This window comes from Nonomuraea insulae (assembly GCF_042656245.1).
Genome location: NZ_JBHSPA010000079.1, coordinates 76,546 through 134,216 on the forward strand (window position 1 = coordinate 76,546; position 57,671 = coordinate 134,216).

At 69.9% G+C, this 57,671-nt stretch carries 47 protein-coding genes and 2 pseudogenes (1 of these 49 running past the window's edge); 25 read left to right on the plus strand and 24 right to left on the minus strand.

Features of this window, described 5'->3' with window-relative positions; genetic code table 11:
- The 5 genes and pseudogenes from ACFPZ3_RS51800 to glgX all read right to left on the minus strand — a co-directional run.
- A pseudogene (locus ACFPZ3_RS51800) lies at positions 1-614 on the minus strand (hypothetical protein); the annotation flags it as partial.
- A 739-nt stretch (positions 615-1,353) separates the two neighbouring features.
- Positions 1,354-3,063 carry a hypothetical protein gene (locus ACFPZ3_RS51805; protein ID WP_379521832.1) on the minus strand — a complete coding sequence of 570 codons (1,710 nt, stop codon included), beginning with the start codon at positions 3,061-3,063 and terminating at the stop codon, positions 1,354-1,356.
- A 146-nt stretch (positions 3,064-3,209) separates the two neighbouring features.
- Positions 3,210-4,925: a malto-oligosyltrehalose trehalohydrolase gene (treZ, locus tag ACFPZ3_RS51810; protein ID WP_379521833.1), complete on the minus strand. Its 1,716-nt coding sequence runs from the start codon at positions 4,923-4,925 to the stop codon at positions 3,210-3,212.
- Entirely contained in the window at positions 4,915-7,059 is a 2,145-nt protein-coding gene (gene treY, locus ACFPZ3_RS51815) for a malto-oligosyltrehalose synthase (RefSeq protein WP_379521834.1), read from the minus strand. Before treY ends, treZ begins: the two co-directional genes overlap by 11 nt.
- Positions 7,052-9,145, minus strand: coding sequence for a glycogen debranching protein GlgX (gene glgX / locus ACFPZ3_RS51820; RefSeq protein ID WP_379521835.1), 2,094 nt, complete (start codon positions 9,143-9,145; stop codon positions 7,052-7,054). The genes treY and glgX overlap by 8 nt, the downstream gene beginning before the upstream one ends.
- A gap of 281 nt (positions 9,146-9,426) precedes the next feature.
- On the opposite strand from glgX, the gene mscL reads away from it, so the two are divergent.
- From mscL to pip, 3 genes are read left to right on the plus strand one after another with little or no spacing between them, the layout of a single operon-like run.
- Positions 9,427-9,846 (plus strand): large conductance mechanosensitive channel protein MscL, encoded by a 420-nt coding sequence (mscL, locus tag ACFPZ3_RS51825; protein ID WP_379521836.1) that lies wholly within the window; start codon positions 9,427-9,429, stop codon positions 9,844-9,846.
- Positions 9,847-9,886: 40 nt separating this feature from the next.
- Positions 9,887-10,468, plus strand: a complete 582-nt coding sequence (locus tag ACFPZ3_RS51830; protein WP_379521837.1) for a hypothetical protein — start codon at positions 9,887-9,889, stop codon at positions 10,466-10,468.
- A 20-nt stretch (positions 10,469-10,488) separates the two neighbouring features.
- Positions 10,489-11,460, plus strand: coding sequence for a prolyl aminopeptidase (gene pip, locus ACFPZ3_RS51835; RefSeq protein ID WP_379521838.1), 972 nt, complete (start codon positions 10,489-10,491; stop codon positions 11,458-11,460).
- Here the strand turns inward: pip and ACFPZ3_RS51840 are convergent.
- Positions 11,414-11,962, minus strand: coding sequence for a phosphatase PAP2 family protein (locus ACFPZ3_RS51840; RefSeq protein WP_379521839.1), 549 nt, complete (start codon positions 11,960-11,962; stop codon positions 11,414-11,416). The genes pip and ACFPZ3_RS51840 overlap by 47 nt on opposite strands.
- 86 nt (positions 11,963-12,048) lie before the next feature.
- A complete protein-coding gene (locus ACFPZ3_RS51845; RefSeq protein WP_379521840.1) occupies positions 12,049-12,252 on the minus strand; it encodes a hypothetical protein in 204 nt (67 codons plus the stop codon).
- 178 nt (positions 12,253-12,430) lie between these two features.
- Here ACFPZ3_RS51845 and ACFPZ3_RS51850 point away from each other — a divergent pair, with 178 nt between their 5' ends.
- Together ACFPZ3_RS51850 and ACFPZ3_RS51855 are read left to right on the plus strand one after the other, a co-directional pair.
- A complete protein-coding gene (locus tag ACFPZ3_RS51850; RefSeq protein ID WP_379521841.1) occupies positions 12,431-13,225 on the plus strand; it encodes a universal stress protein in 795 nt (264 codons plus the stop codon).
- A 10-nt stretch (positions 13,226-13,235) separates the two neighbouring features.
- Complete coding sequence (locus ACFPZ3_RS51855; protein WP_379521842.1) at positions 13,236-15,293, plus strand: sensor histidine kinase; 2,058 nt, start codon at positions 13,236-13,238, stop codon at positions 15,291-15,293.
- Here ACFPZ3_RS51855 and ACFPZ3_RS51860 read toward each other — a convergent pair.
- Complete coding sequence (locus ACFPZ3_RS51860) at positions 15,234-15,842, minus strand: response regulator transcription factor (RefSeq protein ID WP_379521843.1); 609 nt, start codon at positions 15,840-15,842, stop codon at positions 15,234-15,236. The two genes, ACFPZ3_RS51855 and ACFPZ3_RS51860, sit on opposite strands and share 60 nt — an antisense overlap.
- 99 nt (positions 15,843-15,941) lie before the next feature.
- On the opposite strand from ACFPZ3_RS51860, the gene ACFPZ3_RS51865 reads away from it, so the two are divergent.
- Together ACFPZ3_RS51865 and ACFPZ3_RS51870 are read left to right on the plus strand one after the other, a co-directional pair.
- Positions 15,942-16,673 (plus strand): ABC transporter ATP-binding protein, encoded by a 732-nt coding sequence (locus ACFPZ3_RS51865; RefSeq protein ID WP_379521844.1) that lies wholly within the window; start codon positions 15,942-15,944, stop codon positions 16,671-16,673.
- Positions 16,664-19,009: an ABC transporter permease gene (locus tag ACFPZ3_RS51870; protein WP_379521845.1), complete on the plus strand. Its 2,346-nt coding sequence runs from the start codon at positions 16,664-16,666 to the stop codon at positions 19,007-19,009. The genes ACFPZ3_RS51865 and ACFPZ3_RS51870 overlap by 10 nt, the downstream gene beginning before the upstream one ends.
- Before the next feature lie 26 nt (positions 19,010-19,035).
- Here ACFPZ3_RS51870 and ACFPZ3_RS51875 read toward each other — a convergent pair whose 3' ends face one another.
- Genes ACFPZ3_RS51875 through ACFPZ3_RS51890 form a run of 4 tightly spaced genes read right to left on the minus strand, consistent with a single transcriptional unit; the run spans position 19,036 to position 21,859 of the window.
- Positions 19,036-19,374, minus strand: coding sequence for an XRE family transcriptional regulator (locus ACFPZ3_RS51875; RefSeq protein ID WP_379521846.1), 339 nt, complete (start codon positions 19,372-19,374; stop codon positions 19,036-19,038).
- Positions 19,371-19,748, minus strand: a complete 378-nt coding sequence (locus ACFPZ3_RS51880; RefSeq protein WP_379521847.1) for a type II toxin-antitoxin system RelE/ParE family toxin — start codon at positions 19,746-19,748, stop codon at positions 19,371-19,373. The genes ACFPZ3_RS51875 and ACFPZ3_RS51880 overlap by 4 nt, the downstream gene beginning before the upstream one ends.
- 21 nt (positions 19,749-19,769) lie before the next feature.
- Entirely contained in the window at positions 19,770-20,900 is a 1,131-nt protein-coding gene (locus tag ACFPZ3_RS51885; protein WP_379521848.1) for a glycosyltransferase, read from the minus strand.
- The gene (locus ACFPZ3_RS51890; protein WP_379521849.1) at positions 20,897-21,859 is read right to left on the minus strand and encodes a glucosyl-3-phosphoglycerate synthase; all 963 of its coding nucleotides are present in this window, start codon (positions 21,857-21,859) and stop codon (positions 20,897-20,899) included. Before ACFPZ3_RS51890 ends, ACFPZ3_RS51885 begins: the two co-directional genes overlap by 4 nt.
- A 119-nt stretch (positions 21,860-21,978) precedes the next feature.
- Between ACFPZ3_RS51890 and ACFPZ3_RS51895 the strand changes: the two genes are divergently transcribed.
- Entirely contained in the window at positions 21,979-22,923 is a 945-nt protein-coding gene (locus tag ACFPZ3_RS51895) for a Gfo/Idh/MocA family protein (protein ID WP_379521850.1), read from the plus strand.
- Complete coding sequence (locus ACFPZ3_RS51900) at positions 22,916-24,019, plus strand: zinc-dependent alcohol dehydrogenase (RefSeq protein WP_379521851.1); 1,104 nt, start codon at positions 22,916-22,918, stop codon at positions 24,017-24,019. Before ACFPZ3_RS51895 ends, ACFPZ3_RS51900 begins: the two co-directional genes overlap by 8 nt.
- A gap of 9 nt (positions 24,020-24,028) precedes the next feature.
- Here the strand turns inward: ACFPZ3_RS51900 and ACFPZ3_RS51905 are convergent.
- The 3 genes and pseudogenes from ACFPZ3_RS51905 to ACFPZ3_RS51915 all read right to left on the minus strand — a co-directional run.
- A pseudogene (locus tag ACFPZ3_RS51905) lies at positions 24,029-25,207 on the minus strand (MGH1-like glycoside hydrolase domain-containing protein); the annotation flags it as partial.
- Positions 25,204-25,989, minus strand: a complete 786-nt coding sequence (locus ACFPZ3_RS51910; RefSeq protein WP_379521852.1) for a sugar phosphate isomerase/epimerase family protein — start codon at positions 25,987-25,989, stop codon at positions 25,204-25,206. The gene ACFPZ3_RS51910 and the pseudogene ACFPZ3_RS51905, both read right to left, overlap by 4 nt.
- Before the next feature lie 3 nt (positions 25,990-25,992).
- Positions 25,993-27,021 (minus strand): zinc-binding dehydrogenase, encoded by a 1,029-nt coding sequence (locus ACFPZ3_RS51915; protein WP_379521853.1) that lies wholly within the window; start codon positions 27,019-27,021, stop codon positions 25,993-25,995.
- A 113-nt stretch (positions 27,022-27,134) separates the two neighbouring features.
- Here ACFPZ3_RS51915 and ACFPZ3_RS51920 point away from each other — a divergent pair, with 113 nt between their 5' ends.
- From ACFPZ3_RS51920 to ACFPZ3_RS51940, 5 genes are read left to right on the plus strand one after another with little or no spacing between them, the layout of a single operon-like run.
- The gene (locus ACFPZ3_RS51920; protein ID WP_379521854.1) at positions 27,135-28,022 is read left to right on the plus strand and encodes a sugar phosphate isomerase/epimerase family protein; all 888 of its coding nucleotides are present in this window, start codon (positions 27,135-27,137) and stop codon (positions 28,020-28,022) included.
- Between the two features lie 32 nt (positions 28,023-28,054).
- Complete coding sequence (locus ACFPZ3_RS51925) at positions 28,055-29,422, plus strand: ABC transporter substrate-binding protein (RefSeq protein WP_379521855.1); 1,368 nt, start codon at positions 28,055-28,057, stop codon at positions 29,420-29,422.
- Positions 29,419-30,363, plus strand: a complete 945-nt coding sequence (locus ACFPZ3_RS51930; RefSeq protein ID WP_379521856.1) for a carbohydrate ABC transporter permease — start codon at positions 29,419-29,421, stop codon at positions 30,361-30,363. The genes ACFPZ3_RS51925 and ACFPZ3_RS51930 overlap by 4 nt, the downstream gene beginning before the upstream one ends.
- Positions 30,350-31,195, plus strand: coding sequence for a carbohydrate ABC transporter permease (locus tag ACFPZ3_RS51935; RefSeq protein WP_379521857.1), 846 nt, complete (start codon positions 30,350-30,352; stop codon positions 31,193-31,195). The genes ACFPZ3_RS51930 and ACFPZ3_RS51935 overlap by 14 nt, the downstream gene beginning before the upstream one ends.
- Positions 31,196-31,198: 3 nt before the next feature.
- Positions 31,199-32,335, plus strand: coding sequence for an ROK family transcriptional regulator (locus tag ACFPZ3_RS51940; protein ID WP_379521858.1), 1,137 nt, complete (start codon positions 31,199-31,201; stop codon positions 32,333-32,335).
- 39 nt (positions 32,336-32,374) lie between these two features.
- Here ACFPZ3_RS51940 and ACFPZ3_RS51945 read toward each other — a convergent pair whose 3' ends face one another.
- A complete protein-coding gene (locus tag ACFPZ3_RS51945; RefSeq protein ID WP_379521888.1) occupies positions 32,375-33,136 on the minus strand; it encodes a helical backbone metal receptor in 762 nt (253 codons plus the stop codon).
- 97 nt (positions 33,137-33,233) lie between these two features.
- On the opposite strand from ACFPZ3_RS51945, the gene ACFPZ3_RS51950 reads away from it, so the two are divergent.
- Together ACFPZ3_RS51950 and ACFPZ3_RS51955 are read left to right on the plus strand one after the other, a co-directional pair.
- Positions 33,234-34,055, plus strand: a complete 822-nt coding sequence (locus ACFPZ3_RS51950; protein WP_379521859.1) for an SAM-dependent methyltransferase — start codon at positions 33,234-33,236, stop codon at positions 34,053-34,055.
- 36 nt (positions 34,056-34,091) lie between these two features.
- Positions 34,092-34,997 (plus strand): TIGR03619 family F420-dependent LLM class oxidoreductase, encoded by a 906-nt coding sequence (locus tag ACFPZ3_RS51955; RefSeq protein ID WP_379521860.1) that lies wholly within the window; start codon positions 34,092-34,094, stop codon positions 34,995-34,997.
- 108 nt (positions 34,998-35,105) lie between these two features.
- Here ACFPZ3_RS51955 and tpx read toward each other — a convergent pair whose 3' ends face one another.
- The 4 genes from tpx to icmF all read right to left on the minus strand — a co-directional run bounded on the left by tpx (position 35,106) and on the right by icmF (position 43,663).
- The gene (tpx, locus tag ACFPZ3_RS51960) at positions 35,106-35,606 is read right to left on the minus strand and encodes a thiol peroxidase (RefSeq protein WP_379521861.1); all 501 of its coding nucleotides are present in this window, start codon (positions 35,604-35,606) and stop codon (positions 35,106-35,108) included.
- A gap of 167 nt (positions 35,607-35,773) precedes the next feature.
- Positions 35,774-36,748, minus strand: a complete 975-nt coding sequence (locus tag ACFPZ3_RS51965) for a helix-turn-helix domain-containing protein (RefSeq protein WP_379521862.1) — start codon at positions 36,746-36,748, stop codon at positions 35,774-35,776.
- 102 nt (positions 36,749-36,850) lie between these two features.
- Entirely contained in the window at positions 36,851-40,408 is a 3,558-nt protein-coding gene (locus tag ACFPZ3_RS51970) for a S8 family serine peptidase (RefSeq protein WP_379521863.1), read from the minus strand.
- 87 nt (positions 40,409-40,495) lie between these two features.
- Positions 40,496-43,663 (minus strand): fused isobutyryl-CoA mutase/GTPase IcmF, encoded by a 3,168-nt coding sequence (gene icmF, locus ACFPZ3_RS51975; protein WP_379521864.1) that lies wholly within the window; start codon positions 43,661-43,663, stop codon positions 40,496-40,498.
- Between the two features lie 127 nt (positions 43,664-43,790).
- Between icmF and ACFPZ3_RS51980 the strand changes: the two genes are divergently transcribed.
- On the plus strand, positions 43,791-44,840 hold the full coding sequence (locus ACFPZ3_RS51980; protein WP_379521865.1) for a glucose 1-dehydrogenase: 1,050 nt from the start codon (positions 43,791-43,793) through the stop codon (positions 44,838-44,840).
- Between the two features lie 95 nt (positions 44,841-44,935).
- Here the strand turns inward: ACFPZ3_RS51980 and ACFPZ3_RS51985 are convergent, their stop codons facing one another.
- Both ACFPZ3_RS51985 and ACFPZ3_RS51990 read right to left on the minus strand, forming a co-directional pair.
- Positions 44,936-45,805 (minus strand): CHAP domain-containing protein, encoded by an 870-nt coding sequence (locus tag ACFPZ3_RS51985; RefSeq protein ID WP_379521866.1) that lies wholly within the window; start codon positions 45,803-45,805, stop codon positions 44,936-44,938.
- A gap of 181 nt (positions 45,806-45,986) precedes the next feature.
- Positions 45,987-46,757, minus strand: coding sequence for a PP2C family protein-serine/threonine phosphatase (locus ACFPZ3_RS51990; protein WP_379521867.1), 771 nt, complete (start codon positions 46,755-46,757; stop codon positions 45,987-45,989).
- Between the two features lie 76 nt (positions 46,758-46,833).
- On the opposite strand from ACFPZ3_RS51990, the gene ACFPZ3_RS51995 reads away from it, so the two are divergent.
- From ACFPZ3_RS51995 to ACFPZ3_RS52010, 4 genes are all read left to right on the plus strand, one after another.
- Positions 46,834-48,666, plus strand: a complete 1,833-nt coding sequence (locus ACFPZ3_RS51995) for a class I SAM-dependent DNA methyltransferase (protein WP_379521868.1) — start codon at positions 46,834-46,836, stop codon at positions 48,664-48,666.
- Positions 48,667-48,736: 70 nt separating this feature from the next.
- The gene (locus tag ACFPZ3_RS52000) at positions 48,737-49,627 is read left to right on the plus strand and encodes a serine/threonine-protein kinase (RefSeq protein WP_379521869.1); all 891 of its coding nucleotides are present in this window, start codon (positions 48,737-48,739) and stop codon (positions 49,625-49,627) included.
- A gap of 78 nt (positions 49,628-49,705) precedes the next feature.
- Positions 49,706-50,677 carry a FecCD family ABC transporter permease gene (locus ACFPZ3_RS52005; RefSeq protein ID WP_379521870.1) on the plus strand — a complete coding sequence of 324 codons (972 nt, stop codon included), beginning with the start codon at positions 49,706-49,708 and terminating at the stop codon, positions 50,675-50,677.
- Complete coding sequence (locus ACFPZ3_RS52010) at positions 50,674-51,699, plus strand: FecCD family ABC transporter permease (RefSeq protein WP_379521871.1); 1,026 nt, start codon at positions 50,674-50,676, stop codon at positions 51,697-51,699. Before ACFPZ3_RS52005 ends, ACFPZ3_RS52010 begins: the two co-directional genes overlap by 4 nt.
- A gap of 48 nt (positions 51,700-51,747) precedes the next feature.
- Here the strand turns inward: ACFPZ3_RS52010 and ACFPZ3_RS52015 are convergent, their stop codons facing one another.
- Positions 51,748-52,701 (minus strand): alpha/beta hydrolase-fold protein, encoded by a 954-nt coding sequence (locus ACFPZ3_RS52015; protein WP_379521872.1) that lies wholly within the window; start codon positions 52,699-52,701, stop codon positions 51,748-51,750.
- The gene (fepB, locus tag ACFPZ3_RS52020) at positions 52,694-53,680 is read right to left on the minus strand and encodes a Fe2+-enterobactin ABC transporter substrate-binding protein (RefSeq protein ID WP_379521873.1); all 987 of its coding nucleotides are present in this window, start codon (positions 53,678-53,680) and stop codon (positions 52,694-52,696) included. Before fepB ends, ACFPZ3_RS52015 begins: the two co-directional genes overlap by 8 nt.
- A 214-nt stretch (positions 53,681-53,894) precedes the next feature.
- Here fepB and ACFPZ3_RS52025 point away from each other — a divergent pair, with 214 nt between their 5' ends.
- The 4 genes in view from ACFPZ3_RS52025 to ACFPZ3_RS52040 are tightly spaced (each overlapping or abutting the next) and all read left to right on the plus strand, a layout consistent with a single transcriptional unit that may run on beyond the window.
- Entirely contained in the window at positions 53,895-55,193 is a 1,299-nt protein-coding gene (locus ACFPZ3_RS52025; protein ID WP_379521874.1) for an ABC transporter substrate-binding protein, read from the plus strand.
- Positions 55,190-56,152 carry a carbohydrate ABC transporter permease gene (locus tag ACFPZ3_RS52030; RefSeq protein WP_379521875.1) on the plus strand — a complete coding sequence of 321 codons (963 nt, stop codon included), beginning with the start codon at positions 55,190-55,192 and terminating at the stop codon, positions 56,150-56,152. The genes ACFPZ3_RS52025 and ACFPZ3_RS52030 overlap by 4 nt, the downstream gene beginning before the upstream one ends.
- The gene (locus ACFPZ3_RS52035) at positions 56,149-56,952 is read left to right on the plus strand and encodes a carbohydrate ABC transporter permease (RefSeq protein WP_379521876.1); all 804 of its coding nucleotides are present in this window, start codon (positions 56,149-56,151) and stop codon (positions 56,950-56,952) included. Before ACFPZ3_RS52030 ends, ACFPZ3_RS52035 begins: the two co-directional genes overlap by 4 nt.
- A protein-coding gene (locus tag ACFPZ3_RS52040; RefSeq protein ID WP_379521877.1) for a GH1 family beta-glucosidase crosses the window boundary here: on the plus strand, positions 56,949-57,671 show its 5' portion. 648 nt of this gene lie beyond the right edge of the window; the window shows 723 of its 1,371 coding nt (coding positions 1-723); the start codon lies at positions 56,949-56,951; its stop codon lies beyond the right edge, outside the window. Before ACFPZ3_RS52035 ends, ACFPZ3_RS52040 begins: the two co-directional genes overlap by 4 nt.

Sequence of the window (57,671 nt, forward strand, 5' to 3'; positions counted from 1 at the left end):
ACTGTGCGCAGGAGGTTGGTCGCGCACAGGTTGTGGGCGCAGGCGGCGCCGTCCAAGGTGATCTCGGGGAGGGCGAAGCGGCGCAGGCCCCGCGAGGTGACGCGCAGGCAGTCGCATGCGCCCATGTCGGACGGGTCCCAGGGTGGGCAGGTGGCGGCGTCGTGGACCTGGACGTCCCAGGACAGCCAGTCGTCGTTGAGACGGAAAGTTGTGGGCTCGCCCGCGCATCGGCCGCACGTCAGGATGGTTGAGGCGGTCAGCGGGTCGATCAGCAGGCCGTCGCTTTCTCGCGCCAGTGCCCTCGCCGCGGCACGGGCTACCTGTGCGGTGGTGGGCAGTCTGTTCGGGGGTGCGGTGGTGGACACGATGATGTGTTGTTTCGTGCGGCGCAGGCGGCGTCTCTCGTCGTCTGTGAGGGCGGTGCCGATCGGTTTCCACGGGGTGGTGTGGTGGGCCACCGTCAGGGTGCCGTTGGCTGCCGAGCTGATCGCCGCCCTTCTGTACGGTCCGCCGACGCGCCAGGGCACGAACGACTCGACGTCGAACGGCACATGTTCCATGGCGACGATGAACAGGCAGGTCATGGTCGCCGGCAGAGGGAGGGTGATCTTCATGGGGAGAGGTGCCTCCGTGGGAAGGGTTGGATCGGGAGGCACTCAGGATCGGGGATGGGGGGTGGCTGGCGCGGAGTGGAACGGGATTCTGTGGACGAGGCCGTTCGGTGGGGGGATTGGCTGTGGAAAACCTGGCGATGGTGCCTTCTCGGGATCGCGCCCCGCCCCCACCACGGCACCTTGGGTCGCGCCCGGCACGCCACACACCTCGGGGGAGCCCCCACCCACCACGGCACCTCGGTGTCGCGTCTGATGCGCCCACGGCACCTCGGCGTCGCACCTGCCCGCCACAGCACCTCGGGGGTCGCGCCCCGCTTGCCACAGCACCTCGGGGGTAGCGACTGGCCCACCACGCCAACTCGGGAGTAGCGACTGGCCCGCCACAGCACCTCGGCGTCGCCCCTGCCCGCCACAGCACCTCGGGGATCGCACCCCGCCGGCCACAGCACCTCGGGGTCGCGGCTGGCCCACCACGCCAACTCGGGAGTAGCGACTGGCCCGCTACAGCATCTCGGCCTCGTGCCCGGCGCGGCCCGGTCGTCACGTCCGTGGGTGTCGCAGTGACGCAGGGCACGACCCGGCCTGGTCTCCCCTGGTCGATCAGGCGACCGGACACCTGATCATGCGGTTCACCCGGATCCGGCTACAGCGATCATGCGGTTCGCCCGGACCCGGCTACAGCGATCACGCGGTTCGCCCGGACCCGGCTACAGCGATCACGCGGTTCGCTCAGATCCGGTTACAGCTGGATGATGTTGTAGTAGTCGAGGCGGTCGACGGTCAGCTTCAGCTTGCCGTGCCGGCAGGAGAACGCCGGCGACTTCGACGGCGGGGAATCTGGTGAGACCAACGAGACGCGGCGCGGGCAGGAGCCCAGGTCTGCCTCCACGGTGAACCCCGACTGGGGCGTGATGCCCTGGTCGTAGTTGTGGTTGACGAGGTGGATGGAGCGCTTGCCGGTGCCGCGCTGCACGAGCAGGCTCGCCGCGACGCCGGCCACGCCGACCCGTACCACCTGGGTGCCGATCGTGTTGTCCTTGAAGATCGCGCGATGGTCCTTGTAGAAGCGGGTGTAGGTCGTGAAGAAGTCCATCATTCCGAGGTCCGTCGCGGTGGGGCTGCCGACTGTGTCCTTCAGGTGGAAGGCGGGGAAGATGCCGTTCGCGTACGCCTCGGCGCCGAAGATCTGCCAGTAGTCCTTCTTCTCCTGCGGCGGCAGGTTGAGGTAGTTGGTCATCATGTCGTTCGGCCAGTCGATGAACACGACGACCGGCACGTGGCCCGCGATCCGGGTGCTCTGCTCCTTCAGGTAGCGGTACTGCGACTGGAGCGACTTGGCGCCGTTGAGGTGGCCGTCGGTCACCGGCACGTAGTCGGCGCCGCGGAAGTCGGGTGTCTGCTCGTCCGGGTTCCACGGGTACATGCCGACGCTGTTGAAGTCCACGTACGGCCACAGCCCGTTCGAGGAGATGAGAATGCCGCGGTGCCGGGTGCGCCAGGCGTACGCCCGCAGTTCCTCGACGGTCTCCTTCCAGTACCGGCGGATGTAGGTGGCGGTGAACGACGTGTCCTCGGCGTACATGCGGTTGGCGACCACCCTGCCCCACTCGGCGGCGAGCGGGTTCGCCGCGTTCAGGGGGTCGAGGTTCCAGCCGCCGGCCCGCAGGTGATCGCGGTAGTTGAAATTGGCCGCCAGGTCGCCGGCCGGCACGTCGCGACGGAGGATGTTGTCGTCGGTCATGCCGAAGCGTGACTTCCAGTCCGCGGCGGTGAAGGCCGGATACTTCGCCAGCAGGTAGCGGTTGAAGTCGGCGATCGTGTAGTCGTCGAAGCCCTCGTTGCCGTTGAAGCCGTACTTCGACCCGCCGCTGAATCCGGCATTGATCTCGTCGAGGTTGAGCCCGTCGACGCCGCCGTCGATCTGGATGCGCGCCCAGGAGAGGAGGTACTCGCGGTACTTGGGGTTGAAGATGTTGCCCCGCCGCGCCGGCTCAGGAAAGCCGAACTCGTCATGAGGTACCGGATGGCCGTCCGCGTCGCGCGTGGACATGTCGTCGAAGATCTCGGTGGTGGCGAAGTCCTTCGGGAAGATCACGCTCGCCGTGCCGCTGCCCATGAAGGTGATGCCCTTGGCGTGGTAGCGGTCGATCTGCGCGAAGTTGTAGTCGGCCGCCTCGTCGCCCGCCGTGGACCACTTCCCGATCGCGCGGATGGTGGTGTCCGGGTCGAGCTCGTAGACCTGCGGGTCCTCCTCGTGCACGTCCGACTGGCTGAACGCGTACACGACGAAGTCTCCCGCCCTGGGAGAGCTCCCGGGGGCGCCGGCTGCCCAGCCCGCAGGCCCTGTCACCACGGCGGGTGACGCGCCTGCGGCCGGCTGTCCCGACGCCACGAGCGCCAGCGCCACGATGCCCGCTGACCAGCGCAATAACCCAGATCGCCGTGGCATCATGTCCCCTTGGGAGCTTCGGCGCTGCTCATCGGCAGATTTTCGACAGCATATGCGGGCCGTGGTCCACCGTCTACGAACGTTTCAGGCCGCTCACGGGGCGGGCCGGCCAACAAGATCCATCTGTCGGCCGGGCCGCGATGCCGTCACTTCCGTGTGGATCGGCTGATCACCAGGGACTGGGCGGGCATCCGCAGCCCCTCCTCGCCCATGACCACCGGATCGTCCGAGGCCAGCAGCACCGTCCCGGGCGTCAGTGGCAACGTCACCGACTCCAGGGAGAAGTTCGCCGTGACCGCCAGCGCCCCCCGCCACATCAGCAGCCACTTCCCCAGCGGATCGACCTCCACCCGCACCCGGTCAAGGCGCGGGTCCGACAGTTCTGGCAGGGCCTTGCGGAGGGCGATCAGGTCGCGGTACCAGCACAGCAGCGACCAGTGCGCCTCCTCCTTCACCTCGCTCCAGTCCAGCTTGGAGCGCAGGAAGGTCTCCTCATCCGAAGGGTTCGGCGCCTCCCACACGTACCCGAACCCGTCGAACTCCCGCTCCCTGCGCGTCCCCTCGCTCTCCCGTAGCTCCGGCTCCACATGATCGGAGAAGAAGAAGAACGGGGTGTGCGTCCCCCACTCCTCCCCCATGAACAACATCGGCGTGAACGGCGAGGTCAGGAGCAGGCCGGCGCCCAGCTTGAGTGCCGGGATCGGCAGGCGGTCGCCGACCGGCCGGTTGCCGATCTGGTCGTGGTTCTGCAGGCAGGCCACCAGCCGGTGCCCCGGCACGCCCGCGAAGGACTGGCCGTGCGCGCGGGCGCGGAAGTTGGAGTAGCTCCCGTCGTGCACGACCCCCTGCGTCAGCACCTTGGCCAAGGCCGAGAGCTGGGCGAAGTCCTCGTAGTAGCCGTGGCTCTCGCCGCTGACCGCGCAGTGCAGGGCATGGTGGACGTCGTCGTTCCACTGCGCCGTCATGCCGAGCCCGCCGGCGTCGACGGAGCGCACCATGCGCGGGTCGTTGAGGTCGGACTCGGCGATCAGCGACAGCGGGCGGCCGACGAAGCACGCCAGCGCGTCCACTTCCTCCGACAGCTCGGCCAGCAGGTGTTTGGCGCGTTTGTCGTGCAGCGCGTGTACGGCGTCGAGCCGCAGCCCGTCGATGTGGAAGTCGCGCAACCACTGCAGCGCGTTGCCGATGAAGTAACGCCGTACCTCGTCGGACTCGGGCCCGTCCAGGTTGACCGCTTCGCCCCAGTAGCTGCCGTCAAATCCGGAGAAGTACGGGCCGAACGGCCGCAGGAAGTTTCCCGAAGGACCGAGATGGTTGTAGACCACGTCGAGAATGACCCCGATCCCGGCCCGATGGCAGGCGTCCACGAACGACTTGAGCCCGTCGGGACCCCCGTACGTCTCGTTCACGGCGTAGAGATCCACGCCGTCGTACCCCCAGTTACGCCCGCCCGGCACGGGGACGACCGGCATGACCTCCACGAAGTCCACGCAGAGCTCCACCAGGTGGGGCAGCTTCTCGATGGCCGCCGCGAACGTCCCCTCCGCCGTGAACGTCCCCACGTGCAGCTCGTAGATCACTCCACCGCGCAGGTCGCGGCCCTTCCAGTCGTGGTCGGACCAGGTGAAATGGGCGTGGTCGTACACCATGCTCTGCCCGAACACCCCCTCGGGCTGCCGCCGCGTCCGCGGGTCGGGGTAGGGCCCGTCGCCGTCCACCGCGAAGGCGTACGGGGTGCCGTGTTCAGCTCCCTCCACCTCCGCCGACCACCACCCCCTCTCCCCCGGCGACATCGCCCGGCGCCCGCCCAGGGCGTACAGTTCGACCGCTGTGGCCTTCGGTGCCCAGACCTCAAAGATCATGTCTCTCCAGGAGTGAGACCGGATACTGACCGAGCAAATGAGCGAGCGGGATCCGCCCGGTGAAGAGGTTGCCGGTGAGCAGGTCCCGCCAGGTGCCCGAGGGCAGCGCCAAGGTGGTGGCGACCCATCCCGTCGCGGCCAGGCGCACCGGCAGCCGGGTGGCGACGACGACCGCCCGCGGGTCGGCCTCGGGTTCCGCGGTGCCGCGCGCGAAGGCGATCACGTGTTCCGCGCGGTCGCCCTCCGCCCGCAGGGGCACGTACGCCGCGGCGCCGCCCAGCCGGCGGCGCAGGCGCAGGGCCTGGGTGGTGACCAGGAGTTTGGTCGCGTCCCATGAGGTCTCCGGCTTGCATGGGTAGGTGACGGGCCGCCGGTTGTCGGGGTCCACCAGGGAGAAGTCCGTCGTCTCGTTGCCCTGGTACACATCCGGCACCCCCGGCATCATCAACTGCACCAGCTTGGCCCCGAGGGAGTTGGACATGGCGTACGGGTCGATGCGTTCGGTGAAGCCGCCGACCGGCAGGCGTACGGCGGCCTCGGCGAAGGCGCGGAGCCGGCGCTCGTAGGAAGGATCGGGGTTGAGCCAGGAGATGGCGGTCTTGGCCTCGCGGGCGGCCTTGAGGAGGTAGTCGGTGAAACGTTCGGCGGAGATCGGCCAGGCGGCCATGAGGTTCTGCCAGGCCAGATAGTCGAGGTGCGGGTCGAAGCTCACCTGGGCCGACCACTCGGCCACCGCCGCCGCCCACTCCCCCGGGATCTCCGACAGGACCGACAACCGGGCCCGGACGTCCTCGGATCGTTTGGTGTCGTGGGTGGAGAGCGTGGTCATCGTGTACGGGGACATCTCCGTACAGAAGTCGTGAAACTCCTCCACCGGCACCCCGAACACGTCCGGCTCCCCGCCCACCTCGTTCAGGCAGGCCAGCGGGAACCAGCGGTAGAGCGCAGTGTCCTCGACGCCCTTGGCCATGACCGGGCCGCACGCCTGCTGGAAGCGCACGATCGACTCGGCGGAGCCGGACAGGACCTCGCGGACCAGCGGCTGGACGGCGGGCGAGCAGGACTCGGCGGCCATTTCCACGATCTCGGCCGACTCGGGCGGCGGCGGCTGGCCGGGCACCACGTACGCGCGATAGACCGGCATCGCGGCGAGCAGCTCGCGTACGGCGGCGGGGTCGCAGGAGGCGGCCCTGGCCAGCCGGTTCACCTCGGACCCGAAGAACAGGTCGAGGACCTCGCGCTTGGCCTGGGCCATCACCGGCCGGTAGTCGGACGGCTGCCCCGTCAGGTCCGTAAATATCTGGATCAGGGGTGCCTTGCCGGTGGGATCGACGAACAGGCCGTTGACCCGGTTGAGCACGTCGTAACCCGAGGTGCCGTCGCACGCCCAGTCGCCGGGCAGGCGCTCGGGACCGATGAGGATCTTCTCGACGACCGTCCACGCGCTGCCCGCCCGCCGGCGCAACCGTTCGAGGTAGCCGCGCGGATCGGCGAGCCCGTCGGGGTGATCGACGCGCAGCCCGTCCACGAGCCCCTCGTCGAGCAGCCAGAAGATCACCTCGTGCGTGGCGAAGAGCACGGACGGGTCCTCGACCCGCAGCCCGATCAGCGTCGACACGTCGAAGAAGCGCCGGTAGCCGGGCCCCTCGCGCCAGTCGACCAGCCGGTAGTGCCCGGGATGGGGGAAGGCGTGCTCGTGGTAGCGCAGCACGTCGCCGTCCACGACGGGCTCAGTGTCGTCGCCCAGCACGGGCAGTGCGACCTTCCCGTCCACCCAGTCGATGTCGAACCACCGCGCGTACGGCGACTCGGGCCCCTCCTTGAGCACCGACCAGAACTGGGCGTTCACCGTGTTCATGTGGTTCGGCACGATGTCCACCACGATGCCCAGGTCCTGGGCGGCGAGCTGCTGCGCCATCTCCCTGAACCCCGTCGCCCCGCCGAACTCCTCCCTGATCCTGGAGTGGTCGGTGACGTCGTAGCCGTGCCGCGACTCGGGCGTGGACTGCAGGATGGGCGAGAGGTAGACGTGGCTCACGCCGAGGTCGCGCAGGTAGCCGGCGATCTCGGCGACCTGGGCGAAGCCGAAGTCGGGAGTGAGCTGCACCCGGTAGGTGGAGGTGGGTCTAGACACGGCGCAGCACCCGCACGCTGCGGCCCGGGACCGCGATGGAGTCGCCCGCCTTCACCATCCGCGCGTCGAGCCTGATCGGCATGGCCGTGTCGATCTCGGTCTGCCACATCTCGCCGTAGTCCTTGTGGATGGTGAACTTGATCGTGTCGTGGTGGGCGTTGAACAGCAGCAGGAACGAGTCGTCCCTGATCGGCCGGCCGCGACGGTCGGGCTCGGTGATGGCGTCGCCGTTGAGGAAGACGGCCAGCGACTTCGCGTACCCGACGTGCCAGTCGCTGTCGGTCATCTCCTCCCCTGACGGGGTGAGCCACGCGATGTCGCTCAACCCGCGCACCGGTTTGCCATAGAAGAATCTCCTTCGCCGAAAAACGGGATGTTTCTTCCTGAGCTCGGCCAGGCTCTGGGTGAACTCCAGCAGCAGCCAGTTCTCCCTGACGTCCGACCAGTCCACCCAGGTCAGGTCGGTGTCCTGGCAGTAGCCGTTGTTGTTGCCCCGTTGAGTGCGCCCCAGCTCATCGCCGTGCGAGAGCATCGGCACGCCCTGCGACAGGAACAACGTGGTGAGGAAGTTGCGTTTCTGCTGCTCGCGCAGCGACTCGACGGCGATGCCCGCCGGACCCTCCTCGCCGCAGTTCCAGGACCTGTTGTCGTCGGTGCCGTCGCGGTTGCCCTCTTTGTTCGCCTCGTTGTGCTTGTTGTCGTACGAGACCAGATCCTGCAGCGTGAACCCGTCGTGGCAGGTCACGAAGTTGATCGAGGCGGCCGGGCGGCGGCTGTCGTCCTGGTAGAGGTCGCTCGACCCGGTGAACCTGGACCCGAACTCGGGCAGCGTGGCCGCCTGCCCCCGCCACAGGTCGCGGATCGTGTCGCGGTAGCGCCCGTTCCACTCCGTCCACCGAGAGGGGAAGTTTCCGACCTGGTATCCGCCAGGCCCCACGTCCCACGGCTCGGCGATCAGCTTGACCTGCGACAACACCGGGTCCTGCTGCACCAGGTCGAAGAACGAGCTCAGCCGGTCCACCTCGTGCAGCTCCCGCGCCAGTGTGGAGGCCAGGTCGAACCGGAACCCGTCCACGTGCATCTCGATGACCCAGTAGCGGAGCGAGTCCATGATCATCTGCAGGACGTGCGGCGAGCGCATGAGCAGGCTGTTGCCCGTGCCCGTGGTGTCCACGTAGTAGCGCTTGTCGTTCTGGACCAGCCGGTAGTAGTCGGGATTGTCGATCCCCCTGAACCCCAGCGTCGGCCCGAGATGGTTGCCCTCGGCGGTGTGGTTGTAGACGACGTCCAGGATGACCTCGATGCCCGCCTCGTGCAGCCCCCTGACCATGGCCTTGAACTCCAGCACCTGCCCCCCGCGCTGCCCCTGGCTGGAGTAGCGGTTGTGCGGCGCGAAGAACCCGATCGAGTTGTAGCCCCAGTAGTTGGACAGCCCGCGCTGCTCCAGGATGTGGTCGGTGACGAACTGGTGCACCGGCATCAGCTCCAGCGCCGTCACGCCGAGCTTGGTGAGGTGGTCGAGGATCTCGGGGTGGTGCAGGGCCGCATATGTGCCGCGCAGGTGCCGGGGGATCTTCGGGTGACTGATGCTCAGCCCCCGGACGTGCGCCTCGTAGATCACGGTGTCGTGGTACGGGGTCGCCGGCGGCCGGTCGTGCCCCCAGCCGAAGAACGGGTTGATCACGATCGAGCGCGGCACGTAGGGGGCCGAGTCACGGTCGTTCCTGGTGTCCGGCTGGCCGAAGCGGTAGCCGTAGACGGCCTCGTTCCAGTCCACCCCGCCCTCGATGGCCATCGCGTACGGGTCCAGCAGCAGCTTCGCCTGGTTGCAGCGCAGCCCGCGCGCCGGATCGTAGGGCCCGTGGACGCGGTAGCCGTAGCGTTGCCCCGGCCCGATCCCCGGCAGGTAGCCGTGCCAGATGAACCCGTCCACCTCGGCCAGCGGCACCCGCGCCTCGACGTTGTCCTCGTCGAACAGGCACAACTCAACCTTGTCCGCGACCTCGGTGTAGAGCGAGAAGTTCGTGCCGGCGCCGTCGTAGGTCGCCCCGAGCGGATAGGGGTCTCCCGGCCAGATCTCGATCATCGAGGCTCCCTTGCGGTCTCTCCCCATGTTCCGTTCCCCCGCTCCCCTCGACAACCCCGGTCATCACTGATCACCATGTTCCTTCCCACACTGAGCCCGTGGTTACTCCGACCGAGGTCAAGGGGGTGAGCCGCCCTCGGCGGCGCGGTGCCGGAGGCGGCTCACGACTTCAGCATCCTCCGGCGGGCGTCCCGGAGCGACCCCGTGGCGACACGCCCGGCCCCCGGTCAGGTCGGCCGGGCCAGGTTTCGAACCGCCGTCCGGGGCAATGAGCCGGTCCCATGGGCGGTTTCAAACAGTTCTTACTGCGCGGCAACATCGTCGAACTGGCCGTGGCGGTGATCGTCGGGGCCACGTTCAGCGGACTCGTACAGGCGCTCGTCACCGACCTGGTCACGCCGCTGATCGGCGCGGTGACGGGCGGACGTCAGCCGGACTTCGCCGACTACTACTTCACGATCAACGGCAGCCGCTTCCAGTACGGCGACTTCCTCAACCACCTGCTCACCTTCCTCATCATCGCGGCCGTCGTCTACTGGCTGGTCGTGGCCCCGATGACCCGTTTGATCAGCCTGTTCGACCGGAACAAGGCGGCCGTCACCAAGCAGTGCCCCGAGTGCCTGTCCGACATCCCCGTCGAGGCTCGCCGCTGCGCGAACTGCACGGTCGAACTGGTGCCGGATTCGGAAAAACCCAGGTAGTGACCACGCGGCGGTGAGGCGGGTCCGTCAAGATGGACCGATGAGCGTTGAGTTGATGGTCTGGGACGAGCCGGTGCCGATCAGCAGGGACCAGGCGCGTGCGACGTACCTGGCGGTCAAGCGGACCGAGCCCGGCGACGGCCCCGCACCCGACGTCGCCAAGGAGTTGCCCGGGGAGGTCACGTTCTACCGGGCCGACCGTGAACACGTGCTGGTGAAAATGGACCTCGACACGATGGACGAGGTGTCCGCGCAGGTGTTCACGGTCGCGCAGGCGCACGGCCTGGTCTGCTACGACCCTCAGCGCGACCTGGTGCACAACGTGGCGCCGCTCGGGGTCTACGAGGGCATGCAACTGCACACGGGCGACGGCATGATCGTCAGCGACCCCGATCTCGGGCTGGTCCACGACGTGCTGGGCACGCTGTCGCCGCAGAACCCGTTCGTGGCCCTGGTGAACTTCGGGCGGCACTTCCTGCAGGTCTCCCCGGGGTTCGAGCTGGAGTACAAGGAGAGCACGCTCATCCAGGCGACGGTCCCGGAGCTGGCGGAGGTGCGGCAGGCGTTCAACGAGTACGCCACGGGGGACCGCTCGTTCCTCACCCGGCACGAATGGTCGTAGATGCGGGAGGATCAGGGCCTATGAGAGAGCTATACCCGCCGATCGACCCGTACGACTCCGGCCTGCTCGACGTGGGCGACGGCAACCAGATCTACTACGAGGTCTGCGGCAACCCCCACGGCAAGCCCGCCGTGATGCTCCACGGAGGCCCGGGAGGCGGCTGCAGCGCCAAGCACCGCCGCCAGTGGAACCCCGAGCTCTACCGCATCGTCCTGCTCGACCAGCGCAACTGCGGCCGAAGCCGGCCGCACGCCTCCGACCCGGCCACCGACCTGAGCTCCAACACCACCTGGAACCTGGTGGCCGACCTGGAGCGGCTGCGCGAGCACCTCGGCATCGACAGGTGGCAGGTGTTCGGGGGCTCGTGGGGCAGCGCGCTGGCGCTGGCGTACGCGCAGACGCATCCCGGCAGGACGAGCGAGCTGGTGCTGCGCGGGATCTTCACGCTGCGGCCCCAGGAGCTGCGCTGGTTCTACCAGGAGGGCGCCGGTTACCTCTACCCCGACCTGTGGGAGCGCCTCGTGGCGCCGATCCCGGAAGAGGAGCGGAGCGATGTGATCGCCGCCTTCAGGAAGCGCCTGGAGGGGTCTGACGACGGCGAACGGATCGCGGCGGCGCGGGCGTGGTCGATGTGGGAAGGGGGGACGGTCACGCTGCGGCCCGACCCGGCGCTGATCGAGGAGTTCGGCGAGGAGAAGATGGCGGTCGCCTTCGCCAGGATCGAGAACCACTACTTCACCCACGGCGGCTGGTTCGAGCCCGACCAGCTCATCAGGGACGTCGGCAAGATCAGGCACATCCCCGGCGTGATCGTGCACGGCCGCCACGACCCCTGCACCCCGCTGGCCACGGCCTGGGACCTGCACAAGGCATGGCCCGAGGCCGAGCTGCACATCGTCGACGACGCCGCGCACGCCTACTCCGAGCCCGGCATCCTCGACCGTCTCATCGCGGCGACAGACGCATTCTCAGGAGCCGTACCGCAGGGGTGACGGCGCCCACCGCGAGCAGCGCGAACAGCGGTGCGAGCACCAGGCCCAGCAGGAAGCCCCCGGCCACGTCGTGCGGGTAGTGCACGCCGACGAACACCCGCGAGAACGACATGACCACCGCGAGCGGGAACACCCCCCACGCCAGGGCCCGCCAGGCCAGGACGAGGGTGGCGGCCGCGCCGGCCGCGATCACGGAGTGGTTGCTGGGAAAGGACCAGTCGGCCGGTGGCGGGCACGCGGCGATCGTCGTGATCCCGCCCCGGCACGGCCGGTCCTCCCTGACGAACACCTTGACGACCTCGCTCACCACGTACGCGAGCACGATCCCCGCGGGACCCGCGATCACGAGGGCCAGCTCACGCGCCGGCCCTCGCCACGCTCGCAGTGCGGCCACCACGAACAGCGCCGCGAAGAGGAATAACCCGGCGTCCGTGCCGACCTCGGCGAGCGTGTGGAGCCACCCGGGGGTGGTGAGGGAGAAGTCGACGATGTCCTGGTACACGCGTGTCCAATCCGTGAACGGGCAATGGACACGACCTTACGAACTGAAGCGGTCGAATGCCTCAACCGAAAGGCGGAAAGGCGGAATCAGGACAGGAACTGGCGCATCAGGGCAGCCTGCTTCATCTCCAGCTCGGCCTGGGTGATCAGCCCTCGATCGAACGCCTCTGTGGTGGCGTCGCGCTCGGCGACGTAGTAGGCGGCCATGATCTCGCTGCGCAGCGGGGTGAACCCGCGCTCCACGCAGTCGGAGAAGATGCTGACCTTCTGCTCCACGGCGTCCGCGGTCACGGTGCAGGCCAGATCGTGATCTTTGAGCTGCTGAACCGCTTCACGAAGGGTGACTTGGCCGAGGGACCCGTTGAAACGGGTATCAAGGGTTATCTTCACGTTCTTTACGCCTCCGTACGTTTACAACGTTCGGGTCAAGACCGCGTATTCCCAGCTCAACCGGGGTAAGAGGGCTGTCGTGATCGGTGCTCACGTGATCGTCGGCTACACGAACGACGCCGGCGGGCGAGACGCTCTGACCCTCGGCGACGCGATCACCCGCGTCACCGGCGGAGAGCTCACGATCGCCACGATCTACCCGCCGGGCAGCCCAGGGCTGGCGGTCGAGGCGCAGGCCAACCTGGCGCACGCGGCCGAGGAACTGGGGCCGGTGGCGGCCGAATACATCACGTTCGAGAGCAGGGGCTCAGGGCGGGGGTTGTCGGTGCTGGCCAGCCGGATCAGGGCCGACCTGATCGTGGTCGGCTCGGCGGACGGCGGGCAGCCCGGCCGGATCGCGATCGGCGCCACCTCCGACCACCTGCTGCACCTGTCGTCCGAGGCGGTCATGCTGGCGCCCGCCGGTTACCGGCCGCCGGCCGATCCCGCCCGCCTCACGCTGGCCTACGTGCATCGGCCGCAGTGCGACGAGGCGGTCGGGCAGGTGGCGCAGGCGGCGCTGCGGCTGGGCGTGCCGCTCCGGCTGATCACCCTCGACCTGCGCACGGACGACCAGGGCAGGCTCAGGGACGACCTCGCGCTGGCCGTCCGGCTGGCGTGGGAGACGACCGGGATCGAGGCGGAGTCGGAGGTGGCCGAGGGCCACGACGTGGCCGCCGCGATGGAGGACGTCGAGTGGCTGGAGGGCGAGTTGCTGGTGTGCGCGGCCAGCGAGGACGCGCAGCCGCACCGGGTGTTCCTCGGCGAGCTGGCCATGAAGGTGCTGCGGGCCGCCGCCTGCCCTGTCACCGTGCTGCCGCGGGGGTTCTCCTAGGCTGCGGGGTGTGTTCCTGGCTCGTGTGATCGTGGTGGCGGTGCTGGCCGCCCTGTCCGGTGTGTACGTCCTGGCGGGGGCCGCGGGAGCGGTCCTCGTCTTCGCCGTGCAATGCCTCTACACCCTCTGGTCCAGAGCCTGGTGGCTGCTGGCGGCGCAGGCCGTGCTGGTCTACTGGGTGACCCTGGGGGCCGGGTCGTCCGTGGTGGTGCTGGGTTTCCTGGCGGGCTCGCTGCTGGTGACCCGGTGGTGGGCGCTGGCGCCAGGGGTGGTGTTCAGCGCGGTCGTGATCGCGTACGCGCGGGGCGGCGACGTGCTCACGACGCTCGACCTGACGATCACCACGGTGCTGATGACGTTGGTCGTGCCCGGTCTCATCCGGCTGGTCGAGCGGGTGGACGAGTTGCACGCCACCCGCCTGGCGCTGGCCGCTGCGGCGGTGGGCGACGAGCGGCTGCGCATCGCGGCCGAGCTCAGCGACGGCCTCGGGCGCGGCCTGGCGACGATCATCGACGGCGTACGCAGGGCCGCCGACCTGGGCGAGGTGGTGGACACGGCACGGCGGTCGCTGGCGGAGGCCAGGTCGGCGGCGGCGGGCTACCGGGCGATGTCCCTGGGCCCCGAGCTGACCACGGCCACGTCCATGCTGGCGGCGGCGGAGGTGAGCGTGGAGGTGCGGCAGGGGCACGCGGAGCCGCTGGGCCCGGCGGGGGCGTTGCTCGCGACCGTGCTGCGGGAGGCCGTCACCGACGTCGTACGCCGCGGCGCCGCCCGTACGTGCGTGATCGAGACCACCGAACAGGCGGGAACGGTGACCCTGCGCGTCACCGACGACGGACGCCGCACCGCCGAGGACGACGACCTGGCCGAGCTCGCCGCCCAGGTCAGGGCGGCGGGCGGCCGGCTCGGGAGCGAACTGTCCGGCCAGGGCCGGCACACCGTCGAGGCCGCGCTCCCGGCGCCGCAACGCCTGGAGGAGCGCGCGCCCGCCGACGTGTCGGTGTTGCTGCTGACCGCCGTGCTGGTGGTGTTCAGCGTCAAGGCGCTGCTCCAGATCCCGGCGCACCTGCTGCTGCCCGCCGCCGCGATGCTGGCCGCGATCGTGGTCATGCAGCTCAGGTCCGTCACCGGCCGCCCCATGGCGGGGCTGGCGGTGATGGCCGTGCTCACGTACGCGCCGATCCCGCTGTTCGGCCCGATCTGGCTGGGCGCGAGCGGCTTCCTGGCCGGGCCGGTGCTGCTGGCCTTCCGCCCGCGTACGGCCTGGCCGCTGGTCGCCGCCATCGTGGCCGCCACGGGCGTCATCGCCGCCCGCTACGGCCTGCCACTCCCCCAGGGCGCGAACGTGACCGCGAGCACGCTCGTCACCAGCCTGGTGATCTACAGCCTGCTGCGCCTGGCCAGGATCGCCAAGGAGCTCCAGGCCGCCAGGGAGGACCTCGCCCGTTCCGCCGTCGTGGAGGAGCGCCTGCGGGCCGCCCGTGACCTGCACGACCTGCTCGGCCACAGCCTGGCCGCGATCCTGCTCAAGTGCGAGCTGGCCCGCCGCCTCCCGCAGGAGCGGGCGCGGACCGAGCTGGCGGACGTGCTGGAGATGGCCGAACGCGCCCGGCAGGACCTGCGCTCGGTCTCCGGCGAACACCGCGACCTCTCCCTCGCCGCCGAGGCCGAGTCGGCCGCGTCGATCCTGCGCGCGGCCCGCGTGGAGGTCACCGCCGACCTGGCCCACCCGCCGCTGCCGCCCGAGGTCGAGACCGTGCTCAGCGCCGTCCTGCGCGAGGCGGTGACGAACGTCCTGCGCCACAGCACCGCCCGCCGCTGCGCGATCGAGACCGCCGCCGACGACGGCCTGGTGACCCTGTCGGTACGCAACGACGGCGCCCGCCCGGCCGAGGCCCGCCGCGGCTCGTCGGGACTGGGCAACCTGACCACCCGCATGAACGCCCTGAACGGCCGCCTGACCACGGGCGTCGAGGACGGCTGGTTCCGGCTCGACGCCGCCGTCCACCTAGATCCAGCCGGACTCACCGGCGATGCGAACGGCGTCGGTACGGTTACGCGCGTTTAGCTTGGCCACGATGGCCGTCAGGTAGTTCCGCACCGTCCCCGGCGTCAGGTACAGCTCCCTGGCGATCTCGGGGGCGTCCGCGCCACCCGCCACCAGCCGCAGCACGTCGGCCTCGCGCGGGGTGAGCGGGTTGTCGGCCAGGTCCCAGGCCGTGACCGCCAGCGCCTTGTCCAGCACCCGGTTCCCCTGGGCCACCTCGCGGATCGCGCTCACCAGCTCCTCCGGCGGAGCCGTCTTCAGCATGAACCCGCCCACCCGCGCCGCCAGCGCCCGCTTGAGGTGCGCCGGCTTGCCGTACCCGGTGAGCATGAGCGTGCGGCACGACGGGACGCGGAGGTGGATGCGCGCGGCGGCCTCCAGCCCGTCCAGTTCGCCGGGCATGTCGATGTCCAGGACGGCCACGTCGGGCAGCTCCACGGCGGCCGAGTCGACGGCCGCCGCCCCGGACTCGACGGCGGCGACGACCTGCAGGTCCGGCTCCAGGTCCAGCAGGGCCGCCAGGGCGCCTCTGATGACCGCCTGGTCCTCGGCGAGAAGTACGCGAATCACGCATACATTGTCCACCAGTGTCCGGATCATGATGACGTCATGGGTGACGGGTGACGGGGTGTCTGGGCCGCGTACGCGCTGGTCGGCACGCTGGGAGACATGACAGAGGCAGTGCGGTTGGACGCGGTGAGCAAGGTGTACGGGAAGGGCCAGAGCGCGGTGGCGGCCCTGCGCGAGGTGTCGGTGGGGATCCCGCGCGGCTCCTTCACCGCCGTGATGGGCCCGTCGGGGTCGGGCAAGAGCACGTTCCTGCACTGCGCGGCGGGGCTGGACGTGCCGTCGTCCGGGTCCGTGCGCCTCGGCGGCACGGAGCTGGCCGGGATGGGCGAGACGGAGCTCACCGAGTTGCGCAGGCAGCGCGTCGGCTTCGTGTTCCAGGCGTTCAACCTGGTCTCCGCGCTGAACGTGGTCGAGAACGTCACGCTCCCCCTCCGCCTGTCCGGCGCCCGCGTGCAGCGGGACCGGCTGACGGAGATCCTGCGCCGGGTGGGTCTCGAAGGGCGTGCCGGGCACCGTCCCGCGCAGCTCTCCGGCGGTCAGCAGCAGCGGGTGGCCATCGCCAGGGCGCTGATCACCGATCCCGAGGTGGTCTTCGGCGACGAGCCGACCGGGGCGCTGGACACGATGACGGCCAGGGACGTGCTGCGGCTGCTGCGGGAGGTGGTGGACGGCATGGGCCAGACCGTGGTGATGGTGACGCACGACCCGCTGGCGGCCTCCTACGCCGACACCGTGTTGTTCCTGGCCGACGGCCGGATCGTGGACGAGATGACCGGCCCGACGCCGGAGAAGGTCGCCGAGCGGATGACCAGGCTGGGGGCGTGGAAGTGATCGGGTTCGCCTGGAAGACGTTGCGGCGCCGCAAGAGCGCGTTCGCGGGGGCGTTCGTGGCGTTGCTGTGCGCCGCCGCGCTGGTGTGCGCGTGCCTGATGTTGCTGGAGACCGGCCTGCGCGGCACGGTCGCCCCCGAACGGTACGCGGGCGCGCCCGCCGTCGTGGCCGCCGACCAGTACGTCCGCGAGACCGTCGACAAGGGCGACGGCGAGACCAAGACCAAGGCCAAGCCGCTGTCCGAACGCGCCTGGCTGCCCGAGTCCGTCGTCGAGACGCTCCGGCGTACGGGCGTGCAGGTCGTGCCGGAGGTGACGTTCCCGTTCGGCTCCTTCACCGGGCACGGCTGGGAGTCGGCCGCGCTCACCCCCTTCACGATCGCCGCCGGTCGTGAGCCCGGGGCCGGCGACGAGATCGTGGTGGACGCCCGCGCCGGGCTGCGGGTCGGGGCGCGGCTGCGCGGCTACCGGGTCGTCGGCGTCACCGCTCAGGCCTTGCCCAGCCAGGACACTGTGTTCTTCAGCACCGCGCAGGCCCGCCGCCTGGCCGGCCACCCCGGCCTGGTCAGCGCCGCCGGCGTCTTCCCCGCCCTGTCCGAGGCGCCAAAGGGCGCCGTGGTGTACACCGGCGAGGAGCGCGGCACGCTTGAGTTCCTGGACGCGGAGCAGGCGCGGGTCAAGCTGATCAGCATGGGCGGCGCGCTGGCCGGCACCTCACTGCTGGTCGCGATCCTCGTCGTGGTGGGCACGTTCGCGCTGTCGATCCAGCAGCGCCAGCGTGAGCTCGCCCTGCTGCGGGCCGTGGCCGCCACGCCCAAGCAGGTACGCGGGCTCGTCGGCGGCGAGGCCCTGCTGGTCGGCGTCCTGGCCGGGCTGCCCGGCGCGGCGGCGGGCATCGGGCTCGGCCTCTGGTTGCACGCCACGTTCGTCGCCCTGGGCGCGACCCCGGCGAACCTGGCCCTGGTCGTGAGCCCGTTCCCGCCCCTGGTCGCGCTGCTGGCCACCGTGGGCGCCGCCTGGGTCGCGGCCCGCGTCTCCGCCCGCCGGCTCACCCGTATCCGGCCCGTGGAGGCGCTCGGTGAGGCCGCGCTCGACAGCGGGCGGCTGCCCTGGTGGCGGCTGGTGGCCGGGCCGGTGCTCCTGGCCGGCGGCGCGGTGCTCACGCTGGTCCTGTCGGGGCTGGACACCGAGGCCGCCGCGACGCCGGTGACCATGCTGACCGCGCTGGTCTGGACGATCGCCGCGTCCGTGCTCGGGCCGCTGGTGGCCAGGGTGGCGCGGCTGGTGCCGCTGCCCGGGACGAGCGGCTTCCTGGCCGCCAGGAACCTGCGCGCCACGCCCAAGGCGCTGGCCTCGGTGTTGTCGCCGCTGACGCTGATGGTGGCGATGACGTGCACGATCCTGTTCACCCAGACCACGATGGGCCACGCCGCCCAGAACCAGGCCGCCGCCGGCACCCGCGCCGCGTTCGTGCTGCCCGGCGCCCCTGCCGACCAGGTCCGGCGGGTGCCCGGCGTCGAGGCCGTCACGCCTGTCCTGCGCACCTCGATCCGGGTCGGCCTGGACAAGTACGCCGCCCAGGCCATCACCTACGACCCCCGCACGATCGACCTGGACGTCGTAGGCGGCTCGATGGACGGGTTCGGCCGGGGCTCGGTCGCGCTCAGCCGTACCGCCGCCGGCCACCTCGGTCTCGGGTCCGGCGACCCGGTGCGCCTCACGCTCGGTGACGGCACCCCCGTCGCGCTGAAGGTGGCCGCCGTCTACTCGCGCGGCCTCGGGTTCGGTGACGTGACGCTGCCGTACGAGCTGGTCACCGGCCACGTGGACGACCCGGCGGGCACCCTGCTCGTCTCGGCCCCCACCCTCACCAGGGACGCCCTCGCCAAGGCGCTCCCCGGCACTCCGGTGCTCGACCGCGCCCAGGCCGCCGAGGTCGGTGCGGCCAACCCGCAGGTCACGTTCGTGGCGCTCGGGCTGATCATCGCCTTCACCGCCATCGCCGTGGTCAACACGCTGGCCATGGCCACGTCGGGCCGCTCCAGGGAACTGGCGGTGCTGCGGCTCGCTGGCACCACGCGGCGTCAGGTCCTGCGCATGCTCCGCCTGGAAACCCTCTGCGCCGTCCTGGCCGCCGCCGTCATCGGCTCGGGGGCCGCATTGGTGACGCTGGCGGCGTTCGGAGCGGGAATGACCGGGTCCGCCACGCCGTACGTACCGCCGATGACATACGCCCTGGTCCTCGTGGCCGCGACCGCCCTGGCCCTCCTCTCCACGAGCCTCCCCGCCCGCCTAGCCCTCAGAACCCGCCCGGCGGAGGCGGTATCAGCCTCCTGACGCTCTGAGATCGCGGGTGCGCGATCTCAGGCGATCTTGTATTCGGTGTCACCGAAGTCGGCGACCACCCGCAACTGCCCGCCCAGCGCTTCCACGTACGCGCGCAGCGTGGAAACCTCCACCCGATCCAGGTCTCCGTGCTCGATCGCCGACACGCGCGGACCGGATACGCCCATCACATCTGCCACATCCCGCTGCGTGAGCTCCTGTTCTCGACGCACCTCAGCCAGCTTGTGCGCGCGAATCTCAGCCGTGAGCCTTGCCATCGCAGTGTCCTTCTCGGCGGACGAGCGCACAGAGAGCCCTGCGGCCTTGCGCCGCTCGTGCGCCTGCCGCTTCACCTCGTCCCAGCTCGCCGCGCTCATTCGTACTCCCTCGTGGTCATCTCCGCCAAGTGCTGTGCGTATCGCTTTTCAGCGATCACGATATTGCCGTCGTACCATCGATCCCAATTGCCCGATTTGTCACCCGCCACGAGAAGGACCGCTCGCCGGATCGGATCGAAAGCGAAGATGATCCGGATCTCGCTGCTTCCGCATGACCCGGGGCGAAGCTCCTTGAAATTGTGGTGATCCGCCCCCTTCAGCCGATCCACAAGGGGTCTGCCCAACGTCGGGCCGACTTGCGCCAACATGTCAATGGCGTCCTCAACTCGCTCAGCGGTGTCCCAGTCTTCATCGCACAGGCGATCGAACCACTCGCGGACCTCAGCTACCAGCACGACTTCCCAACCGGCCACTGCTCCAATTTAACCCCTGTGTTAAGTCCGCGCCAAGTGGCCGCGCGCGACCTGCTCGTACAGTTCCAGGTATCGCTCCGCCATCACCGACGGTGAGAAGCGGCGGCGGGCCTCGCGGCGGCATTCCTCCGGGTCCAGTTCGTCCACCCGCAGCACCCACTCCGCCAGTTCCTCCTCCCCGTCGGCCAGGAAGCCCGTGCGGCCGTGGTCGATGATCTCCGGGAGGCAGCCTCGCCGCAGGCCGACCGGGGGGACCCCGAGGGCCATGGCCTCCACGACGGCCGTGCCGCCCGGCTCGTCCCACTGGATCGGGAAGAGGGCCGCGCGGGCCGTGGCGTACAGCTCGTCCCTGGCCGCGCCGCCCACCGTCCCGGCCCACCGGACCAGGTCCCCGTCGAGGTAGGGGGAGACCTGGTCGAGGTGGTAGCGCACGTCCGGGTGGTTGTGCAGCGGGTGGTCGGGGTCCTGGGCGACGACGTCCAGCTCGGCGGGGGTGTCGCGGCCGCTCACCGGGCCGGCGAGCACGAGCGGAAGGCCGAGTTTCTGGCAGATCCTGGCCGCGACGTGCTGGCCCTTGAGTCCGCAGATCCGGCCCATCACCACCATGTGCTCACCCCGGGAGGGGCGCAGGTCGCGGTCGGCGAGCGGGGTGGCGAGGTGGATGGCGCCGATCGCGGCGGCGCGCAGGGCTCGGGGGGCGCGGGCGAGCTGGGACTCCGAGACGCCGTTGACGGCGATCGACGGCGGGAACGCGTTATAGAAGGCGGGGTGTTTGTGCAGGTCCCAGTGCAGGGTGTGCAGGACTGGCGGCCCCCCGTACGCCGACAGCACCGCGGGTCCGACGACCTCCACGTGGTCGTGCACGAGATCGATGTCGTCGCGCCCGCGCAGCTCGGCCACCACCCGCGACAAGTGGGCGTGCGCGATGCCCATGACCTGGTTGTACGGCTTCTGCAGGTCGGCGAACTGGCCGTCGTCATAGGTGACGATCAGCTCGTCGACTTCCAGCTTGCTGGTGCCGACGGAGGCCAGCACCACGCGCACGCCGCGCTCGCGCAGCGCGGGCACGAGTGTGGCCACCACGTTCTCGATCCCACCGTAGGCGGGGGGCGGCACCGACAGCCACGGCCCCGCGTTCACCAGGACTTTCATGCCACGTCCTCCTCCAGTAGGAGGGAGGCGAGCGGAGGTCGCTCCGCCACGGCCACGTCCACCAGGTCGGCCTGCCCCTCGATCCCGAACTGCAGCAGTGTGTGCGCCGGCCGCTCCGCCGCCAGCACGCGGCCCTGCCGCTCCAGGCGGGACCAGGCGGTGAGCATGATCTGCCCGGCCATCCGGCCGAGCGCGGCCATCGACTGGTGGGTGTGGGTACGGTGCCCCAGATCCACCTGCGCCATCGCGTCCAGCCCGACGAGCTGGAGCAGGTCCACGAGCAGGCCGAACTCCACTCCGTACTCGGTGACGTAGGGCACCTGTTCGAGCACGTCACGCCGGGCGGCGTACTCGCCGCCGAGCGGCTGGGCGAAACCGGCGAGTTCCGGCCAGAACATGTTGAGCAGCGGCCGTGCCACCAGCTCGGTCACGCGCCCGCCGCCACCGCGCTGGGTGACGCCGTCCGCGCCGACGTACGGTCGTTCGTAGGTCGCCTTGACGAAATGGGTGTCGCCGTCCACCAGCAGCGGCCCCACCAGGCCCGACACGTAGTGGGCGCCGAAGCTGCGCAGGTCCGCGTCGATGTAGACGACGATGTCGCCCTTGCACGCGGCCAGCCCCTTCCACAGGGCCTCCCCCTTGCCCGTGAGCGGTTCGAGCTGGGAGAGCACCTCGTCCTGGGCCACCACCCGTGCGCCGGCCTCCCGAGCCCGTGCGGCGGTGGAGTCGGTGGAGTTGGAGTCGACGACGAGGATCTCATCGACGAGCGGTACGCGCTCGACCAGGTCCCGCCGAATGACCGTGACGATATCGCCCACTGTGCTCTCTTCATCGCGAGCGGGCAGAACCACGCTTATCGTGGTATTCCCCTTGGCCATCATTAAGGCATCCACCGGCCACTCGGCTGCCGTGCTCGAGTGCGGGCCGTACCACTCCTGGACTTTGGCCAAGGCTCGCATTTCAGTCTCCACGCATCAGCCCCGATCTCATGAGATCCCGACCTCTGCCCGATCTATAGGCCACTGAACATGTTTGTTTGATTCAGCCCAGAAGTGGCATATGCCGGATTGTGTCCCCAATGACCCGTGTCGGCATCGTGGGTGCCGGAAATGTCGCCGCTCGCCATGCAGACGTCCTGTCCGGCTTCCCCGATGTCACGATCGCTGGAATCGCCGACACAGATCCCCACAGGGCCGAGGCGCTGGCCTCGAAGCATGGCACCCCCGCCTATGGCGGCCATGCGGACCTGCTCAGTGCCGGCGGTTTGGACGCTGTCTACGTCTGTGTGCCTCCTTTCGCGCACGGTAACCCGGAACATGATGTTCTGTCGTGCAATCTCCCGATTTTTGTGGAAAAACCCCTTTCGCTAGATCTCCAAACCGCAGAAAAGATCGCGTCCGAAATTGAACGAAGATCTCTGCCATCCGCGGTCGGTCACCATTGGCGCTATCTCGACATCGTCGAACACGCCCGTGACCTGCTGGCCGACCGTCCGGTACGCCTCGCGCTCGGCCACTGGCTGGACAAGGTCCCCCCGGTCCCCTGGTGGCTGAACCGGCACATGTCCGGCGGCCAGATCGTGGAGCAGGCGGTCCACGTACTGGACCTGGCGCGGCTCCTGGTGGGCGAGGTGGAGATGGTGCACGCGGTGCCCGCCGGAAACGACACCGGCGACGGTGAGGTGGACCGGGCCACGTCCGCCGTCATGCGTTTCACCGACGGGGCGGCCGGGCTGCTGGCCACCTCCTGCCTGCTCACCCGCAAGCACCGGGTGGGCCTGGAGGTGTGCGCGGACGGGATCGCGCTGGAGCTCAGCGAGACCCGGCTGCTCGTGGACGGCGATCGGGTGATCGAGGACGACGGGCAGGCGAAGACGCGGGTGGACAGGGAGTTCATCAACGCTGTGCGGGGCGGGCCGGCCGATGTCCGCGTACCGTATTCCGAGGCGCTGCGGACCCACCGCCTCGCGCTCGCGCTCGCGCGTTCCGCCGCCGAACGGAGACCGGTGATGCTCCATGAGTGACCTGCTCAGCATCGAGGGGCCGGGAGAGGTCTGCCTGGTCGAGGAGAAGCTGCCCGACATCCCCGACGGCGGGTTCATGGTGGCCACCGCCTACAGCGGGGTGTCGGCCGGGACCGAGCTGACCTACGTGAAGGGCACCAATCCCTACCTCGGCTCGACCTGGGACCCGGCGCTGGGCCTGTTCATGGGGGGCGAGCCGTCGGTGTCCTATCCGGTGCGCGGGATCGGCTACATGCAGGTCGGCCTGGTGGTCGAGACGCGTACGAGGGCCGTCGCGGAGGGCGCGCTGGTGGCCATGTGCTACGGGCACCGCACGGCGTACGTGGCGGACCCGATGACCGACAGGTTCGTGGAGTTGCCCGACGACCTCGACGCCATGCTCGGCATCTACGTCGCCCACATGGGCCCGATCTGCGCCAACGGCCTCCTGCACGCCGCACACGACCTGCACGGACCGGCCGTGCGGCACCTGGGCGACGGCGTGCGCGGACGGCGTGTCGCGATCGTCGGCGGCGGCGTGGTCGGGCTGCTGACGGCCTGCTTCGCCCTGTCCTGCGGCGCGGCCGAGGTCGTGGTCGTGGACGAGACCCCGGCCAGACTGGAGATCGCCGCCGCGCTCGGCGCGAACGTGCTGGCCGCAGGCGACGACCCGGCGGTGGACCTGAAGCGCCGCTGGCGCCACGGCCCGGCCGACCGCGGCGCCGACGTCGTCTTCCAGTGCCGCGGCCAGGCCAGGGCGCTGGCGCTCGGGCTGCGGCTGCTGCGCCCCCAGGGCACGCTGGTGGACCTGGCCTTCTACACCCAGGGCGCCCAGGAGGTGCGCCTCGGCGAGGAGTTCCACCACAACGGGCTGACCGTGCGCTGCGCCCAGATCGGCCGAGTGCCGCGCGGCCTGGCGCACGCCTGGGACCGCGAACGGCTCTCCCACGAGACCATCGCCCTGCTCAGGGAGCGGGGAAGAGGGCTACGCGAGCACGTGATCACCGATGTCGTCGGCTTTCCTGACGCCCCACGCCTGCTCATCGACCTCGCGGCCGGACGGCTTCACAGCGTTCAGGCCGTGCTCTGCGACGAGGTCGAGGATGAGGGCGGCTGACCAGCTGAAATCCCGGCAGCCGTGGCCGCGTGCCGTGAGCGGGTTGAAGTATTCGCGAAAGCCCGCCAGGGACACGGCGCGCATCATGGCGTCGGCCAGCGCTCCGGCCAGGTCGGGACGGCGGTCCCTGAGGCCGTGCCAGACGAGCCAGCTCACGTTGATCCAGCTCGGTCCCCGCCAGTAGCGGGCCGGGTCGAATCCGGGCGCGTCCGTGGCGTAGCTGGGCAACACCATGTCCTTGACCCCGAACCGGTCGAGAGCGGTCCTGATCAGCGCGTCGGCGACCTCGGCCGGCAGGCCGGGCAGGATGAGCGGCGTGAGCCCGGCCGCGCTGCTGGAGCGGATCAGCTCACCGGTGCGCGCGTCGCGGGCCTGGAAGAGGCTCCCGTCGAAGAGGTGCCCGACCATGGCGCGGGTCATCGCCTCGGCCTCGCGCTCGTGGGGCTCGGGGTCCAGGCCGCACACGCCCGCGATCTGGGCCAGCGTCGACTCGGCCATCCCGTACGCGGCGTTGAACAGCGGATCCTCGACCTGGAACGCGCCAGGCTCGCGGTAGCCGGACTCGCGGTAGGCCTTGGCCAGCCCGATGTAGAGCTCGTAGTCGCGGTCGGTGGGCCGCTCGTCGGCGCTGACGGTCTCCAGGTCCCTGCGGACGAACCCGGCCGCGCCCGTCTTCACCTCCCGCAGCGGCACGTCCCAGGCCGGGCTGTTGTCCATGCCCGACTCCCAGGGGTGCACGATCGAGATCAGCCCCTCGGGGGATCGCCTCTCCCTGCGCAGGAACTCCTGCTGCGCCACCAGCCGCGGGTAGATCCGGCGCAGGAAGGCGGGATCGGGTTCGGACAGGTGCGTCTTCCACGCGGCCAGCGCGTGGACCGGGGGCTGGATGATGCCGGAGGTCTGGACGCCGGACGGGGCCCGCGTCCGCCAGAAGCCGGGCCCGGGGAAGTAGGCGCCTTCCGGCACCTCCGGGTTGAACACGATGTGCGGCACCCGGCCGTCGCCCCACTGGGCGCCGAACAGGGTCAGCAACTCCGACCTGGCCCTCCGCGGCGACCAGCGGGCGTTGCCGATCGCGACGAAGGCGGAGTCCCAGCTCCACTGATGGGGGTAGAGGCGACGGGAGGGAACCGTGTACGAGCCGTCCCAGTTGTTCACCAGGACGCGCACGGCGTCGCGAAGGATCATAGATATTTCCTGACAAAGGCTGCGGTCTGGGGGAGGACGATCTCGGCCTCGCCGCGCAGGCGGCACTCGAGGGCGAGGTAGCCGTCGAAGCCGACGGCGTCGAGCGTGGCCAGCTGGGCGCCCCAGTCGAGGTGGCCGGTGCCCGGCTGGTTCCTGTTGGACTCGCTGATCTGCATGTGCGCGATGTAGGGGGCCGCGTCGATCAGCGCGCGGCAGGGGTCGTCCTCCTCGATGTTCATGTGGTAGGTGTCGCCGACGATCCTGATGGAGTCCATCGCGCAGTACGAGACGGCCTCGGCCAGGGTGTTGACCATGTGGTTCTCGTAGCGGTTGAGCGGCTCCAGCATGATCAGCACGCCGTTGCGGTGCGCGTGCTCGCCGAGGATGCCCAGCGCCTCGGCGAGCACCTCGCGGTCCTCCTCAGGGCTGCGCGGCGGCTCGAACGGGGGCAGCCGCCGGGAGAACTGGCCCCAGGAGGCGGGGGTCATGACGCCGATGCCGCCCAGCTCGGCGATCACCGTGAGCTGCGACCTGAGCTGCTGGATGGCGTCCTTGCGCTTGGCCGGGTCGAAGTCGCCGATGAAGTGCGGCATGTCCACGCATACCGTCGGCATCACCACGCCGTCGGCGAGCGCCCGCTTGAGCTCCGTGAGCCGCCCCGCGAAGTGGAAATCGCCTTTGCCGCGCAGCTCGATGGCGTCGAACCCGGCATCGAGCGCGAACGCGTACTTCTCCTGCAGTGTGCGACCGGGCAGAAGCTGCTCCTGTACAGCGAGCTTCACTGTTCACTCCTTGAATTCGAAGACGAGCTGAAGCACCTCGGACTGGTGCTTGTCGAGCAGGTCGAAGGCGTCGGCGGCCCGGTCGACGGGCATGACGTGGCTGATGAGCTCGCCCGCGTCGACCTCTCCGCGGTGCACGAGCTCCATGAACGTGCGCTGCATCCGCTCGACGTCCCACCGGTGGGCCAGCCACGAGGCGACGCCGCCGATCTGGGAGGAGACGAGCTGGACCTGGTTGTGGTGGAACTCCTCGCCGAGTCGCAGCCCGATGCCGTCGCCCTGGTAGAACCCGGCCGCCACGACCCGGCCGCCCTTGCGTACGGTCCTGATGGCCTCGTGCAGGCCGGCGTGGCTGCCGCTCAGCTCGATGACGCTGTCGGCGCCCTCGATGCGCTTGCGCATGAACTCGGCCACGGAGCCGGAGGCCACGTCGAACGCCTCGGTGGCGCCGAACCTCCTGGCCAGCGCCAGCCGGTCGGCGAGGGCGTCGGCGGCGACCACGCGGGCGCCGCTGAGCACGGCCAGCCGGGTGGCGAGCAGCCCGATGACGCCCTGGCCGAAGACGGCGACCTGGTCGCCGAGGTGCACGTCGGCCGCGTGCACGGCGTTGAGGGCGATGGCGCCCACGCGTGCGAAGACGCCGGTCAGCGGATCGGCGCCGGGCGGCAGGACGTGGCCCTCGAGTTTCTCCGCCGGGACGACGGCCTCGGCGCGGTGGCCCCAGATGCCCCACACCAGGCTGCCGACGGGCGGGTCGGCCACATCGGGCGCGGCCTCCACCACCTCGCCCACTTCCTGGTAGCCCCATCCGGCCAGCGGATAGGCGTGCGTCTGGCCCTCGACGAAGAGCCGGCGCTCGGTGTCCCATTTGCGACTGAGATATGGATTGGTCCCGCGATAGGCGGTGAGTTCTGTGCCCGCTGAGACTCCTGAGTAGAGAGTGCGTACCCGCACTGAGCCCGCCACGAGATCGGCGGGCGACTCCAGGCTGACGCGGACTTTGCCTGGCTCTTCGAAGGTGATGACGCGCATTCCCCACACTTACGCTTTTTGATCAAACAAAAGTCAAAGATTTAGTGCTTGTTTGCACACGATAGTTGCGCTCGTAACACTCTTAAGTCTACGACTTCCGTCGGAGGTGACTGATGAAATTGGGGTTTCTGACAGCGTGTCTTCCGGAAAGCGACCTTACCGACATTGCGCGATGGGCGGCGAGCCAGGGGTTCGAGGCCCTCGAAGTCGCGGGCTGGCCATCTTCGGATGACCGAAATCACATCAGAGTAGATCGTTTCGATGACGCCGAACACGATCGAATCGCACGAATCTTCGCGGAGAGCGGACTGACGCTTTCCTCGATCGCGTACTACGAGAACAATCTTCACCCTCAAGAAGGGGCAGAGGTGAACGCGCACGTGCGGCGGTGCATCGACGCCGCCGCCGCGCTCGGCTGCCCCACGGTCGGCACGTTCGTGGGGCGCCACCCCGGTCTGCCGGTCCTCGACAACCTCAAGCGGGCCACCGACGTGTTCGGGCCGCTCGTCGAGTACGCCAGGCAGCGCGGCGTCGAGATCGTCATCGAGAACTGCGTGATGAAGAGCTGGCATCCAGATGGATATCCGGGCAATCTCGCCTACTCCCCCGAGTTGTGGGAGTGGATGTTCACGCTCGGGCTCAAGCTCAACTGGGATCCTTCCCACCTGGTGGCGCTCGGGATCGACCCGATGACGGCGCTGACCCCGTACATCCGGCATATCGCGCATGTCCAGGCCAAGGACACGCAGATCCTGCCGGGCGAGATCGACCGGTACGGCCACTACGGCCCGATCAGCGGGGAGAAGGGCTGGTACCGCTTCCGCGTGCCCGGCCTCGGGCAGGTGGACTGGACGCGGGTGATCGACGCGCTCTACGAGGGCGGCTACGACGGGGTGGTCTCCGTCGAGCATGAGGATCCCGTGTGGAGCGGTAGCACGGAGAGGGTACAGACCGGTCTCGGTATCGCCTACCGCACGTTGCGCCATCTCATGCCGGGGTAAGGGCGGCGTATCCCCACGCAGAGGAGCGTGCTATGCCGACGAAGGTAACCGCCGTCCTCTCCGTCGCACTGCTGGCCGCCGTCTCACTGGCGGCCTGCGGTGACGACGGTGGCCAGCAGTCGTCCAACGAGATCACGGTCTGGACCGAGGAGAACCTCGAGGACCGGATGGCCGTGCAGAACGCGATCGTCGCCGAGTTCACCCAGAAGACCGGGATCAAGGTGAAGCTGGTCGGCGTGGCCGAGGACCAGTTCAGCCAGACCGTCACCGCGGCGGCCGCGGCGGACGACCTGCCCGACGTGATCGGCGCGCTCCCGCTGGCCTCCATCCGCGAACTGGAGGCCAACGACCTGCTCGACACCGAGACGCCGGGCAAGATCGTCGATCAGCTCGGCCGGGGCACGTTCTCGGCGCGGGCGCTGGAACTCGACACCGCCGGCGGGAAGTTGCTGGCGGTGCCCAGTGACGGGTGGGCGCAGCTCATCCTGTATCGCAAGGACCTGTTCGACAAGGCCGGGCTGCGGCCGCCGGACACCTACGAGGCGCTGGAGGCGGCGGCCGCGAAGCTCAGCACGGGTGGGGTGGCGGGCATCACGCTCGCGATCGCGCCGAAGGACTCCTTCACCGCGCAGAGCTTCGAGCATGTGGCGCTGGCGAACGGGTGCCAGCTAGTCGACAATTCCGGAAATGTCGCCCTTGACTCGCCGCAGTGCGTGAAAGCGTTCGAGTTCTACGCGAAGCTCGCGAAGGACTACTCCGTCAAGGGCAAGCAGGACGTCGACTCCACCCGGGCCACGTACTTCTCGGGGAAGGCGGCCATGATGATCTGGTCGTCGTTCATCCTCGACGAGATGGCGGGGCTGCGTAAGGACGCGCTGCCGAGTTGCGCCCAGTGCCGCGCCGACCCGGAGTGGCTGGCCGAGAACACCGGCGTGGTCACGGCGCTGAAGGGCCCCGACGGGAGCGCTCCCGCACAGTACGGGGAGATCGTCTCCTGGGCGGTCACCCGTGACGCCGCCACGGATCCGGCCGCCAAGTTCGTCTCGTACATGATGAACGAGGGCTACGAGCGCTGGATCGGGATGGCGCCGGAGGGCAAGTTCCCGGCCCGCAAGGGCTTCGAGGACAAGTGGAACAAGCTGCCCGCCGGGGTGGACACCAAGAAGCCGCTGGCCGAGGTCTACCCGGCCGACGTGCTCGAAGCCCTGCGCAAGAGCCCCGACACCTTCGCCCGGTGGGGCATCCCGCAGGGGCAGGGCAAGCTGGTCGGCGCCACGATGGGCGAACTGCCCGTGCCCAAGGCGCTGAGCATGATCGTCGACGGCTCGCTGACCCCGCAGGCCGCCGCCGCGCAGGCCAAGGCCGACGTGGAGTCGATCAAGCGCGGGATCCGAGAGTGACCGCTACGCACGCCAGGCCGCGGCACCGTACGCGGGGGCGGACGCTGCGGGAGCAGGAGGGGCGCGCCGGGCTCGCGCTCATCTCGCCGACGCTGATCATCACGCTGGTCGTCGTGGTGCTGCCGCTGCTGTGGGCGATCATGCTGGCGTTCCAGGACGCGCGGCTGATCAACATCCGGCGGGTGGGCGTCTTCGGGCACTACACGCTGGAGAACTTCTCCTACGTCATGTCCGAGCCGGGCTTCTGGACCTCACTGGTCAACACGCTCGTCTACACCGTCGCGGGGACGGCGTTGTCGATCGTGATCGGGCTGGTGACGGCGCTCGCGCTGCGGGACAGGTTCAAGGGGCGGACGCTGGTCAGGGCCTCGATCCTGATCCCGTACGTGGCCCCGGTGGTGGCCGTGGCGTTCCTGTGGGAGACGATGCTCAACCCGCAGTACGGCATCGTCAACACCTGGCTGAGCGAGCCGATCGCCTTCCTCACCCAGGCCAAGGGCGAGTTCCTGGGCGTCGAGGTGCCGGTGGCGCTGTTCACCGTGATCGCGTTCGAGGCGTGGCGGTATTTCCCGTTCGCGTTCCTGTTCATCCTGGCCAGGCTGCAGGCGCTGCCGGCCGAGCTGGACGAGGCCGCGGTGGTGGACGGCGCCACGCCCACCCAGCGGTTCCGGTATGTGATCATGCCGCAGCTCTGGCGCATCATCGCCCTGCTGTCGGTGCTGCGCTTCGTGTTCACCTTCACCAAGTTCGACGACGTCTACCTGCTGACCGGCGGCGGGGCCGGCACCGAGGTGATCAGCGTGCGGGTCTACAACTTCCTGACCTCGCGCGACGACATCGGGGCCTCGGCGGCGCAGGCGATCGTCCTGGCGGTCTTCCTGGTCGTCTTCCTGGCCATTTACCTGAGGTTCTTCGCGGGAGGTGACCGTGAGCAGAGATAGGTTCGAGCGGGGCCTGCTCAAGGTGCTCAAGCCGCTGGTGATCGCCTTCCTCTTCGTGATCACCGCGTTCCCGTTCCTCTACATGGTGATGTTGTCGGTACGCGACATCCAGGAGCTCATCCTGGAACCGGGCTCGCTCTGGCCGCGCAGCTTCACCTTCGACACCTACGTGAACGTGCTGACCAGGCAGGGCTTCCTGACCTTCCTCAAGAACAGCGCGATCATCGCGGTGGCCTCGGTGGTGGTCACGCTGCTGATCTCGATCCCCGGCGCGTACGCGGTCGCGCGGCTGCGCTTCTTCGGCCGGCGGCAGGTGCACTTCCTGTTCCTGGCCGTCTACCTGTTCCCGGCGATCGTGCTGGCCATCCCGCTGTTCGTGCTCTTCACCATGATCGGGCTGCGGGGCTCTCTCGTCGGATTGATCCTCGTGTATATCGCGCAAACGGTGCCCGTCACGGTATACATGCTGCGCAACTACTTCGAGACCGTGCCGCAAAGCGTGGAGGAAGCGGCCGCGATCGACGGATGCACGAGGTTGTCGACCATCTGGCGCGTGGTGCTGCCGTTGTCCAAGCCCGCGCTGATGGCCACCGGCCTCTACGCGTTCATGATCGCATGGAACGAGTTCCTGTTCGCCCTGCTCTTCCTGGTGGACAGGCGGGAGAACTGGACGGTTTCCCTGGGGCTCTCTCAGCTGGCGGGGAGCATAGAGATCCCGACGACGGTCCTGATGGCAGGGTCGGTGGTGCTCACGCTGCCCATCGTGATCGTGTTCTTCGCCAGCGAACGCCTGCTGACGGAGGGCCTCACCGCAGGAGCGGAGAAGGGATAGACCATGCTGACGGCAGGGCAGATCCTCCAGCTCATCCGCAATGGCTCCTGCCGTACCCGCAAGGAACTGATCGAGTACACCGGCCTTTCCCGCTCGACCATCACCGACCGGGTGGACCGGCTCATCGAGGCCGGCTACATCCACGAATCAGGCGTCGGCGCCTCCGGGGGCGGGCGACCGCCCTCGGTGCTCGACGTGGACGCCACCCGGCGCCTCATGCTGGTGGCCGACCTGGGCGCCACCCACGCCAGGGTGGCGCTCACCGACCTGGCCGCCCGGCCGATGGCCGAGGAACGCACCGAGATGCGCATCGAACTCGGGCCTGACGCCGTGTTGTCGTGGGTGCGGGAGGCGTTCCAGCGCCTGCTGGACCGGGCGGGCCGGCCGGCCTCTGAGGTGTGCGGGATCGGCCTCGACCTGCCCGGCTCGGTGGACCACACCACCGGGCGGGTGATCAGGTCGTTCCTCATGCCCGGGTGGGACGACCATCCGGTGGGTGAGGCGATCGGCTCGACGTACGACGTGCCGATCCTGGTGGAGAACGACGCCAACGCGATGGCTCTGGGCGAATGGTGGTCGTTCTGGCGCGACACCGACTCGCTGATCCTCATCAAGGTGTCCACCGGGATCGGGACCGGCATCGTCCTCGGCGGCCAGATCTACCACGGCGTCGAGGAGGCCGCGGGAAACATCGGGCACGTCCGCCTGACCGAGACCGACGACCGCGTCTGCACGTGCGGCTCGCGCGGCTGCGTCGCCTCCCTGGCCAGCGGTCACGCCCTGGCCACCGACCTGGGCCAGTCCTCCAGCCGCGACGTGGTACGGCTCGTGCAGGCGGGCGACCCCGAGGCCATCGCCCGCGTCCAGGAGGCCGGGCGCACCCTGGGCGTCGTGCTGGCCACGGCGGTCAGCCTGCTCAACCCCGGGGTGCTGGTGCTGGCCGGGGACATGGCGCAGACCAGGGAGCACTATCTGACCGGGATCAGGGAGATCGTCTATCGGCGGAGCCTGCCGTACACGACCAGGAACCTCGAGATCGTCACCAGTTCGCTGGGCGATCGGGCGGGGATCACGGGGATGGCGGTGATCGTCATGGAGCACGTGCTCTCCCCCGCCTCCGTGGACGCCGCCGTCGGCTGACCTCCCTCAGCCGAGGGCGCCGCCGTCGGCTGACCTCCCTCAGCCGAGGGCGCCGCGCAGGAGGGCCGGCGCCTGGACGAGCGAGGGGCCGTACCACGTGAGCAGCCTCCCGCTGACCGGCACGCAGGTGAACCCTTTGAACGACTCCGGGCCGTCCGTCTCGCTGAACGCGTACGGCTCGTCGGGCAGCACCACGAGGTCGGGCCGGCGTTGCGTGAGCTCGGCGAGCGGGATCCTGGGGTAGCGCTCCGAGTGGTCCGCGTACAGGTTGTCCACGCCGAGACGCCTGAGCACGTCCCCCGTGAACGTGTCGCGGCCCACCACCATCCACGGTCGCCGCCAGATCGGCACGATCGCCGTCCGCCTCGGGCCCTCGAACGGCGCCCGCCACGCCTGCCTGGCCGCCTCCAGCCAACCGGGCGGCTCCGTACGGCACGCGACCGCGAACATCCGCTCCAGCGACGCGAACGCCTCCACCACCGTCTCGATCTTCGTCACCCAGACCGGGACACCCGACTCGCGCAGCGCATGGAGGTCTTCCCGCCGGTTCTCCTCCGCGTTGGCCAGCACCACATCGGGTGCCAGCCGCCTGATCACGTCGAGGTCGGGGTTCTTGGTGCCCCTGACCCTGGTCACGTCGAGGCCGGCCGGGTGCGAGCACCAGTCGGTCGCCCCGACCAGCGCCTCCGGCACGGTCGCCGCCACCGACTCGGTCAGCGACGGCACCAACGACACGACCCGCCGCACAGTCCCGGGGATCCGCACCCGCACGCCGGCGTCGTCCACATCAGCACCCACGATCTCCACCCATCCCACCGTGCCACATCCGTCGGGGTGGAGCGAGCAGTGATCATTTGTCGGTCGGTGCCCTTAGAATCCAGGCAATGATCATTTACTCGTGATCGGGGGACGACGGTTGGAGCGGGAGTCACTCGGCTTCGATCCCAATACGCCCAACGTGGCCAGGCTCTACAACTACTACCTCGGCGGCAAGGACCACTTCCCCGCCGATCGCGTGGCGGCGGAGCGGATCCTCAAGGTGGCGCCCGAGTTACGCGCGGCGGCGCGGGCGAACCGGGCGTTCCTGGGCCGGGCGGTGCGCCACCTCGCCGAGGCCGGCATCACGCAGTTCCTCGACATCGGCACCGGCCTGCCCGCCCAGGGCAACGTGCACGAGGTGGCCGGGAAGCTCGTCCCCGACGCCAGTGTGGTCTACGTCGACCGGGATCCCGTGGTGCTGGTGCACGCCCGGGCGTTGCCGGCCGGGCAGGGCGGCACGACCGTGGTCGACGGCGACCTGCGCGAACCCGACGCCATCCTGAAGGACCCCGACGTGTCACGGGCGATCGACTTCGACCGGCCGGTGGGTGTGCTGCTGGTGGCGGTCATGCACTTCGTCGCCGAGGCCGAGCGTCCCGACGAGATCATGGCGAGCCTGCGCGACGCCCTGGCCCCCGGCAGCTACCTGGCCATGTCCCACGGCACCGGCGACGCCCGGGCCGCGGCCGTCGATCGAGCCACCGAGGTCTACCGGAGCGCCGGCTCTCCCCTCATCTTGCGCGGCCGTGAAAGGATCATGGAGCTGTTCCAGGGGTTCGAGCTGGTGGACCCCGGCCTGGTCTGGCTGCCCGAGTGGCATCCCGAGCAGGCCGACCTCATCGACTTCCGCGACGGCCCCGAGTCCTCGCTCATCCTGTGCGGCGTGGGCAGGAAGGACTGAAGGGGCGTGCCGTACCTCGAACGGGAGGGCTGAAGGGTGAAGATCGGTCTGGCCGTACCGCAGTACGGCAGGTTCGCAGGGCTGTCCAGTGTGCTCCGGGTGGCGGCGGAGGCCGAGTCGATGGGCTTTCACAGCCTGTGGGCCGGTGACCGGCTGCTGACGCCGTTGCGGCCGAAGGATCGTTATCCGGGCGGTGACGGGAGCATTCCGGAGGCGCATCGGGTGTTCCTCGACCCGTTCGCGGTGTTGTCGGTGGCCGCGTCGGCGACCTCGACCGCACGGCTGGGCACGAGCGCGCTCAATGCCTGCTGGTATCCGCCGGTGGTCCTGGCCCGCTCGCTCGCCACGATCGACCACCTCAGCGGCGGGCGGCTGGAGGTGGGTCTCGGGCTGGGCTGGTCCTCCGACGAGTACGCCGCCGCCGGTGTGCCGTGGAAGGACCGGGCGCGGCGGTACGAAGCCACCCTTGACGCGCTGGAGGCCATCTGGACCAGCGATCCGGTCTCGTTCGAGCACGACCTGTGGACGATCGCGCCCAGCCACATCGAGCCCAAGCCGGTCCGTCGCCCGCCGCTCCTGCTGGGCGGGTTCGCCGAGGCCGCGCTGCGCCGCGTCGGGCGCAGGGCCGACGGTTGGTTGCCGGCCACGCTGCCGATCCCCGCGCTCACGTCCATGTGGCGGACCGTGTGCCGCAGCGCGGAGGAGGCCGATCGCGATCCCGGGGCGTTGCGCATGATCCTGCGCGCCAACCCGATCGTCACCGACCGGGGCACTCCGCCGAGAAGCGGCACGGTCGCCGAGATCTGCGCCTACCTGGCCACCGCGGCGGAGGCCGGGGTCCACGAGGTCATCCTGGACCTCCAGCACACCGCCACGGACGACCGGCACCTGTTGGAGCTGGCCGAAGCGTTCAAGGACGACCTGACCGCACGACTCACCTGACCGCGCGACTCACCTGACCGCGAGGCGGCCCTGAGCGTGCGGCGGGCCTGAGCGTGCGGCGGCCCTGAGCGTGCGGCCTGCTCGATCGGGTTACTTGAGGGCGGCCGGTTACTTGAGGGTGGCCAGGGCGCCGTCGTAGTCGGGCTCCTGCGTGATCTCCGGGACCAGCTCGGAGTAGATCACCTTGTTGTCGCCGTCGAGCACCACGACCGCCCGCGCGGCCAGGCCCGCCAGCGGCCCGGACTCCTGTGCCACGCCGTAGTCGGCGAGGAACTCACGGCCGCGCATGAGCGAGAGCGTGGTCACGTTCTCGAGCCCCTCGGCGCCGCAGAAGCGCTTCTGCGCGAACGGCAGGTCCGCCGAGACGCAGAGCACGGCCACGTCGGGGTGGTCGGCGGCCACCTGGTTGAAGCGGCGCACCGAAGCGGCGCAGACGCCGGTGTCGAGGCTCGGGAAGATGTTGAGCACCTTGGTCTTCTGGCCGAAGTCGTCGAGCGTGCGCTCGGCCAGGTCAGTGCCCACCAGGCGGAACGCGGGGGCGGTGTCGCCGGCCTTCGGGAAGGTGCCGGCCACGGTGATCGGGTTGCCCTTGAAGGTGACGTCGGACATGTGAGCCTCCTGATAACGATGTTCCCCAAGACCGCGATCCTATCGGCGGCACTCATGCGACCCGGTCGCGGCATGCGGGTCCGGGTGTGGCGTCCGGGTCCGGCGTGCGGGTGTGGTGGGGTGTGCGGGATCTCGGGGGGCTGCGCGTGGGGATCTGCCGGTGTGGGTCAGGCCCAGTTGTTGCGGGCGGCGTGCCAGCCGAGCTGGACCCGCGTACGCGCCCCCGCGAGGTCCATGAGCGCCCGCAGCCGCCGCTGGAGCGTACGCAGTGACAGGTCGAGCTGCCCGGCCACGGCCTCGTCGGTCAGTCCGGCCAGCAGGAGCGCGAGGATCTTCCTGTCCAGCTCGCTGATCACCCCCTCCCGCTCCTCCTCCAGCACCCCCAGCGCGTCGGCGCGCAGCGGATAGGACCGCTGCCACACCGCCTCGAACAGCGCCTCGACCCCGGCCAGCAGCCCGCTGCGGTGCAGGAGGACGGCCGCGGGCTCGCCGCCGGGCTCGGTGGCGAGCGGGACCAGGGCGAGTTCGGCGTCGGCCATCATGAGCTTGATGGGCAGCTTGTCGGCCACTCTGACCTGCACGCCCTTGCGGATGGAGTCGATGGTGCCCGCGGCCACGCCGGGCGTGGTGAGGACGTCGCGCTCGATCACCACCTGATACTCGATGCCGCGATCGACCCCCCGGTCCTCGGCGGTGTTGTCGCTGGGCGGCACCGCCACGAAGGGCGCCGTGGAGAAGGAGCGGACGCGTTCGCGGGCGGCCCACTGGATCTGCAGGAAGCGCTGGCGTACCGCCTCCACGCCGGTCACGACCTCGATCAGGTCACCGGCGGCGCGGTCGGTTGCGGCCATTCTGTGCTGTTCTGCCAGTGCCACGATGGCCAGTTCCGCCGTGCGGAGCTCCTCTCTGCGAGCGGTGAGCAGGCCGCCGAGGGCGACGGAGGGCGGGGCGGCGGCGTACCGGACGGGGGTGCCCGTGAGGCGGGAGACGAGGCCGCGGCCGATCAGCGTGGTGAGGTCCTCCTCGACCGAGGCGGGCGTGCGGGAGAGGGCCGTGGCGAGGTCGGCGGTGGCGGCGGGCGTGGCGATCAGGGAGCGGTAGGTGGCCTCCTCGCTCGCCTTGAGACCCAGCGCCTCCAGCACGGTGCCCCTCTCCTCGGTCGAAACGCCGACCAGTATGGGAGAGAAAATGGGGCCAAAGACGACATAGCCGTCTTCGGCCCCGAATCGTACCTGCACTGTTATTTAGCTAACGAGGGCTCGGATGATCTCTTGGCTCACCGTGTTCCCCTTGGTGTCGGAGGCGGTGGCCTTGAGGGAGAGGTTTCCCGCGCGGACGAGCGTGGTCCACCTGCCCTTGCCGTCCGGTACGAGCGGCGCGGGTTTCCACGTCCCGCCGTCGTCGTAGGAGACCGACAGCGTCGCCTTGCCCGCCCTGCTCGGCGCGTCCAGCCACTCCTGCGTGGTCGCCGACAACCCGAGCTTGACCAGCGGCCCGAGCACCTTGACGTCGTAGTCGAGCTGCATCATCGGGATGTCCACCTGCCAGGGCCCGTCCGGATCCACCGGGGCCGACACGAAGCCCCATTCGGTGTGGGTGCGGGTCGAGGTGCGCCACGTGGCGGCGTTCCTGTTCACGTCCAGCGTGACCCGGTACGGCGCCGCCTCCTCGGGCAGCCCGTCCCAGACCGCCAGCGCGCGGCCCGCCGACTTCCTGAGCAGCTTGTCGCCCTGGTAGAGCGCGATGGACATGTTCGCGTACTCGTCGCCGCCCCCGCCGGAGTGCCCCGGCGTGCCGTCGGCCAGCGGCGGGATGTTGAACTGCATGCCGTTGCCCGTGTCGCGGAACGGCCCCCAGTACTCGGTGCTGAGCCGCGGCCTGACCACCGGCGCGAACCACTCGTGCGTGACCCGCTGCCCCGCCCGGTAGGTCTGCGGCTTCTGCCGCATCTCCCAGTCGTCGTCACCGCCGATGAAGTGGTTCTCGTACCAGCGGTAACCCTGCCCGGTGGTGACCCATTCGGTGCGCTCGTCGGGGAAGTACTCGCGTTCCTGGAAGCCGATGGCCGGACCCCAGCCGTCCACGAGGTTGTAGCGGAAGCCGCCACCCTCCTGGCCGCTGGCGGCGCCGCGGTAGACGCCGCGGACCTGGGCGAGGTCGCGGGCACGGTAGGACAGGTCGCGGTCGGGGACGGCGCCCTTGTGCAGGTCCACCAGGTCGTACAGGTAGGAGGCGTAGGTCTTCTGCTCGACCACGGCGAGCTTGCCCGCCAGCCCGGCCGCGGCGTCGCGGGTGATCAGGACGATCGGGATCGGCAGGGCGTCGCCGTAGAACTCGTACAAGCGGCCCGGCTGGTCGTTGACCACGACCAGCAGCTTCGCCCCGGCCGCGATGGCCTGCTGGGCCCGCTCCTGGGCGGGGACCTCGGCGCTGCGGGTGACGATCACGGCCTTGCCCTTGGCGTCCACGCCCTGGTAGTCCTGCGCCGCCCCCTTGCCCGCGCTCACCGTGCGCAGCAGCGAGCGGCCGTCGGTGAGGGTGGCGCCGCCCTGGACGGTGGTGATCAGGTCGCCGTGTCCTGGCACGTCGAGGGTGAGCCGGGGTTCGCCCATCCGCCAGCGGGTCAGGTAGTCGAACGAGCCCTTGGTCACCTTCTCGGTGGGCGAGACGTAGACGCTGTCGTACCAGATGGGCAGCATGTACCCGAGCCTGATCGGGTCCTGCTGACCCGGCACGGTCCTGGCGAAGTCGAGTTGTGTCTGCCGCCGCTCGGCGCGCTTGGGCGTGCTGACACTGACCGGCCTGGCCTCGCTCGCGTCGAGCACGATCTCCTTGGCGCCGTCGAGCACGGTCTCGGGGTCGACCAGCAGCGCCATGCCGCGCGCGTCGGCGCGCTCGCCCTTCACCTCCAGCAGCGAGAACGCCATGTAGGTGTCCGGCGGCAGGCGCAGCGTGCGCTCGCCCTCCACGTCGTAGGGCGCCATGCTGCCGTCGAACCCGGCCAGCACCACGCGTCCGGAGGCCGCCTTGCCGTCGCGGTCGCGCAGCTTCAGCGTCAGGTCGTACAGCTCGCGCTCCTTGACCGCGCCGAACGCCGTGCGCACGGCCGTCTCCCCCGACGTGGCGGTCACCAGGCCGGAGACCGTGGTGCCGGCGGCCAGCTTCGCGGGGTCGATGCTCAGCGTGACCTCGGCGCTGCCGTGGGCGGGCACGGTGACCTTCGGCGCGGACAGCGTTGCCGCGTCGGTGACCGCCAGGTCGAGCAGCACGTCGGCGTCGCCGTCGTTGTGGTAGGCGATCGTCCGGTCCGTCTTGGGGTCGCCGTCGGCGTGCGGCCAGTCGTAGAACGCCGTGGGCACCGAACCCGTCGCGGTGACCGTGGCGTTGACGGCGGCGGCCACGTCGAGCCGCCCGGTCCCCTGCTGGAACGGCGCGTACGGCAGCGCCTTGGCCGAGCTCATCAGCGCGTCCTTGAGCTGCTGCCCGCTCCAGCCGGGATGCCGCTGCACCAGGATGGCCGCCGCGCCCGCGACGTGCGGGGTGGCCATGGAGGTGCCGTTCAGCTTCCAGTACGGCCCCTGCGCCTGGGTGTTGTACGACGAATGCGCCGCGTTGATCCCCACGCCGGGAGCGGAGATGTCCGGCTTGAGCCCGTAGGACTTGTACAGCGGCCCCATGCTGGAGAACTCGGCCCGCTCGTCCGACTTGTCCACCGCGCCCACGGTCAGCGCGGAGGCGGCCGAGCCGGGCGCGCCGATCGTGCCCTCGCCGTAGCTGTTGCCCGCCGCGATCACGAACAGGGCCCCGTGCTGCTTGGACAGGGTGTCCACGGCCTGGGCCATCGGGTCCGAGCCGCCGTCGGGGACGTTGCTGCCCAGGCTCATGCTGACGACCTTGGCCCTGGCCGCCGCCCACTCCATGCCCGCGATGATCCACGAGTCCTGGCCGTACCCGTCGTCGCCGAGCACCTTGCCGACCAGCAGTTGGGCGCCGGGCGCGACGCCCTTGTTGTCGCCGTTCGACGCCGCGCCGGTGCCCGCGACCGTGGAGGCGACGTGGGTGCCGTGGCCGTTGACGTCCTTGACCTCCTCGCCGGGCACGAAGCTGGTGGACTCGGCGATGCGGCCCTTGAGGTCGGGATGCGTGTCGTCCACGCCGGTGTCCAGCACGGCGACCTTGACGCCGGTGCCGTCGAACCCGGCCGCCCACGCCTTCGGCGCGCCGACCTGCGGCACGCTCTCCTTCAGCGCGACCCTGGCCTTGGCGTCCAGCCAGACCTTGGCCGGGCCTGACCTCGCCGTGCCGATCGTGTTCCAGAACGCGCGCGGGTCCGCGCCGACCTGCAGCGCCGCGCCCTTGACGCTGGGCAGCGCGCGTACGACCTGGGCGCCGGTCATCGAGCGCGGCGTCGCGCCCTCGTAGGAGACGATCACCGGCGGGCTGCCCTGATAACCCATCTCGGCCAGGCCGCTGATGTTGAACAGCCGCCGGTCGAGCCGTTCGGCGGCGATCAGCGGCACCGCCTCGTCGGGCAGCACGTAGAGATCGCCGCCCGACTGCTGGAACTGGACGCCGCCCGGGGCGCCCGATGGCCGGTCCACCCTGACGGTGTCCTGGTCGCCGGGTCCGTCCACGTAATGGACCCGGTCGCCGGTGATGAGGGTGATCTCCGTCTCTTGGGACTTCTGCGCGGGTTCCTTGGAGGTGTCCGCGTACGCCGTCGCGGGGACGGCCAGGCCCGTCGCCGCTAACGCGACGGCGAGCACACCGGTCAGCCTGCCGGCGGAGGATGTGAGGGGCATGTCTGGATTGCACCCTTCCGGCGATCCTTCCGGAAGGTCGTCAGGCTGGCGAATACCCGCCCTGGCACATCCCCGCCAGCGGCGGCCTCAGACGTTGCGCCGGTATTGGCCGCCCGCCTCGAAGAGGGCGTCGGTGATCTGGCCGAGCGAGCAGACGCGGGCCGCCTCCATCAGCACCTCGAACGCGTTGCCCTCCGACATCGCCACCTCGCGCAGCCTGGCGAGCTGGGCGGGCGCCTCGGAGCGGTTGCGCTCGTGGAAGCCGCGCAGCCGGTCGAGCTGGGAGCGCTTCTCCTCCTCGGTGCCCCTGGCCAGCTCCAGCTTGTGCGGCTCGGGCTCGCCGGTGTCCTTCGTGAACGTGTTCACGCCGACGATGGGCAGCGAGCCGTCGTGTTTGCGCATCTCGTACAGCATGGACTCGTCCTGGATCTTGCCGCGCTGGTAGCCGGTCTCCATCGCGCCGAGGACGCCGCCCCGGTCGGACAGCCGCTCGAACTCGCCCAGCACCGCCTCCTCCACCAGGTCCGTCAGCTCCTCGATGATGAACGCGCCCTGCAGCGGGTTCTCGTTCCTGGCCAGGCCCCATTCGCGGTTGATGATGAGCTGGATGGCCATGGCCCGGCGCACCGAGTCGGCCGACGGGGTGGTCACGGCCTCGTCGAAGGCGTTGGTGTGCAGGCTGTTGCAGTTGTCGTAGACGGCGATCAGGGCCTGCAGGGTGGTGCGGATGTCGTTGAAGTTCATCTCCTGGGCGTGCAGGGAGCGGCCCGAGGTCTGGATGTGGTACTTCAGCTTCTGCGAGCGCTCGCCCGCGCCGTAGCGCTCGCGCATCGACACGGCCCAGATGCGGCGGGCGACGCGGCCGAGCACGCTGTACTCGGGGTCCATGCCGTTGGAGAAGAAGAACGACAGGTTCGGGGCGAAGTCGTCGATGTTCATGCCCCTGGCCAGGTACGCCTCCACGTAGGTGAAACCGTTGGCCAGCGTGAAGGCGAGCTGGCTGATCGGGTTGGCCCCGGCCTCGGCGATGTGGTAGCCGGAGATCGAGACCGAGTAGAAGTTCCTGACGCTGTTGCGGATGAACCACTCCTGGATGTCGGCCATCATCCTCAAGGAGAACTCGGTGGAGAAGATGCAGGTGTTCTGCCCCTGGTCCTCCTTGAGGATGTCGGCCTGCACCGTGCCCCTGACCGTGGTGAGCGTGCGGGCGCGCAGGTCACGGTCCTCGCTCTCGTCCGGGTCGCGGCCGTGCTCGCCGCGGAAGCGGTCTCTGGCCTGGTCTATGGCGGCGTTGAGGTAGAAGGCCAGGATCGTGGGGGCCGGGCCGTTGATCGTCATGGACACCGACGTGTTGGGCGCCGCCAGGTCGAACCCGTCGTAGAGCACCTTCATGTCGTCGAGCGTCGCGATGGAGACCCCCGAGGTCCCGACTTTTCCGTAAATGTCGGGGCGCAGGTCGGGGTCGTGGCCGTACAAGGTCACCGAGTCGAACGCCGTGGACAACCTCGTCGCGGGCTGGCCCTCGGACAGCAGCTTGAAGCGCCTGTTCGTACGGAACGGGTCGCCCTCGCCCGCGAACATCCGAGTCGGGTCCTCGTCGTCGCGCTTGAACGAGAACACGCCGGCGGTGAACGGGAACGTTCCCGGAAGATTCTCGCCGCGCAGGAACCGCAGCAGGTCCCCGTGGTCGTGGTAGCGCGGCAGGGCCACCCTCGGGATCCGGTTGCCGGACAACGTCTCGCGCCAGAGCGGGGTGTGGATCTCGCGGTCGCGCACCTTCACCACCAGCTCGTCGGCGGTGTAACGCTGCTTGACCGCGGGCCAGCCGTCCAGCAGCGCGCGGCTCTCCTCGGACAGCTCCCGCTCGGCCCGCTCGGCCGCCTCCGCGCCGGCCTCGCTCAGCAGGTCGCGCACCGCGGCGAGCTGCTGACGGCGGCGGGCCACCTCGGCCTGGGCGAGCGTCTCCTCGTGGTAGCCGCGCACGGTCTCGGCGATGTCGGCCAGGTAGCGCTGCCTGGCGGGCGGGACGATGGCCGCCGACGCCTGCGAGGCGCGGCCCTCGACGAGCGGCAGCAGCCCGGGGCTCTCCCCGGTCGGCAGGAGGGGCTTGAGGTGCTGGTAGAGGGCGGTGACGCCGGAGTCGTTGTAGCGGGCGGCGATGGTGCCGAAGACCGGCATCTCGTCGGGCGAGACGCCGAACGCCTCGCGGTTGCGTACGAGCTGGCGGCGCACGTCACGCAGGGCGTCCTCGGCGCCGCGCCGCTCATACTTGTTGATCACCACGGCCTCGGCGAAGTCGAGCATGTCGATCTTCTCGAGCTGGGAGGCGGCCCCGAACTCGGGCGTCATCACGTAGATCGGCACGTCCACGTGCGGCACGATGCCCGCGTCGCCCTGCCCGATGCCGGGCGTCTCCACGATCACCAGGTCGTAGCCCGCGGCCCGGCAGGCGGTGATCACCTCGTCGAGGTAGGCGGGCACCTCGTTGGCCGCGCCCCTGGTGGCCAGGGAGCGGAAGTAGGTCTGGGGGCCCAGGCTGTTCATCCTGATGCGGTCGCCGAGCAGCGCGCCGCCGCCACGCCTGCGGGTGGGGTCGATGGCGATGATGGCGATGCGCAGTTTGTCGTCGTTGTCCACGCGGAACCTGCGGACCAGCTCGTCGGTGAGCGAGGACTTGCCGGAGCCGCCTGTGCCGGTGATGCCGAGCACCGGCGCGCGCCGCTCCGTGGCCAGGCCCTCGATGGTCCTGCCGCTCTCGATGAGCGTGATCGCGCGGGCCAGCGCCGCCTGGTCGCCGGAGACCACCGCCTCCACCGACGGGGGGTCGCCCAGCTCGACGTCGCACTCCTCGATCAGCTTGTTGATCATGCCGGGCAGGCCGTACCGCTGGCCGTCCTCGGGCGAGAAGATGTGCGTGACGCCGCGCGAGTGCAGCAGCTCGATCTCCTCGGGGACGATCACGCCCCCGCCGCCGCCGTACACCTTGATGTGCCCCGCGCCGCGCTCGCGCAGCAGGTCCACCAGGTAGGAGAAGAACTCCACGTGGCCGCCCTGGTATGAGCTGATCGCCACCCCCTGGACGTCCTCCTGGATGGCCGCCGCGACGATCTCGTCCACCGAGCGGTTGTGCCCGAGGTGGATCACCTCGGCTCCCTGGGACTGCAGGATTCGCCGCATGATGTTGATCGCCGCGTCGTGCCCGTCGAACAGGGCCGCGGCGGTCACGAAGCGGACTGGGTGTACCGGAACGTGCACTCCTGATCACTCCCTTGTGGGGACCTCATCTACTCAGATACTAGGACGTCCTACTATGGAGATGCTAGGACGTCCTACTATTTGTCCAGGGTGTCCGGGGTAGAGGCAGGTCGAGGGGGTGACGGCGATGCGCGCGCTGACGTTCGAGCCAGGCAGGAAAGGCACGCTGGACGTGCGAGAGGTGCCCGACCCGGAGCCGGGCCAGGGCGAACTGCTCGTCGAGGGCCTGGCCCTGGGCATCTGCGGGACCGACAGAGAACTGGGGAGCGGCGAGTACGGCTGGCCGCCGCCGGGCGAGGAGCGCATGGTCATCGGCCACGAGTCGCTCGGCCGCGTCCTGGAGGCGCCGGAGGGCTCCGCGTTCTCACCCGGCGACCTGGTCGTGGGCGTCGTACGGCGTCCCGACCCGGTGCCGTGCGGGGCGTGCGCGCGGGGCGAGTTCGACATGTGCCGCAACGGCCGCTACACCGAGCGGGGCATCAAGGAGATCGACGGGTACGGCAGCTCCCGCTGGACCGTCGAAGCCGGCTACGCCGTGCGGCTCGACCCCGCGCTGGAGAGCGTCGGCATGCTGGTGGAGCCCACGTCGGTGGTGGCCAAGGCATGGGAGCAGATCGAACGGATCGGGTCGCGGGCCTGGTACGAGCCGCACCGCCTGCTGGTCACCGGCGCCGGCCCGATCGGGCTGCTGGGCGCGTTGCTGGGGCGGCAGCGGGGGCTGGAGGTGCACGTGCTCGACCGCGCCCCCGCCGGGGTCAAGTCGTCGCTGGTGGAGGAGCTGGGCGGGACCTACCACTCGTCCTCGACCCTGGAGGCGTTCCACGACGCCAAACCGGACATCATCCTCGAATGTACGGGGGCGGGGCAGCTCGTCATCGACTCCATGACCACCACGGCCGCCGCCGGGATCGTCTGCCTGTGCGGGTTGTCGCCGGGCGGGCGGAGCCATCGGGTGGACGCCGGGGTGATCAACCGGGACATCGTGCTGGAGAACGACGTGATCTTCGGCACGGTCAACGGGAACCTGCGGCACTTCCGCGATGCTGCGGCGGCGCTGGCCAAGGCGGACATGGGATGGCTGGAACGGTTGATCACGCGGCGGATCCCGCTGTCACGCGCCCTCGAGACCTTCGAACCCGCCGACGACATCAAGGCCGTCATCGACCTCACAACCTGACCTTCGCCCCCGACACCCACCCGCAGACCGGCCGCCGCAGGCCCTCCGGTTTCCCACAGAGGACCGCGCCGAAGTGCGGCGGGGCGGAGGCGGGCTCAGGTTGGGTCGTAGGGTTTGCGGCGTTTGGGGGTGGGGTGCTTGGTGGCGGAGCGGCCCGAGCCCGCCGGGACCCGGCTCCGTGGGGGACGGGCGGCCTGGGTGGGGCGCGGCTCGGCCTGCTCGGAGACCGTTGCCTTGGGGCGGTCCCGCGCGCCTTCAGGGACCAGGGGGTTCCGGGGAGAGGGGACCTTCACGCCGGAGACGGGATGGGTGGGGGAAGGCCGCCAGGACCAGCGCCAGTGGAAGTGGAAGCGGCGGTGGGTGCCGCGACGGCGGCCCGAGACGCGGAGCGAGAGGACGATCGTCATGAGGACCATGGCGGCCAATAACGCGGGCGGCGTGCCTAAGACGTCCAGCGGCGTCCCGTGCCCGGTCTCCGAGCGCGGCGGCGCCACGAAAGGGCGCTCGGTCGAACGGATCTCGTCCAGCTTGTCGACGTTGGCCTTGACCAGGCGCGGAAGGCCGTACCCGACGACCTTGTCGGTATCCCGGGTCTTGCGCTTGAGCCAGACGTGGTCGACGTTCGCCTCGATGGTGTGGATCTTCTTGCCGTCGACGCGCTCCACGACCCCGACGTGGTCGATGCCCTTGTAGCTCTTGCCACCGCGCCAGTCGTAGAAGACCAGCGCCCCCGGCTCGGGCTTCCTGGACCAGGCGTCCTGCTGGATGAACCAGGCCGCGTGGGAAGGCGTCCAGGCGAACTGTCCGACGTAGTCGGTGAGGTCGGCCTTGTTCGCGGCCCAGGCGATGAACATGTCGCACCACGGCGCGTCGCGGTACTGAGCGTCCTGGACGTGATCCGCGTACCACTGACCGAACTTGGTGAACTGGCCGCCCTTCTCCTTATAACCGAGTTCCTGCCGCACCGTCTTCAGCAGCTCGTCCGCGATCGGGTCCAGGGTGACTCCTCCCAGAAAACCGACAAACCACGATGGACTGTAGTAGCGCCATCACGAAATTGCGCGCGTCACTGGGAAAGTGTCTTGAAATGAGCCGAAATTTCGGCTATGTGACTGCTGAGACTGGTGGGACTCACTACTACGCTCGTTAGGCGCCGGCGCCCACGCGATAGACCCCCGCGTCCCCCGTGCCGGGTGCGACCACGTCCGCGATGATCACGGTCACGTTGTCGGGAGAGCCGCCCTCGTTCGCGAGATCTATCAGCCGCTGGACGGCCGCCGCCGGGTCTGTCACCGTGGTCAGCACCTCGTGCAGGACCTCGGGCCCGAGCACGGTCGTGAGCCCGTCGGAGCAGAGGAGGTAGCGATCATCAGGCTCGGCTTCGCGCAGCGCCATGTCCGGCTCCGCCCTGCCCTCGCTGCCCAGCACGCGCAGCACCATCGAACGCCGGGGGTGCACGGCGGCTTGATCCTCCGTTATCCGCCCTTCGTCCACCATCGACTGCACAAGTGTGTGATCCTTGGTCATCTGGTAGAGAGCGCCATCGCGAAGCAAGTATCCGCGGGAGTCACCGAGATGAGCCAGGGCGAACGCGTAGCCGTCCCACAGCATGGCGGTCACCGTGGTCCCCATCCCCCTGCGCGCGGGGTCGATGTCGGCCAGCTCGACCAGCCTGCGCGCGGCCTCATGCACGGCGCCCTCAAGCGCCCCCTCCAGGTCGGAGCCTGTCTCGGGAAGCGTGGCATCCAGCTCGCGCATGACGGCGATCGCCGCGGAGCTGGCCAGCTCGCCGGCCGCGTGTCCACCCATCCCGTCAGCCACCACGAGCAAGCGGCCACTCGCATAGCCAGAATCCTCGTTCTGCTCCCTGCGGCGGCCCACGTCTGATCCGGCGGCATAGCGGATGTTGTGCTTCATACCCTGCAGTAAATCATTGGTTGAAAGACTTCACAAGCAGATGCGCTGAAGACTCTTGTGAACTACTGTGGGCTCCATGAGCCACGACCCGACCGTCAACGCCGGGGACATCGCCCGGCTCGCCGGCGTCGGGCGTGCCGCGGTGAGCAACTGGCGTCGTCGCCACGACGACTTCCCCCAGCCCACCGGCGGCACCGCCAACCAGCCGCTGTTCTCACTGCGGCAGGTCGAGTCCTGGCTGCGTCGCTATGGGAAGTCCTACCAGGTCTCCCTGGGAGATCGGGCGTGGCAACGCCTGAAAGCGGCAGGGGATTTGCGGCTGGGCGAGCTGGTGGCCGCCGCCGGAACCCTGCTGACCAGGGCCGCGAACGCCGCGGGCGACGGTGGTCCGGTCAAGGTGGACGACCTGTCCGACGGAGAGCGCGCCGACGGCGATGGGCTCGATCCCGAACTGGCGGGGCTCGTGCTGGAGCTGGGTGAGCGGCACGGGCCGCTGGCCGCGTACGAGTTCCTCTGCGAGCGTTATCTCGAAGCCCACTCGCGCCAGCTCTCCGTCACCCGCGAGGACGTCGCGGCGCTGATGGTCCGGCTTGTGAGCACCGCCGGCGCGACCGTGCTCGACCCGGCGTGCGGCGTCGGCACATTGTTGCTCGCCCCCGCCAGCCCGGCGACGATGCTCGGGCAGGACCTCAGCGAGACCTCCGCCGCCATCACCGCGGCCCGGCTGCGGCTGCGCGGCCTGGAGGCCAGGGTGATGGCCGGTGACTCCATGCGCCACGACGGCTTCGCCGGTGAGCGGGCCGACGCGGTGGTGTGCGATCCGCCGTTCAACGAGCGGGCCTGGGGCTACGAGGAGCTGACCGGCGACCCGCGCTGGGAGTACGGCCTGCCGCCGCGTGGCGAGCCCGAGCTGGCCTGGGTGCAGCACTGCCTCACCCACGTGAAGCCGCGCGGTCTCGTGGCCATCCTGATGCCGCCGGCCGCCGCCAGCCGCAAGGCGGGCCGCCGCATCCGCGCCAACCTCCTGCGCGCCGGCGCGCTGCGGGCGGTCGTGGCGCTGCCCGGCTCCGACCTGTGGTTGCTGCGCCGCCCGGCCCCTGGCGAGCGGCCTCCGTCCGAGGTGCTGATCGTGGACGCCACGGCCGACCTGACGGTGGTGGAGCCGGCCTGGCAGGCGTACGTGGAGGACCGTTCCGATCAGACCGTCCGCATCATCGACCTGCTGGCCGACGAGGTCGACATGACCCCGGCCCGGCATCAGCGGCGCGACGACGTGGGCCGGGCGTTCGCCGAGGCGCGTGACCGCTTCCTGGCGGCGGCGGCCGTACCGCCCGATCTGAAGGTGCTGGAGCAGCCGCTCGACCAGCCGGGCACCACGCTCGGCGACCTGATCAAGGAGGGTCTGGTGGCCACGTCGCAGGCGCCGCCGAAGATGGCCGCCGACGGGGGCGACGTGCCGGTGCTGACCTCGGACGACGTGCTCTACGGCAGTGCGCCGTCCGGTTCGACCGGCATGCAGCAGGGCCTCATCGCGATCCGGCCCGGCGACGTGGTGGCCTCCTACTCCGCCGTACGCGTGATGGGCAACGGCGGGGCGGTGCTGGGGCCGCATCTCACCCTCTACCGGGTGGACGCGCGGCGGCTCGATCCCGACTTCCTCGCGGGCTTCCTGCGGGCCGCGGGCGGGCGGGCGACGACCGGCTCCAGCAGGTTCGACGTGCGGCGCACCCGCCTGCCCAGGTTGTCGTTGAAGGAGCAGAAGGCCTACGGCGAAGCCTTCAGGCAACTGGCCGTGCTCGAAGACGCCATTCGCGAAACCTCGACACTGGGGCAGACGTTGATCCGGCTGGGCCTCGACGGCCTCACCGACGGTCACCTGCACCCGCCCGCCCATGGCCTCACTTTGTGAGGCGGCTCGGTCGCCGAAGTCGCCGCCTGACGGTGTAGTTTTTCCCCGAAAGGCTGCGGGAGGGGGGTAAATGGTCATCGGTGACCGCTATGAACTCGACGACCTCCCCCTCGGGCAAGGCGGCATGGGCGCCGTCTACGCGGGCCACGATCGCCACCTGGATCGCCGGGTCGCGGTGAAGCTGCTGCGGCTGCCCGGCGGGCCCGATCACGAGCTGGAGACCAGGTTCATTCGCGAGGCGCGCATCCTGGCCCGGCTGGAGCATCCCGGGGCGCCGGTGCTGTACGACTTCGGCACGCATGAGCAGCGGCTTTACCAGGTGATGCAGTTCATCGAGGGTGTCACGGTGGCCGACCTGGTGCATGAGCACGGGCCGGTGCCGGTGCCGTGGGCGGCGGCGATCGCGGCCCAGGCGTGTGCGGTGTTGTCGGCGGCCCACGCGTTGTCGATCTGCCATCGGGATCTCAAGCCGACCAACCTCATGCTCTGCCCGGACGGCAGTGTGAAGGTGCTCGACTTCGGGCTGGCCATGTTGCGGGAGTCCGATGTCACCACGTTCACCCGGATCGGCCAGATTCTGGGGACTCCGGCGTACATGGCTCCCGAGCAGATTCAGCACGGCGTCTCCGAGGCGCGTAGCGACCTGTACTCGCTGGGTTGCGTCCTGCACGAGATGCTGACCGGGCGGCAGCTCTTCACCGGGCCCACCGACTACGTGGTGTTCGAGCAGCAGGTCAAGGAGCGGCCGCCGAGCATTCCCGGGCTGCCTGGGGCGCTCAGCGTGCTGCTGGCGCAGTTGCTGGAGAAGCAGCCGGGCGATCGGCCGGCGGACGCCAACGCGCTGTACGAGCGGCTTGATCCGTTCGCCGTGGATCTGCCGATGTTGCCGGGATTCCTGGCCACGGCGCCCTCCCCTGGCCGCATGTACGCCCGGATGGCCGGTCGCGCCCTCACCGGCTGATCCCCTTACGGAGGCAGCCGGTGCCTCCACTCGAACCCTCCAGCGCTAAGGTAAGCCTTACCTAACGAGGGGAATTCGATGCGGTGGACGGGACTCGGGCTGTCCCTGGCGGTGCTGGTGGTGATGGCCGCGTTGAGCCTGTCGGTCGGCGCGCAGGCGATCCCGGCCGGGGACGTGTGGCAGCAGTTCTGGCACCCCGACGGCGGTGAGACGGCGGCCGTGATCCACGACCTGCGGCTCCCCCGCACCCTGCTCGGCGTCTGTGTGGGGCTGTCGCTCGGTCTGGCGGGGGCGCTCATGCAGGGGCTCACCCGTAACCCGCTGGCCGATCCCGGACTGCTGGGCGTGAACTCGGGCGCCTCGCTGGCCGTCGTCTGCTCGATCCTGTTCTTCGGTGCGCGGGACATGACCACGTGGGTGTGGTTCTCGATGGCGGGGGCGCTGGTGGCGGCGGTGGTCGTGTACGCGCTCGGCGCCCACCACCCCACCCGGCTGGTGCTGGCGGGGGCGGCGATCAGTGCCTCGCTGCTGGCGGCGATCAACGGGGTGCTGGCCCTGGACGCGGGCGTGTTCGACCAGTGGCGGTTCTGGGACGTGGGGGCGCTGGCCGGGCGGTCGCTGGACGTGGTGGCGCAGGTGGCGCCGTTCGTGCTGGTGGGCGCGGTGCTGGCGCTGGGCCTCGGGCGCGGGCTGAACGTGATCGCGCTGGGCGAGCAGACCGGGCAGGCACTCGGGGTGCGGCTGGGGCGTACCCGGTTGCTGGCCGGGGTGGCGATCACGCTGCTGTGCGGGGCGGCCACGGCGGCGGCCGGGCCGATCGGGTTCATCGGGTTGATGGCGCCGCATGCCGTACGTGGCTTCACCGGGCCCGACCACCGCTGGGTGCTGGCGTACTCGGCGGTGCTGGCCCCCGCGCTGTTGCTGGCGGCCGACGTGCTGGGGCGCGTCGTCGTGCGGCCTGGAGAGCTGGAGAGCGGCATCGTGACCGCGTTCGTGGGCGGGCCGATCTTCATCTACCTGCTGCGGCGGCGTAAGGCGGTGGCGGCGTGAGGACGCTGCGGGTCTCCGGCATCGCGCTGCGCGTCCACGTGCGGGCCTGCGTGGTGGTGTCGTTCCTGGTCGCGGCGGGCGCCGCACTGGGGCTGGTCGCGCTGAGCACCGGCGCGGCCCTGACCGCCGGGGACGCGTTGCGGACACTCCTCGGGCACGGCGACGCCGCCACCGAACTGGTCGTCTACACGCTGCGGGCGCCCCGGGTGTCGCTGGCCCTGCTCGTGGGGGCGGCGCTGGGCGTGGGCGGGGCGGTGGTGCAGAGCCTGTCGCGCAACCCGCTCGGCAGCCCCGACATCATCGGCGTGAACGCGGGCGCCGCGGCCGGGGCCGTGCTGATGATCCTCGTCGCGGGCTCGGAGAGCACTCAGGGCGTCTCCCTGGGCGCTCTGGCGTGCGGGCTGGTGGCCGGGCTGCTGGTGTACGCGTTGTCGTTCAGGCGCGGCGTCAAGGGGACCCGGCTCGTGCTGGTCGGCGTCGGGGTGACGGCGATGTTGCACTCACTCATCGCCTACCTGCTGACCAGGGCCGACCTGTACGACTCCCAGGGCGCGAAGGTGTGGCTCATCGGCAGCCTGGCGGGAGCGGGCTGGGATCGGGTCTGGCCGGTGGGCCTGGCGGTGCTGGCCGGGCTGCCGGTCGCGCTGGCGCTGAGCCGGTCGGCGGCGCTGATGGAGATGGGCGACGCGGCGGCCGGGGCGCTGGGGCTGCGGGTCGAGCGGCTGCGGCTGGGGCTGCTGCTGGTCGCGGTCGGGTTGTCCGGGGTGGCGGTGTCCGTCGCGGGGCCGGTGGGGTTCGTGGCGCTGGCGGCGCCGCAGCTCGCCAAGCGGGTCACCCGCGCGCCCGGGCCGGGGATCGCGTCCTCGGCGGCGATGGGCGCGGTGTTGCTGACCGCCGCCGACCTGCTGGCCCAGCGGCTCCCGACCCCCGGCCAGGTGCCCGTGGGCGTGCTGACCGGGGGGATCGGCGGGCTCTACCTGGCGTGGTTGTTGTTCAGGGAATGGCGGGGCCGGCCCGCATAGGCGGTGATCAGGGAGTGGCGGAGCCCGGCCCGCGTAGGCGGTGCGGAGCTAGCTCGCGTAGGCGGTGATCAGGCCGGTCGCCAGCTCGTTGCGCCAGCAGTAGCGGTCGTGGCCGCCCTCGTACTCCCGGTAGGTGCCCTGCAGCCTCTCCCCGATCCGCGCCGTCGGCCCGTGCAGGGCCCACTCGTCCGTGCCGACCTGCAGGTGCACCACGGGTGGCGCGGAAGGAGACAGCTCGCCGGTGAGCCACTCGGGCTCGGGCCCGTTGGGCCACCAGAACGAGCCCGACTGCGACACCGCGGCCACGAACCGGTCGGGGCGCCGGTGGGCGGCGTAGACGGCCGTCAGCCCGCCGAAGCTCTGCCCGGCGATCACGGTCGCCCCCTCGTACGGCAGCGCGTCCACGAACTCCGGGTTGCACGTCAGCCGCCCCACCCGGTCAGGACCCGACTCCACGAGCCAGGCCGTCACCGGGGGCAGTTCGCCGGCCTCGATGAGGTTGTCGAGCATGACGGGCAGGTCGTCCACCCAATGCTCGCCGTCGAGCACGACGAGGGTGCCGCGCGGAGGGCGTACCGGATCGTAGCGCCAGCCGATCGTCTGGCGGCTGAGCTCGTGGAGCGGCTCGGCGCGGGCGGCGAGCCATGGCGACGGCGGGGTCGTCTCCGCGATCGAGAAGCCCTGCCAGACCCGCGGGTTGAGCGGGTCGGCGATCGCCGTGCCGTCCACGGACAGCCGGTAGGAGGCGCGCCAGCCGTCGCGCACCACGTATGTGCGGTGCCAGAGGTCGCCGGTGCGTTCCATCACGGCGGCGTCGGTGTCATGGGTGAGCTTGTTGGCCAGCACCCGCACCTCCTCGGCCTGCCCGCGCCAGGAGAACGTCACCGCGCTGAGGCCGTCGTCCAGGGAGGTCACCCGCGGCGAGAGGGAGGCGTCGTGCGCGGGGGTGGGCAGGGTCAGCGGCGGGGCCGGCCTGGGCACCCGCGGCGGAAGATCACGCATCGGAGAACTGCCGCTCGATGCGGTCGAGGATGTTGGAGGCGCTGTAGTAGTCGATGCGGAAGGCGTCGACGCCGAGATCGTAGACCCGCTTGCCGGTGACGGCGGGCAGGTCCTTCCACAGGGCCTTGGCCTCGGTGGCGGCGATCTGCTGGGCGCTGTGGCCGGCGAAGAAGATCGAGCTGTCGCCGAACGCCTTGATCACGTTCTCCTGGGCGAGGTTCACGATGTCCTTGCGGCCGCCGCCCTCCTTGGACGACTCGGCCGCCAGCGCGGCGTCCACCGCGTGCAGCTTGAAGCCGAGCGCGGTGAGCAGGCCGCCCTGGGCCGAGGCCTCGGTGAAGACGGGGATGTCGGTGTTGTTGTCGCGCAGGACCACGACGTCCTCGTCCGGTAGCTTGATCTTGCCCTTCACCTCGGTGACGCGCTCGTCGTAGCCGGCGATCACCTTGGCGGCGTTCGCTTCGAGGCCGAGCGCCTGGCCGAGCTTGGTGGACAACTCCTGCCAGGTCACGTTGTCGTGCCGGAACAGCACGGTCGGGGCGACGGCCTTGAGCTGGTCGTAGACCTTGGCACTGCTGTCGGCGCCGGAGGCGCTGCCCACGATGAGATCGGGCTTGGCCGCGATGACCTTTTCGATGTCCGGCTCGTAGCCCTGGTAGAGCACCTGCACGCCGCGCTCCTTCGCCACGCCGGACCACTGCGTGAAGAAGCCGTCGGCGTCGGTGATGGGGCCGCCCGGCGGAGTGGCCTGCGAGGACACCACGGAGGCGCCGAGCGCGAGGAGCTGGCCGGTCATGGTGACGCTCGTGGACACGATCCGCTTCGGCGTGGCGGGCACCTCGGTCGTACCGGCCTCGTGCCGCACCGTACGGGTCGGGCCGCTCTTGGCGGCCGCGGCGCCGTCACCGCCGGACCCGCACGCGGCCAGGCTGACCGCGGCCACGAGTGCGGCCAGGCCGGCGCGAATGAGGGAAGCCACATGAACTCCAAGTTAGGTATGCCTAAGTCGTATTAGGGCAGCCTAACCTAATCGCGCGGGAGCCCGCCCCGCAGGTGTGCCGATGCGAGAACGCGCTCTCTCAGATAACGCCGATCGTTACTTAACCCCCGTTGACAGCGGCATGTGAGCCCCGGGAATCTCTTGAGAGAGCGCTCTCTCAGCATCCCCCCTTAACTCCCCAGGAGGGTTTCCCATGGCCCCTCGCATCCGGCGGCTCGGTCTGCCTGTGCTCACCGCGTCCGTCCTCGCATTGGCAACGGCGTGTGGCGGCGGAAGTGGCGGCGACACCGCCACCGAGTCGAGCGCCCAGCCGGCAGAGAAGATCAAGCTGACCGTCAGCCTGTTCGGTGACTTCGGCTTCAAACCGCTCTATGAGGAGTACAAGAAGACCCACCCGAACCTCGAGATCGTCGAGAGCGTCACGCAGTTCAACGACCACCACAGCAACCTGGTCAAGCGGCTGGCCACGAACGCGGGCGCGGGTGACATCGAAGCGGTCGAGGTGGGCTACATCAGCACCTTCACCGCCCAGCCCGGCAAGTTCCAGGACCTCAAGCAGTACGGGCTCGACAAGCGCCAGGCCGACTACCTCGACTGGAAGTGGCAGCAGGGCCTGAGCAAGGACGGCTCGCAGGTCCTCGGCCTCGGCACCGACGTCGGCGGGCTGGCCATGTGCTACCGCAAGGACCTGTTCAAGAAGGCCGGGCTGCCGGACGACCGCGCCGCGGTGGCCCAGCTCTGGCCGACCTGGCAGGACTACATCGCGACCGGCAAGAAGTTCGCCGCGGCGAGCGTGGCCGGCGCCAAGTTCGTGGACTCCCCCGGCGAGATCTTCCGCGCCATGGTCAACCAGGCGCCCACCGGCCTGTACGACGCCCAGGACAACATCATCGTGGCGTCCAACCCCGAGGTGAAGAAGGCCTGGGACCTGTCGAACCAGCTCACCCAGGAGAACCTGACCGCCAAGCTGGCGGCCTTCTCGCCGCCGTGGAACACCGGTTTCGCCAAGGGCTCGTTCGCCACGATCATCTGCCCGGCCTGGATGACCGGCTTCATCCAGGAGCAGGCCAAGGACGCGACGGGCAAGTGGGACATCGCGACCGTGCCCGGCGGCTCGGGCAACAGCGGCGGCTCGCACCTGATGGTGCCCAAGCAGAGCAAGCACCCGAAGGAGGCGGCCGAGCTGATCGGCTTCCTCACCTCCAAGGAGAACCAGGCCAAGGTCTTCAAGGAGGAGGGCACCTTCCCCTCGATCCCGGCCCTGTACGACGACCCGTCGATCCAGAACTTCACCAAGCCGTTCTTCGGCGACGCCCCCATCGGCCGGATCTACTCCGAGGCCGCCAAGGCGCTCAAGCCGCAGCACCTCGGCCCGAAGGAGGCCGACGTCCGCACGGCCGTCGGTAACGGGCTCGGTCGCGTGGAGCAGGGCAAGCAGACGCCGGATGAGTCGTGGGCGCAGGTGCTCGAGGACGTCAAGAAGATCAAATGAGCTCCCTTCCCCTCGCGGTCACGCGACGGCGTAGGCGCAGCGTGCGGCACACCCTCGACGTGAGGGTGTCGCCGTACGCCTACGTGGCCCCGTTCTTCCTGCTGTTCTGCGCCTTCGGGCTGTTCCCGCTGCTCTACACGGCCTGGGTGAGCCTGCACGAGTGGACGCTGCTGTCCGAGACCCAGGAGTTCATCGGGCTCGGCAACTACTCGACGTTGCTCGCCGACGGATACTTCTGGAACGCCACCTTCAACACCCTGTCCATCGGCGTGCTGTCGACCGTGCCGCAACTCGCGCTGGCCATCTGGCTGGCGCACCTGCTCAACCGGCGGCTGCGGTTCCAGACGGTGTTCCGGGTCGCGCTGCTGCTGCCCAACGTCACGAGCGTGGTGGCCGTGGTGGTGATCTTCAGCCAGCTCTTCGGCCGGGACTTCGGCATGATCAACTGGGTCCTGTCGTGGTTCGGGGTGGGCACCGTCGACTGGGCGGCGGGCACGGCCACCTCCCACGTCGCGCTCGCCGTGATGATCATGTGGCGCTGGACCGGGTACAACGCGCTGATCTTCCTCGCCGCGATGCAGGCCGTGCCCCGGGAGTTGTACGAGGCCGCCACCATCGACGGCGCGGGCAACTTCACCCAGCTCCGCAAGATCACGATCCCGATGATCAGGCCCACGATCATCTTCGTGGTCATCGTCTCCACGATCGGCGCGATGCAGATCATCGCCGAGCCCATGTTGTTCGGGCAGAGCAGCGGCGGCGGGGGCGGCGTCGCCTCGGGCGGCCCCGACCGGCAGTTCCAGACGCTGGCGCTGTTCGTCTACGAGCAGGGCTTCGCGAACTCGACCTTCGACTTCGGGTACGCCTCCGCGGCGTCGTGGCTGATGTTCGTGGCCGTGGTGGTGGTCGCCGGGATCAACTTCCTGATCACTCGCAAGGTGAAGGGCGGGCTGGTATGAGGCTGCGCTACCTGACCCTGACCGCGGTGGCCTTCTTCTCGGCCTTCCCGCTGTACTACAGCGTGGTGGTGGCCTCCCGGCACAACTCCGCGCTGGCCGAGGTGCCGCCGCCGCTGATCCCCGGCGGGAACTTCTTCGCCAACGTCGCCCGGGTCTTCGACACCGTGCCCTTCGGGCTCGCGCTGGTCAACTCGGTGATCGTGGCCGGGTCGATCTCGATCGCGGTGATGTTCTTCTCGACGCTGGCCGGGTTCGCCTTCGCCAAGCTGCGCTTCAGGGGCAAGAACGTCATGCTCGTGATCACCGTGGCGACCATGATGGTCCCGGCGCAACTCGGCATCATCCCGCTCTACATGCTCATGGTGAAGCTGGAGTGGACCGGCACCAACTACGCGCTGATCGTGCCCGCGCTGGTCAACGCGTTCGGCGTGTTCTTCATGACGCAGTACCTCTCGCGCGCCCTGCCCACCGAACTGCTGGAGGCCGGGCGGGTGGACGGGTGCACGACGTGGGGGCTCTTCTGGCACGTCGTGCTGCCGACCGCGCGGCCCGCGGCGGCGGTGCTCGGCATGCTGACGTTCATGTCGGCCTGGAACGACTACTTCTGGCCGCTGGTCGTGCTCAACCCGGACAATCCCACCGTCCAGGTGGCGCTCTCGACCTTGGCCAGCGGGTACGTCAACGACTACGTGCTCGGCCTCGCGGGCACCGCGATCGGAACCCTGCCTCTCGTGGCCGTGTTCGCCCTGTTCGGCAAGCAAATCATCGGTGGAATCATGCAAGGAGCTGTTAAGGGATGATCTTTCCCGAGGAATTCGTCTGGGGCGCCGCCACGGCCTCGTACCAGATCGAGGGGGCGGTCAAGGAGGACGGGCGGGGCCAGTCGATCTGGGACACCTTCTCCCACACCCCCGGGAACGTGGTGGACGACGACACCGGCGACGTGGCCTGCGACCACTACCACCGCTACCGGGACGACATCGGGCTGATGCGTGAGCTGCGGCTGGCGGCCTACCGGTTCTCGGTGGCCTGGCCGCGCGTCCAGCCCGACGGCGAAGGCTCGATCAACCCCCGCGGCCTGGCCTTTTACGACAAGCTCGTAGATGAACTCCTAGCCGCCGAAATTTCGCCTTATGTCACGCTTTATCACTGGGATCTGCCCCAGGCCCTTGAGGACCGTGGCGGGTGGACCCACCGCGACACCGCCTATCGCTTCGCCGACTACGCCCAGGCCGTCCACGACAAGCTGGGCGACCGTGTCAGCAACTGGGCCACGCTGAACGAGCCCTGGGTGGCGGCCTTCCTCGGCTACGGCAACGGCGTGCACGCGCCGGGCCGCCGCGACCCGGCCGACGCCATGCGCTCGGCGCACCACCTGCTGCTCGGCCACGGACTGGCGGCGCGGCGGCTGCGCGCGGCCGGCGCGCAGAGCATCATGCTGGTGATCAACTCCTCCCCCGTGCTCACCCCGGCCCAGGTCAACGACCCTTCCGCGGTGCCCAGCGAGGCGGACGCGGCC

Coding starts and splice junctions, on each gene's coding strand:
- ACFPZ3_RS51805 (WP_379521832.1), bottom strand. CDS start 3,063: ATGCCACGGCGATCTGGGTTATTGCGCTGGTCAGCGGGCATCGTGGCG.
- treZ (WP_379521833.1), bottom strand. CDS start 4,925: ATGATCTTTGAGGTCTGGGCACCGAAGGCCACAGCGGTCGAACTGTAC.
- glgX (WP_379521835.1), bottom strand. CDS start 9,145: ATGATCGAGATCTGGCCGGGAGACCCCTATCCGCTCGGGGCGACCTAC.
- mscL (WP_379521836.1), top strand. CDS start 9,427: ATGGGCGGTTTCAAACAGTTCTTACTGCGCGGCAACATCGTCGAACTG.
- ACFPZ3_RS51830 (WP_379521837.1), top strand. CDS start 9,887: ATGAGCGTTGAGTTGATGGTCTGGGACGAGCCGGTGCCGATCAGCAGG.
- pip (WP_379521838.1), top strand. CDS start 10,489: ATGAGAGAGCTATACCCGCCGATCGACCCGTACGACTCCGGCCTGCTC.
- ACFPZ3_RS51865 (WP_379521844.1), top strand. CDS start 15,942: ATGACAGAGGCAGTGCGGTTGGACGCGGTGAGCAAGGTGTACGGGAAG.
- ACFPZ3_RS51875 (WP_379521846.1), bottom strand. CDS start 19,374: ATGAGCGCGGCGAGCTGGGACGAGGTGAAGCGGCAGGCGCACGAGCGG.
- ACFPZ3_RS51885 (WP_379521848.1), bottom strand. CDS start 20,900: ATGAAAGTCCTGGTGAACGCGGGGCCGTGGCTGTCGGTGCCGCCCCCC.
- ACFPZ3_RS51890 (WP_379521849.1), bottom strand. CDS start 21,859: ATGCGAGCCTTGGCCAAAGTCCAGGAGTGGTACGGCCCGCACTCGAGC.
- ACFPZ3_RS51895 (WP_379521850.1), top strand. CDS start 21,979: ATGACCCGTGTCGGCATCGTGGGTGCCGGAAATGTCGCCGCTCGCCAT.
- ACFPZ3_RS51900 (WP_379521851.1), top strand. CDS start 22,916: ATGAGTGACCTGCTCAGCATCGAGGGGCCGGGAGAGGTCTGCCTGGTC.
- ACFPZ3_RS51915 (WP_379521853.1), bottom strand. CDS start 27,021: ATGCGCGTCATCACCTTCGAAGAGCCAGGCAAAGTCCGCGTCAGCCTG.
- ACFPZ3_RS51920 (WP_379521854.1), top strand. CDS start 27,135: ATGAAATTGGGGTTTCTGACAGCGTGTCTTCCGGAAAGCGACCTTACC.
- ACFPZ3_RS51925 (WP_379521855.1), top strand. CDS start 28,055: ATGCCGACGAAGGTAACCGCCGTCCTCTCCGTCGCACTGCTGGCCGCC.
- ACFPZ3_RS51940 (WP_379521858.1), top strand. CDS start 31,199: ATGCTGACGGCAGGGCAGATCCTCCAGCTCATCCGCAATGGCTCCTGC.
- tpx (WP_379521861.1), bottom strand. CDS start 35,606: ATGTCCGACGTCACCTTCAAGGGCAACCCGATCACCGTGGCCGGCACC.
- ACFPZ3_RS51970 (WP_379521863.1), bottom strand. CDS start 40,408: ATGCCCCTCACATCCTCCGCCGGCAGGCTGACCGGTGTGCTCGCCGTC.
- ACFPZ3_RS51980 (WP_379521865.1), top strand. CDS start 43,791: ATGCGCGCGCTGACGTTCGAGCCAGGCAGGAAAGGCACGCTGGACGTG.
- ACFPZ3_RS51990 (WP_379521867.1), bottom strand. CDS start 46,757: ATGAAGCACAACATCCGCTATGCCGCCGGATCAGACGTGGGCCGCCGC.
- ACFPZ3_RS51995 (WP_379521868.1), top strand. CDS start 46,834: ATGAGCCACGACCCGACCGTCAACGCCGGGGACATCGCCCGGCTCGCC.
- ACFPZ3_RS52000 (WP_379521869.1), top strand. CDS start 48,737: ATGGTCATCGGTGACCGCTATGAACTCGACGACCTCCCCCTCGGGCAA.
- ACFPZ3_RS52005 (WP_379521870.1), top strand. CDS start 49,706: ATGCGGTGGACGGGACTCGGGCTGTCCCTGGCGGTGCTGGTGGTGATG.
- ACFPZ3_RS52015 (WP_379521872.1), bottom strand. CDS start 52,701: ATGCGTGATCTTCCGCCGCGGGTGCCCAGGCCGGCCCCGCCGCTGACC.
- ACFPZ3_RS52025 (WP_379521874.1), top strand. CDS start 53,895: ATGGCCCCTCGCATCCGGCGGCTCGGTCTGCCTGTGCTCACCGCGTCC.
- ACFPZ3_RS52030 (WP_379521875.1), top strand. CDS start 55,190: ATGAGCTCCCTTCCCCTCGCGGTCACGCGACGGCGTAGGCGCAGCGTG.
- ACFPZ3_RS52035 (WP_379521876.1), top strand. CDS start 56,149: ATGAGGCTGCGCTACCTGACCCTGACCGCGGTGGCCTTCTTCTCGGCC.